Below are 50,511 nucleotides of genomic sequence, written 5' to 3'. Positions count from 1 at the left end.
ACCCGATATGACAGATGCCCAAAGGTATTCCTCTCGGCCATCGCTCTCGCTGCTACAGTCCTATTCTGGCTGTAAATCAATGAGTCTGGAGCCTACGGCTTTTCAAAATCTGACGAATGGGCTGACAGAAGCAACCCACCGAGCTAACTTCATTGCAAAGAGGAGGGGTGAATGGGAAGACGTCTCACGACGGTATTGGCCGCCGACATTGTGGGCTATTCCGCGCTGATGGATCAGGACCGTACTGGCACAGTCGCTGCATTAAAGACCTTCCGCGAGGGCACGTTTCTCCCGATCGTGGAAGATACCAATGGTTCACTGATCAAAAGCATGGGCGACGGCTGGATCGTCGAGTTTCAATCACCATCTGAAGCAGCAGCTTGCGCGATCGCAGTTCAATCCGCCCACAAACCTGACCACATCAAACTGCGCATCGGGGTTCACACAGGGGAAGTGGTATCTGACGGCGATGACATTTTCGGCGACGGCATCAATGTTGCCGCGCGTCTGGAGGCTCTCGCGAAGCCGGGACAAGTGCTCTTTTCAGATACGTCACATAACAGCCTTGACCGTAACGATGCGGGATTATTCGACGGCGGAGAGCAAACCGAACTGAAAAACATCACGCGGCATGTTGGAATCTGGTGTTGGCCAAAGGGTACGAAAGCCAATCTCGCGATCAAAGCGGATGTGAGGCCGGGAATCGCAGTGCTCCCATTCGACAATATGTCGGGTGATCCGGAGCAGGAGTTCTTTGCCGATGGCATAACGGAAGACATCATAACTGAGCTATCTCGGTTTCGTTGGTTGATGGTCGTCGCACGAAACTCTTCTTTTGCTTATAAGGGGAAAAGCACGGACATCCGCGACGTGGGCCGCGACTTAGGGGTTCGGTATGTACTGGAAGGCTCCGTTCGGCGTTCCGGGCAGCGCGTCCGCATCACGGGACAACTCATAGATACCGAAAATGGGAGCCATTTGTGGGCGGACCGCTTTGACGGTGTGCTCGACGACATCTTTGATCTTCAAGATCAAGTCACCGAAGACGTAGTTACAGCTATTGAACCATCGGTGCGGCACGCTGAAACAAATCGTGCGCGTGCAAAACCCACCAAGGACTTACAGGCATACGAGCTCTACCTCCGAGCATTATCACATTTCCACTTGCTGACTGACCAAGACAACATAGAGGCAATACGACTGACAAAACTGGCTTTGGATCGAGATCCGGAATACGCCTCCGCAGCGGGCTTGCTAGCATGGCTTCATATCCAACGTCTTGTGCAAGGTTTGGAACCTGTAGATCAGGGACCCAAGTCAGCTGTCGCGGCCGCAGAGCAGGTGCTGCGGAGCGATCGCGCGGACGGCATTGCAAAGGCTTATGCCGCACATTCGATCTCTATGCTGGCACAAGACCTGTCCCGTGCGCGGACAGCCTTTAAGGAAGCATTGTCGGAAAATCCCAACGCGGCGACGGTCCACATGCTCGCCGCTGCAAATCTTTATTTGCTGAATCGCCCTGACAAGGCGCTGGAACATGCAGTCCGGTCTGTCGAACTCAGCCCGGGTGATCCATTGCGGCACGCCGCTTTCATGGGACAGGGTGCCGCCTTGTTTCACTTGGGACGTTATGAGGAAGCCGCGCAGGCCTGTCGCGAAGCCTTGTCTGTGCGTGCAACCTTCCTGATGAGCCACCTGATGCTGATTGCCTCGCTTGCTGAGCTCGATGACATAGATGCGGCAAAAACAGCGGCTGTCAAATTGAACGAAATCGCTCCGAATGCGGCTTCGATAACCGAGACAACACGTTTACCATTATTCTCTATTCCAACCTGCGCTGATCGCTGGCGCAGCGGGTGGAAAAAAGCAGGGTTGCAAGTGTGAAGGCAAACGGCACCCCCCCGGTTCCGACAACCATGCATTCGGTAAAGGATGTTTCGCCTTTGTCTTGAAAATCAGTCGCTGACCAAAACTCTGCCTGGCTGGCCCTCCTCATGGACACGGAACACCAAAATGGTTGCCCCTTCGTCCCCTGAGCGAGCGGTGTGCACTTTCTTCAACGGAACGACGCCAACGTCACCTGAAAAAGCTTCTTGTTCGCCTTCGCCGTCTAGGATGAGGGTGACGCTGCCCCGCAGAATGTAGGCAAATTCTTCACCGGGATGCCAATGCATTGGTAAAGTGAGGTTTGGTGGTAGGGCAACATGGCTCACGACAACCTCCAAGCCCTCAGTGCTTTTGAGCGACTCGGTTAGCAAGTCCTGAATAAGCGGTTTTTGCAAAGCCGCTGGATCCCGCACATCGTGCGACATAGCCGCTGCGGCACCAGTCACGACAATCAAAAAAGCAAATATGATTGGTTTCCACATCTAATCCCCTCCTACTTTTAGAAGATGATGGCATTGGGACCTTTTCGAAATCAATGCTGGTGTGCACGCGGTTAACTGCGGCGTTCCAAATTGTTGTGTCAAAGGCTGTTCCAGGGTCCGCAAAGTTCGCGGAGCGCTTCTTAGTGGACGGTGCGGCGAGTGGCGGCTTAGTCCGCTCACCTACCATTTGCCGCTCGGGTCTGAACGTCCGGAATGTGCGGTTCGCTACGTGCCGCACATGCAAAAGTCCGAAGCTCGGTCGACAGCAGGTAAGGGCTCTTACCACCAATCGATGACCACCGCGGAGAATGGCGGCAGCGTGCCCAACCTGTACCTCGGGTTTTTTCGCTGCGTACGCTCGCAACACGGAAATCTCTGCGCACGCACGAATTCTTGTGTTACGGCACAGCGCTGAATTCGGCCATTCACATATTGCCTAGCAAGAATGTGCGCCCGGATTCACAGGTTGTGGACTGAAGCAGTGATCCGTGAAAATCCGTGCAAGCGTCGGCCCACCGGACCGGTGCTTCCACGGTGGGGCTGACGCGCCTTGATTCCGTTCTGGGGTGCATCACAACCTATGTCCGCCAACGAACTCAAAGCGGTTCAATGCATGCACCGAGAACTCAAGTAGAGTGGGCTTCGGACAGCAGGCATCCGATTCGATTGTACAATTGTCTCGTTGGCGTGGTGCCGATGATTGGATGCGGAGGGCGGATTGGAGGGAACATTATGCCTAGAGTTCAACTTCCCGCAGTCACCCCAAAGCGCAGAGCATGAAACAAGGGGCGGATCATCGGCCAGAAACGACCCTTGCTTCCCAAGCAGGTCTGGGCGATCCGTGCTCGAGAACGGGTTTCAGTGGTCCAGAGCAAAACCAAGAAACCAGTACAATTCGAACTGACGGAAAACACACAGGATACGGTTCATGCTTGGGTCAAGTCGCCAAAGATGATGGGCTGTAGCTTCATGTTTCCGAGCCGTTTCCTCGAGCGACCCCATATCTCAACGCGTCAGCATGGTCGGCTTGTCAGAGATTGGGTGACTGCGATTGGATTGGAGTCGAGCGGTTACGGGACCCATTCACTCCGCCGAACCAAAGCAGCGGAGATTTACCGTAAGACAGGGAATCTCCGCGCAGTGCAGCTTTTGCTGGGTCACACTAAGATTGACAGTAGAGTGCGTTACCTTGGCGTTGAGTTGGAAGATGCTCTCACTATTGCGGAGCAGATTGAAATCTGACCCGCGTCGGCGAATGGCACTTGCCGTTCGCCGGTTTGGAACAGACTTACGGCCTTGAAGCGGTAAAACCGGTTATGAAGGGAAGAATAGTATACAGATCACCCTGCCATTGCGTACTACAAAGACGTGCTGGCGGTCAGCTTTTCGAGTGATAGTTCCGGCTTTCGCGCGCTCAGTTTGACGGCACCGCGCTCCATCACGACGAAGGCATCCCCAAGATCATAGGCGAAGGACAGATACTGTTCGACTAGGACGATCGCGATGTTCCCGCGTTCCTTCAGAATGCGGATGGTGCCGCCGATCTGCTGGATCACGTTCGGCTGGATACCTTCGGTCGGTTCATCCAGAAGAAGCACTTTCGGGTTCGACACCAGCGCGCGCGCGATCGCCAGTTGCTGTTGCTGGCCGCCTGAAAGGTCACCGCCCCGCCGTTGCAGGAACTTCTTCAGAATGGGGAACAGATCAAAAATCTCGTCCTTCACCTTGCGTTCGCCACTTGGCAGGCAGGCAAATCCCGTCTCAAGGTTTTCCTGCACCGTCAAAAACGGAAAGATCTCGCGCCCCTGGGGCACATAGGCAACGCCCTTCCGCGCAAGGTCAAAGGCCTTCAGCTTTCCGATGCTTTGGCCGTCCAGATCATAGTCGCCCCCCGACCGGGGATGGGTGCCCGCCAGTGCCTTTAACAGCGACGTCTTGCCTACGCCATTAGTGCCCATCAAGCAGGTGACCTCGCCCTGGGCCGCGTCGAAATCCACGCCGTTCAGAATTTGGCTGCCGCCATAGTGCAGCGTCAGATCGCGGATGCTGAGGAAACTATCGGCCAAGGTACACCTCGATGACTTGCTGGTTCTTGGTGACGTGATCGATCGAGCCTTCGGCCAGAACCGAGCCTTCGTGCAGCACGGTCACTTTGCAATCCAAACGCCGCACGAAATCCATGTCGTGTTCCACTACGACGACAGCGCGGGTCTTCGCCGCGTCCCGCAGAATTTGCGTGGTCTTCTGACGTTCTGCGGTCGTCATGCCTGCCGCAGGTTCGTCCACTAGCAACAGCTTCGGTTCCTGTGCCAAGAGCATCCCGATCTCCAACCATTGCTTTTGCCCGTGGGACAGCTCGCCAGATTTCCGTGACAGAACCGCGTCCAGCCCAATGACATCCGCCAGTTCTTCGACCCGGGCAAAGTCCGGTGTTTCGGGTTTGAACAGCAGCACGGCCAGCGGCGACCGCGACTTTTTCAGCGCCATCATCAGGTTGTCTTGAACCGTCTGATCCTCAAACACCGTGGGTCGCTGGAACTTGCGCCCGACCCCTTCCATGGCGATCTTGCTTTCCGATTTGCCCAGCAAGGACACGGGCGGTTCGCCCCAAAGCACATGGCCCTCGTCAGGCCGGGTTTTACCGGTCACCACATCCATGAAGGTGGTCTTGCCCGCGCCGTTCGGGCCGATGACCGCCCGCAATTCGGCCCTGTCAATGCTGAACGACAGGTTGTTCAGCGCCTTGAACCCGTCAAAGCTGACCGACACGCCCGAGACTTCAAGAAGCGCGCTCATGCATCTGCCTCCTTTTCTCTCAAAGAACCGTGGCCCGGCCCCAGGTCGCGCCCATGCCGATTGGGGTTGCGACGCGCTGCCAAGGCGTCGAACAGCCCTCCAATGCCTTTCGGTGCGAAAAGCGTAACCGCCACGAAGGACAGCCCCAACAGGACGGTCCACCAATCGACCCATTGAATGCGATACCCGGCGATGTTCAGGTCAGGGGCTTGCCCGCCGGTAAACCAGGTCGACAAGAGCGAGACGAAAGCCGCGCCGATCACGGCTCCGTACAATCTCCCACGCCCGCCGATGGCCACCCAGACCGCCAGATAGATCGAGGCAATCGGCGCCAGTTCCGCCGGGTTGATGATGCCCGCCTGTGGGTAGTAGATTGCGCCTGCAATGCCAGCGAGCACGGCCGATACGGTGAAGACAAACAGCTTGAACGCCTCGACTGGATAGCCAAGGAAGCGCACCCGCGCTTCGTCGTCCCGAATGCCGCGCAGGACCGAGCCGAACTTGCCCGATACCATCCAAGTCGCCAGCACGTATCCAAGTCCCAGAGCCAGGGCCGAGGCCCAAAGGAACCAGACCGAAACGATGGCCTGACTAGTGCTCTCCAACCCCGGCAGGTTCTGCAGGCCTGACAGACCGTTGTTGCCGCGCAATCCGCTGTCGTTTTGGAACAGGTACAGTGACAGCGCCAGCGTCATCGCCTGCGTCAGGATCGAAAGGTACACACCTGTCACCCGGCTGCGGAAGGCCAGCCAGCCAAAGACCAGCGCCAGAAGCCCCGGCGCCAGTACGACGGCGGCCAGTTGCAGCGGCAGAGAATGGGCAAAGGCCCAGATCGGCGGAAATTCCGAGGCTCCGACGACACCGAAGATCTGGCCAGCGATCCCGCTGGAGACCTCTTCGGGCGTTGGCGGCAGCCCTCCGGCGGCGAGGCTCTCGACGACGATCAGACGCGTCCGCTCGTACATCAGCCACATGCCTATCGCGTAACCGCCCATTCCGAAGAAGGCCATATGCCCAAGGGACAGGATACCGCAATAGCCCCAGACCAGATCCATCGCCAGCGCGACGAGGCAGAGGCACAGGGTCTTGCCCAGGGTCTTGACGAAACTGGTCGAGATGACGCCGATACCGAACCCTTCGGACAGGATCGTCACGCCCAGGGTGAACAGCCCCAGACAGGCCAGAAAGATAAGCACCGACGGATAACGCACCACGAAAGGTGTGCGACGCACAGGGCCTGCTGTCAGTTCCGCCATGCTCATGCCTCCGCCGCCCGGCCTTTAAGCGCGATGATCCCGCGCGGCCGGAATTGGATGAAGAGGATGATGAAGAGGATCATATAGGTCTGTGCGGCCAGTGTGTTCGAGGGGTTCAGCCATTCGATCCCTTTTTGCAGCGAGCCAACCATGGTCGCGCCCAGAAGCGTGCCCCAGATGTTGCCAACGCCGCCCACGACCACGGTCATGAAGCTTTGCACGATATAGTCCGCGCCCATCTCGCTGGTCACTTTGGCGTAAAGCCCAATCGCCACACCCGCAATCCCGGCAATACCCGAGCCGAAGCCGAAGGTTAGCATGTTGATCCTGTCAGGGTTGATCCCCATCGAGGCCGCCATGCGGGGGTTCTGCGTCACCGCCCGCACTTCCAGCCCCAATCGAGTGCGGTTCATGACGAAAAGGAATAGCGCCATGAACAAAAGCGCCAAAACGAAAATTGCGATCCGGATATAGCTGATCGACACGATGTCATTGAACACCAGCGATCCGTCCAGCCAGCCGGGCGAGGTGAGGGGCCGCGCTTGCGTGCCGAAGATGTTCTTGGCGATCTGTTGCAGGGCAATGGAAATCCCGAAAGTCGCCAGAAGCGTCTCCAGCGGGCGATGGTAGAGGTGGCGGATCACTAGCCGTTCCATCGTGACCCCTGCGCCGAAGGTGACGGCAAAGGCCAGCGGCAAGGCGACGATAATGGAAATCGTGTAATCCGGGATGATCTGCTGGACGACGTAGCCGGTGTAGGCGCCCATCATGATGAACTCGCCATGGGCCATGTTGATCACGCGCATCACGCCAAAGGTGATAGCAAGACCGATGGCGGCAAGAAAGTAGATCGAAGCGAGCGACAGGGCGTCAAGGCCAAGGTCAAATGCCTGGTTGAATGCCACCTTGTTTTCGATGCCCGTCAGCACCGCCGCCGCGGCAACGGCCACTGAAGGCGAGCCGCTGTAGCGTTCGTAGAACGTGAAGCCTGCCAGCGTTTCATCCACCTCGGCTTCGGTGGCCACAGGGTCTACCACGCCCTGTTCGGCCAAAGCTTCATAAGCAAGGTCGCGTGCGTCTTCGCTGTTCAGGGTCGCCACCTGAACCCCCGCGACCGATCCCTCCGAGATGTTGGCCAAAAGCGCGTTCCGCTTGTCGTACCGGCTGATCCGGGGTTTCGCCAGATCAGCGGCAACCAGAAGGTCATAAGCGGACTCGCGCGGCAGGTCGTCGCTGCCGACGGTCAGGATGCGGGCGATGTCATCGCCCTCGGGTGCTTGTGCAGAAGCCTCGACCTTCACGGCCAAAAGCGGGTTCAATACGGCCCGGACATCGACACCAAGATCGCCGTCAAACTGCTGGATGGCAGCAATCCTCTCCTCGTCGGTCGCGCCGAAGCGGATTGTCAAAAGTCCCTGAAGGCGTTCCATGCGACTTTGCACAGACTGGTCCGTTTCGTCGGGCAGAACTTTGGTCAGGGCCACAAGATGGGACGCCTCCGAGTCACGCTCGATCGCATTCAGGGCCTGCATCTTTTCGGCAAAGGACCCAGATAGTTGGAATTGCACCAGGGCCGCGCCGATCATGCCGCGAATGCCGCTGTTGGGTTTCAACTGTTTGAAGTCACGGGCAACGAAAGTGCCAAGTTCCGCGCCATCGGCAAAGTCGAACGCCGTCAATTCCTTGTCCGAGGCTTCGCCATAGACGAAAAGCCCGGTGTCCTTGTCGCGCCACATCTCTTTGTTTTGCCAGCGTTCCAGCACGACCTGGGCCTCGGCCAGACCACTGGCGGCAAGCGCGTCGATGGCAGGACCGATGGTCTTGCGCGAGGATTTGGCGATGATTTCGCCATGTTCTTGCAAAAGTTGCTGGATCGGCGCCTCGGCGTTCTGCGCCGAAAGTGGCAAGGCAAGAGCGCACAGAAGCACCGACATGAAACCGATGTTGAACCGACGTATAAGCGACATGGATAGTTCAGCCCCCGTAAGGCGTTCTGGGGGCGACATGCGCCGCACCCGTTGGGTGGGTTTTCAACCCACCATGCTTAGTAGTTCGACTTGATCTGAACGCAGGACGACGTTTCGGTGTTGTACATCCCGCAATCGAGTTCCGCCCAATCGGATTTCAGCACCGCCGATTCCGGCAGGAAATCCGTCCAGGCATCGCCCGGCACTTCCTCCGTCTGGCTGATGATGTCGAACTGACCATCCTCGGTGATCTCACCGATCAGAACCGGCTTGGCCAAGTGGTGGTTCGGCAGCATGACCGCGGTGCCACCAGTCAGGTTCGGGAATTCCTGCCCGTACAAGGCGGTGCGCACAGCATCGACATCGGTGGTGCCTGCTTCGGTCGCCGCATTCACCCACATGTTGAAGCCGATGTAATGCGCCTCCATCGGGTCATTCGTCACACGCTCGTCGCCCATGCGGGCTTTCCAGGCCTCGACCCATTCGGCGTTGGCATCGGTATCTGCTGACTGGAAGTAATTCCAGGCTGCGAGGTGACCAACAAGGTTGGAGGTGTCGAGACCCGACAATTCTTCCTCGCCGACCGAGAAGGCCACGACGGGAATGTCGTCGGCGCTGATGCCAGCAGCCGCGAGTTCCTTGTAGAAGCCCACGTTTGCGTCGCCGTTGATCGTTGAAATCACGCCGACTTTCTTGCCATCCGCACCAAGAGCCACGACGTCCGAGACGATCTTGGACCAGTCAGAATGACCAAAGGGCGTGTAGTTGACGAAGATGTCGTCCTCGGCGATGCCCTTCTGCTGAAGATAGCTTTCCAGGATGTTGTTCGTCGTCCGGGGGTAAACATAGTCGGTGCCCAGAAGCGCGAATTTCTCAACGCCAAGTTCTTCCAGAAAGTAATCCGTCGCCGGGATTGCCTGCTGGTTGGGGGCGGCACCGGTGTAGAAGACGTTTTTTGAGGATTCCTCGCCTTCATATTGAACCGGATAGAACAGAAGTCCGTTCAATTCTTCGATCACAGGTAGAACCGATTTCCGCGACACGGATGTCCAGTTGCCGAAAATCACGTCAACCTCGTGTACCGAAATCAGCTCGCGCGCTTTTTCGGCAAAGAGCGGCCAGTCCGACGCCGGGTCGACCACGACGGCCTCCAACTCGCAGCCCAGAACGCCGCCTTTGGCGTTTTGCTGTTCGATCAGCATTTCCATCGTGTCTTTTAGTGTTGTTTCTGAAATCGCCATGGTTCCGGACAGGGAGTGCAGCACTCCCACCTTGATCGGGCAGTCTTGCGCCATGGCCGGCAGCATCGAAGCGGCCAGGACGGCAGCAGAACTAAGAAGTGTCTTTTTCATCGCAGTTTTCCTTCAGGCACTGCGCGGGGAAGCGTTGCTTTCAAGGGTGTGATCCCCCATATGCCCCCCACGCAATCTAATTGCGGAGTGCGGTGGTGTTTTGGAATTGCAAGGCCAGCACCATCGCACGTTCAACGGGATTTGTGTGATCCCGGAAGAAGTCGTTCCATGGAAATTGCTGCGACTGCGAGATCAGCGGGGGTTGGAAAACGGCCCCTGGCGTCAATCCGTCAAAAATTGCGCAGACTTTCGCGGGTTCGCCATTTTATTGTGCGAAAGAAACGCCAAATCTTTGGGCGCTTCAGCTTTCAAGCAAGAATCCTGTGCAATAGACGATCTCGGCCCGGGCACGCCGCACCGCCCATTTGGAGCGATCCGCATCGTGTGAGAATCTGGCGGCGGACAGCAATTTCGCATGCGCCATCTTGGCGTCGATACGCAGGTGAAGGGCATGACGTCGTTGATCGTCGGGCACCGTCGTGTTCAGAAGGTCGATGAACTGCGCCCGGCGATGCGCGATCTGATCCGTGCGGTCATCATTCATAAGCCAGGCATGTTCCAACTCGGCCGAGAACCGTCCTGCACATGCCGCGAATGAAGACATCAGGGGATCATCTGCCGCCGGACTTTGCTTCGGCAGGATAAGAAGCAGGACCAGAAAGGTTTTCAAACTGCTCATGATCCGATCATGAACGACCTAAGAGTCAGCAATCAAGCTTTCTGCCGCCTTATGGCTAACGCACACTTAACAGACGAAGTCCCTGTCACCCGTTCGACACGTCATTCAGGCATTTCCGTGTCGGCATCTCATCATTGCTGAACTTCTGGGCGAGTGGGGTCACTTTCGCACAGCAAATAGGCAGAACTCCGGGATTGGTCTTTTTCCCGGCGCGCAGCGGTGGATCACCCCCCAATCTGCATGGTGAACCATGCGGGTCGAGTACCGGGGGCGACAAACGCATGGGTCAACTACATCTGGCATCACGAGAGGCGAACACCGCCCCGAGATCCATCGGTGCCATGACCTTGTCGACCAAATGCCGTGACGGACGTACGGGCATAGACCGCTTCAGAACCTCGGGCGCTAGCAAGGTGGCTTTTCCGCGTCGCAAGGATGCCGTCGAAGCCATTGTGCTGAACACTTCGGGCGGATTAACAGGCGGCGACCGGTTTGAGGCTTCGGCCAGCGCCGGGCCGGACAGCCACCTGATCCTGACAACCCAAGCCGCAGAACGTGCCTATCGCAGCACATCTGGCGCTGCGTGTGTCAGCACGCGCCTGTCTGTCGCCATGGGCGCGGTACTGCATTGGTTGCCGCAAGAGTTGATCATGTTTGACGGTGGTTGTCTCAACCGTCGCCTTGACGTGGACGTCACCGACGGAGCCGAGGCCGTGCTGGTCGAACCCGTCGTCTTCGGTCGCCGCGCCATGGGCGAAACCCGTATCTCGGGCAGTTTTCGCGACCGGATCACCCTGCGCCACGATGGTCGCCCGATCTATTGGGACCGCATTAACCTGACCGGATCAATCAGCGCCAGTCTTGACCGTCCGGCCATCGCAGGCGGCATGACCGCCCTTGCCAGCGCCCTTTACTTCGGCCCGCGTGCCGAGGCGCTTTTGCCTATTGTCCGGCAACTTTTGCCAAAGACCGGCGGCGCAAGCCTTGTCGCGCCCGATCTTTTGACCATCCGACTTCTTGCCGCCGATTCCTATCTGTTGCGCCAATGGCTGGTGCCGGTGCTGGAACGCCTGACCGAAACCACCCTGCCGAAATCCTGGAGACTCTGACCCATGCAACTCAGCCCCCGCGAAAAAGACAAACTGCTGATCGCCATGGCTGCCGAAGTGGCCCGCAAGCGCCTTGCCCGTGGCGTCAAGCTGAACCACCCCGAGGCCATCGCGCTGATCACCGACACGGTCGTCGAAGGCGCTCGCGATGGCCGCTCGGTCGCCGACATGATGGAGGTAGGCGCCGAGGTCATCACCCGCGACGACTGCATGGCCGGCATTCCCGAGATGATCCACGAAGTGCAGGTCGAAGCCACCTTTCCGGACGGCACCAAGCTAGTCACCGTCCACAATCCCATCCGATAGGAGTCTCTCATGCGTTACGCTATTCCCGCTTTGTTTCTGGCTTCCCCCGCCTTGGCCCATCCTGCCAGCCTGCCGCATGGGCATTCAGCAGATTGGGCCGTACCCGTCGCATTGCTGTTGATTGGCGCGGCGGCCTTCATGGCCAAGCGCAAGGCAATCCGGGTTCGGAGACGCCAATGATCCCCGGCGAACTCTTTCCGGCGGAGGGTGAGGTCACTCTGAACGCAGGGGCGGAGCCGATCACGCTAATGGTCGCCAATACGGGCGACCGACCGGTGCAGGTCGGCTCACACTACCATTTCGGCGAGGCCAACGCGGCGCTCGATTTCGACCGCGACGCCGCACGCGGCATGCGTCTGGATATCGCAGCCGGGACAGCCGTGCGGTTTGAACCCGGTCAACGGCGCGAGGTGCAACTGATCCAGATTGGCGGCGCACGGCGTGTCTTCGGGTTCAACCAGCTTGTGATGGGAGATCTCTGATGCCCACCCAAATCCCCCGCTCTGACTACGCCGCCATGTTCGGCCCCACCACCGGCGACAAGTTGCGACTGGCCGATACTGACCTGATCATTGAAGTGGAAAAGGACCTGACAGGTCCCTACGGCGAAGAAGTCAAATTCGGCGGCGGCAAGGTGATCCGTGACGGCATGGGTCAGGCTCAGACCACACGCGCCGAGGGTGCGGTGGATACCGTCATCACCAACGCGCTGATCGTGGACGCAACCGGCATCTACAAAGCGGACGTCGGTTTGAAAGACGGCAAGATCCACAAGATCGGCAAGGCGGGCAACCCAGACACACAACCCGGCGTCGACATCATCGTCGGCCCTGGCACTGAAGCCATCGCTGGCGAAGGCAAGATCCTGACGGCCGGTGGGTTCGACAGCCACATTCATTTCATCTGCCCGCAACAGATCGAGGATGCTCTGTATTCTGGTCTAACCACAATGCTGGGCGGCGGCACTGGCCCGGCCCATGGCACGCTGGCCACGACCTGCACACCGGGACCGTGGCACATTGGGCGGATGCTGCAGGCGGCGGATGCGTTTCCGATGAACCTCGCCTTTGCGGGAAAGGGGAATGCGTCGCTCCCCGCCGCTTTAGAGGAACAGGTCAAGGGCGGTGCCTGCGCGTTGAAGCTGCATGAGGATTGGGGCACGACGCCCGGCGCTATCGACTGTTGCCTATCTGTGGCGGACGACATGGACGTTCAGGTGATGATCCATACCGACACGCTGAACGAATCCGGCTTTGTCGAAAACACCATTGCCGCCATAAGGGGCCGCACCATCCACGCCTTCCACACCGAAGGCGCAGGGGGCGGCCATGCCCCTGACATCATTAAGATCTGTGGCGAGGCCCATGTTCTGCCGTCGTCGACCAACCCGACCCGACCTTTTACGGTCAATACAGTAGACGAACATCTGGACATGCTGATGGTCTGCCATCACCTGGACAAATCCATCCCAGAGGATGTGGCTTTCGCCGAAAGCCGCATCCGGCGCGAGACCATCGCCGCCGAAGACATCCTGCACGACATGGGGGCGTTCTCGATCATCGCTTCAGACAGCCAGGCCATGGGGCGTGTGGGCGAAGTGATCATTCGCACCTGGCAAACCGCTGACAAGATGAAGAAACAGCGGGGCGCCTTGGCCGAGGAGGTCGGCGACAACGACAATTTCCGCGTCCGTCGCTATATCGCGAAATACACGATCAACCCGGCCATTGCGCACGGGCTGTCAAAGCACATCGGTTCGATCGAAGAAGGCAAACGCGCCGATCTGGTCCTATGGAACCCGGCGTTTTTCGGTGTGAAGCCTGAGATGATCCTTATGGGCGGCAGCATTGTGTGTGCGCAGATGGGCGATCCAAACGCTTCGATCCCGACACCGCAGCCGGTCTATACCCGCCCGATGTTCGGGGCCTTTGGCCGGTCGCTGGAAGCCAATGCCGTGACCTTTGTTTCCGAGGCGGCACACTCCGAAGGACTGGGAGATGCGCTTGGATTGGCCAAGACAAGTTTGCCGGTGGAGAACACGCGCGGTATCGGCAAAGCGGATCTTGTCCTGAACGACGCCATGCCCGAGGTCGAGGTGCACCCCGAAACCTATGAGGTGCGGGCTGATGGCGAATTGCTGACCTGCCAACCTGCAACCGAGCTGCCCATGGCGCAGCGGTATTTTCTATATTGAGGCCCCATGACCGATCTTCCACTTGCACAAACGCTCCATCCCGTTGGCACATCAGACAATGCGATAGCGGACTGCGCGTTGACCTACGACGCCCGATTTTTCCGGCGAAAGAAACTGACAACGACCGAAGGCTGGTCCTTTGTCGCGGACTTCGAACAGACCGTATCTCTGAACGATGGCGACGTGCTGGAACTGGGCGATGGACGTCTGGTTAAAGTGACGGCGGCACCCGAAAACCTCTTGGCCGTTTCCGGGCAAGACCTGCCCCGCCTCGCCTGGCACATCGGCAACCGCCACACACCTTGTCAGATCGAGGCGACCCGCCTTTTGATCCAGGATGATCCCGTCATCGCTCATATGCTGAGCCACCTCGGTGCCACAGTGACCCAAGTCACCGAACCCTTCACTCCGGAAGGCGGCGCCTATGGTCACGGGCGCACCCATGCGCACGATCACGGACACTCGGCCCATGCCCACGCCCATTGATGCGCACTTACTGACGCTGACCCAATGGCTGTCGCCCGCGTTTCCAGTGGGGGCCTTCGCCTATTCGCACGGACTTGAAACAGCGATCAACGAGGGTTGGATTGCCGACGCGACCAGTTTGGAAGACTGGCTGAGAGATTGCCTGAGTGATGGCTCAGGCCGCGCTGATGCGATCTGGATGCGGCTGGCTTATGCTGCCGACGACCCATTGGAGATGGACGCGAAAGCACGATCCTTTGCCACCGCTCAAGAGCGTCTGCGCGAAGCTGAAAGGCAGGGCGCTGCCTTTGTTGCGACGGTTAATGCTGTCTGGGGTTTGGCGCTGCCTGACATGCTGTTGCCCGTTTCCGTCGGTCGCGCCGCTAGATTGGCAGAGCTGGATATCGATACGACTGCCGTTCTCTATCTGCAGGCCTTTGTCGCAAACCTGACCTCCTCGGCCATCCGCCTGAGCCCCATCGGGCAGACGGCCGGTCAACGGGTGATCCTGAACTTGCAGCCCTTTTGCCTTCAGGTCGCCGAAGACACGAGAAATGCGGACACCACGGACGTTTTTGGCAATGCCTTTTTCTCAGACATCTCCGCGATGGCCCACGAAACTCTTGAACCGAGGCTCTTCCAATCATGACACAACTCAACGGCCCCTTGCGCATCGGTATCGGCGGCCCGGTCGGTGCAGGAAAGACGACCCTGACCGCGAGGCTTGCCGAACTTTTGAAAGACGATCACTCGATCGGCGTCATCACCAACGACATCTACACACAAGAAGACGCCGAAGCTCTGATGCGCATGCAAATCCTGCCTTCGGATCGCGTGATTGGAGTGGAAACCGGCGGCTGTCCTCATACGGCGATTCGCGAAGACGCGTCGATCAACCTGGCTGCCGTGGCCGAGATGCGGCTGCGTCACCCCGACGTAGAGGTCGTCCTGATCGAATCCGGTGGCGACAACCTATCGGCCACCTTCAGCCCGGAGTTGGCGGACCTGACAATCTATGTGATCGACGTGGCCGCAGGCGAGGAAATCCCACGCAAGGGTGGCCCCGCAATCACCAGGTCAGACATCCTAGTCATCAATAAAACCGACCTTGCCCCTCATGTGGGGGCATCTTTGGACGTCATGCGCCGAGACGCCGCGAGAATGCGGGGCGATCTGCCGGTGGTATTTGCCTGCCTGAAAGCCGGCCACGGTTCGGACGAGGTCGTGTCGCACCTTAGATCTCTTTCGGGCATTTGATGAGAGCCTAGCCGGCAAGAACGGTGCTTGGTCCACTTTGCGGGACTTTGAGAGTTTTCGAGTATGTGCTAACGCAACGTTTCGGGACGTTTGCTTCTCCCCCCACTCAAATGAACAAGCGAAATCCCCTGACTTCACCAACGATTTCTGCGGCTTGGGAGGAGGGCGATGACCAGTTTGGATGCAAAACGGCTTTAGCAACGCCCTGATCGATGCACAGCCGAGCATTGTGCTTTGCTGCAAGATACCTCATGCGGCGGTTCTCTCGCAGGCACATCAATTCAATTGAACTGATACCCCACTTCCGCGCGATTGCGATAATGCGCTCGAACAGCGCATCACCAATTCCGATGTTTTGCCAATCAGGTTCGACAGAAAAGGCGGCTTCCGTCTTTGTAGATCCGGTCTGGTCGTCACCGCGGAGTTCGGCGACGCCCCTCTGACGCCCTTTTGCAAACGCGCCACAGAGAATGCTGTCATAATGAGGAATGCTCTGAACTTAGGTCGTCAGACGCTCGTCGCTGACAGTCCACCAGAACCGCGCGTGTCGAGCTTCGGCGTCGAGCCGTCGAAAGTGATCGCAGATCTCGTTTTGGTCGGCTGGATAGAGTCGGCGAATGGCAAAGTCTTGATGATGTCCGAGATGGACCATCGCCTTGTCGCTCCGATTGCAGACGTGGGTTGGGCCAGCACCTTCGGGAGGAGGTGAAGGTGCTGGCCCAAAAGCATTGGCGGTCCCTGTTGATATTTTTCGTCGCCGCTGCTTTTGCTGGCTTACTCTGGGAGGAGCGAGGACCAGCAATTCTTGTTCAAGTTCGCAAGCAATCCTCGGATTGGGGCCCGCCGCATTGGTCTTGGTTTTTTCCGTCTGTTTCCTGCGCTATGAGCCGTTCCGCGTACTGCAGAATCTCGGAGCGCGTGATGCCGATCGCGGCCAATTGCTGATCGCTCATGTTCGCCAAAACCGACTTCGTCCGGGCTGCATGTATTGCCTTCAGAACGGATTTCGCCATTGCTGTGGATCTTGCCGCAAATCTGTAAATCGCGTTGGACACCGTGCCCAAGTTGGCTTTGTCAGGTCGGATCGTCGCGGTTGAGTGGACACTAAACGCCATAAGCCGCCTCCAGCGCCAGTTTTTGGATGCCGTTGCGCTCGCAGCACGAATTCTGCTGCACATGCTTGCTTTATGATGCTACTCGGCGGCGGCGATACCTGCCATTTGATCCTGGCGCAGCAAGAATTTAGAAGGCAAGGATCAAGTCGCGGGCCAAACCGGACTCTTGTAGGTGCGGTAATTGCCGATGCAGCATTTTCTCGCAATCGCTGCGATATTTTTTGCCAACTCTGATTTATTCACCAGTTTTGCTACTCAAACGAGTCAACCGCGCTGGATCATGATCCTCCTCTTTCCCACTGCTTTCTGGCACGTCACGCCATCACTACGCTCCTTCGATGTTCCGGCTGCAAAGACAGGAACCTCAGACTGTTTTAGGCGGTTCAATGCTTGCCGCACGTACCAATAACGTTGCGCTTGCCGGGTTGATGGCCAGAGCCGTGTTATAAAGTGTGGCTAGCCGCAAAAGCGACTTCACATCCACATCGTGGGGCAAGGCAGAAAGCGGATCAATAAGGAAGACCAAAGCATCTAAACGCTCTTCTGCTATCAACGCCCCAATCTGGGCGTCGCCTCCCAACGGGCCGCTCTTTAAGCAAGTGATTTGCAATCCCGCTTCTTTGGCTATCCGGCCCCCGGTCGTGCCGGTACCGAATAGTTCTAATCTTTCCAGTTCAGGCTTATGCGCATTCGCCCATTCGATCATGGGATCTTTCATTTGATCATGGGCAACTAGCGCCATCGAGCGGATCGTGGGCACAATTCTAGCGTCGTTTGACATGGCTTTGTTCGATCTCTGAATGGTTGTCCGCCGCCCAACTCCAAGCCAGTGGCGATTTGCGTTTCAATGCTCCGCTAAGGTGCTGGCGCATCCGGTACGAGGCATCGGCAACACTTCCGCGTTCAAGAAGTGAAAGAATCTCTAGATGCTCTGAGCATTGCTCAATCAGGCGATCGCGGTTAATTTCAGCCTTGTATTCCATCAAACGGCGCATCCGGTTAACCCTCTGCAATGACATCAGGAAAAACGGGTTACCGGAGAGTTTGATCAGTTCTTCATGGAACAGCGAACCGTTTTTCAGCAATGACTCGTCCGGAGCGGAGTTGAGGTCCATGTTTAACATACCTTCCTGAATCCGCCGTTGCTCAGACAGAACTCTGTGGTCGAGTTCGAAGGTGGGTTCGAGCATTGCAACAGGTTCGATTGCCATCCGAAAACGGTAGATTTGGTCGAAGGCTTCCGGAGTCTTGGCAACAGGCAAAAAGCGCCATCCATACCCCTCCTTGCGTTCGATCCATCCTTCCCGTGACGCCCTGACCAAAAGGTCGTTAACCTTGGTTTTGGTCCAGCCGTATCGTTGTCGTAGAAATTGTTCTGTGACGTCCTCGGGGATCTGGTTTGTCAGCCAGTCATTAGCCAGTGCTTGATAGTCTTCATGTCCATCAGGTGGCGTATCAACTAAGGTTGCGTTGACTTTGGAAGGAATTTTGTCTGCAACAAAATACCCGCGATTTGTTTGCCGGATGAGGACGCTCTGGTTTTCTAGGTTGATCAGAGCCTCGCGCACTGGCGTGCGTGAAACACCGTATCTGTCGGCAACCTGTTGAGCGCTGATATGTTGTCCCGCAAGAATAGAGCCAGACACGATATCATGCAGAAGTCGGTTTGAAATTTTTTTTGAAAGCTCGCTTGTCCGTCCAGGCACCCTTATCACCAATCGACTGTTTGTTGGCATTTCCCAGATTGGATTCACGCCAAGAGTGCGCTCCAAGATTCTGGCTTTATAGCGAATAAAAAGCAAAAAATTGCATTTTCGTCTACATCTTTTTTCAGATCCCGCGTGGTAATTATTGGTTTTTGGTGGTGCGGCAAAAAAGCAAGTAGGGTTCAGAAACTTCGAGGTTGCGGTAAAAAGCACAATTTAACAGCATGTTATGCGTCAGGTCGTCATCTGAGCTTAGCTTGACGCTCATCCAGAAGTGGATTTTTGCCTGTATAAAAGCAAAGTAGGATTGGCTTTTGGTGCCTTAATGTGCAATCACTGACGCTAGTGCGAGAATCGCGCTATCGAACAACGAACAAATGGGAGGAATTACTCGTGTTCATGAAACTTACTCGTGCAAGCGCGTTCGCAACCGTTGCCTTGCTGGCCGGTGTGGGCACAGCATCGGCTGAATTCAAAGCTGAAAGCCCGCAATGCATCGCACCTTCTAATCCGGGCGGCGGTTGGGATTTCATCTGCCGTACGACTGCTAAATATCTGTTTGATCTGGGTGTCATCGAAGACTCGATGCAAGTCACCAATATGTCCGGCGGCGGCGGCGGTGTTGCCTTCGCGCACGTCACCAAAGAGCGCAACGAAGACAACAATCTGATCGTAGCTGCATCAATGTCCACTAGCGCACGTATCGCGCAGGGCATTTATGAGGGGGCCGTGCAAGACGATGTGCACTTCCTCGCGACCTTCGGTGCTGAGTACGGTGCCATCGCAGTGCGTGCAGACTCACCATTTCAAGACCTCAGCGACATGATGGACGCGATCCTTGAAGATCCGCGTTCTGTTGGTATTGCTGGCGGCTCTTCTGTCGGCAGTTTTGACCACATTAAACCGATGCTCGTTGCTCAGGAAGCTGGCATGGAAGACGTTACGCAACTGAAGTACGTCTCGTTTGATGGTGGCGGTGAAGCAATGACCGGGTTGCTTTCAGGTGCGACAGAAGCTCTGTCGGGCGATTTCTCTGAGATGCTGGGCTTCCTAGAGTCGGGTGACATTCGTATCATCGGCATCATGGCGCCAGAGCGTTTGGCCAACTACCCAGACATCCCGACTGCAAAGGAACTGGGCTATGATGTCGTAGGTGCAAACTGGCGCGGACTTTACATGCCTGCAGGTGCCTCGGACGAAGCGAAAGAGTTCTGGTCAAATGCGATCCAGACCATGGTTGCTGACCCGGGCTTCCAAGAGACCCTCGAAGCCGCCGCAATCGCGCCGTTCAACAACTTTGGCGACGACATGCACAACTTCGTAGCTGGTAGCATCGCAGATGTAACCAAGCTGTCGAAAGAGATTGGCATCATCGACTAATGCCATCAGGGCTGACCCGCTGCATCGGGTCAGCCCACTTCACTTAATTCTTGGGAGGGAAACATGAGTGACCGCATTTTTGGCGGCTTCGGCTTGGCTTTGGCCATCTTTTACATCTGGGCTGCATCAACAATCAAAGACAGCTTTATGGTTGATGTGGTTGGGCCCCGTGCTTTTCCTTACATCGTTGGCACTATCGTGGCCATCTGCTCGCTCTATTTCATTTTACGTCCCGATGACGAACCGGAATGGCCGCATATGCGCGAGTTCGCTGAAATCGTCTTCGCCGCTGTTGTCATGCTCATTTACAGCTGGGCGCTTCCCGAATTTGGCTTCTTGATTTCTACTGTATTTGCAACCGCTTACTTGACATGGCGCTTAGGGACGCAACCCCTTTGGTCCCTCGTCACAGGCGTCGGCACATCGGTAAGTATCTATGTCGTTTTCCACCTGATCCTCGGCCTTGCCTTGGCCAAAGGTCCACTTGGTTTCTGAGGAGCACTAGGCATGGAAATCCTTTCTCTTCTTGGTGATGGTTTTGCAATCGCACTCACCCCGCAAAACCTCCTACTGGCGGTTGTCGGGTGTTTTCTGGGGACGCTGATGGGTGCGCTGCCGGGTCTTGGCCCAGCAAATGGTGTCGCGATCTTGATTCCGATCGCGTTCTCACTGGGTCTGGACCCGACGGGGTCGCTGATCTTGCTTGTCAGTGTTTACTACGGCGCAATGTATGGCGGTCGTATCTCTTCGATCCTCTTGAATATCCCCGGCGATGAACCGGCCATGATGACCTGTTTGGATGGCTATCCAATGGCTCAGCAGGGCAAGGCAGGCGAGGCGCTGTCTTTGTCGGGCGTTGCGTCATTTGTTGGCGCATTCGTGGCAACTTGCGGTCTGGTCATTCTGGCTCCCCAGCTGGTTAAGATTGCGCTGTTGTTCGGTCCCGCGGAGTATTTTGTGTTGTTCACTGTTGCCTTCGCAACGCTTGGTGGGATCTCATCGACGAACCAAGCGAAGTCAGCCTTTGCAGCAGCGCTTGGTCTTGGCATTGCTATGATCGGCAGTGACAGCCAAACTGGCTCCCAACGTTTCACGTTCGACCACATTCATCTCTACGATGGTATCGACTTCCTGATCGCAATCGTCGGCCTGTTCGCGCTGAGTGAAGTGTTCATTTTCCTTGAACATCATCGCGGTGGTGCCGTTGGCTCGGCCGGAGTGACCAAGGTTGGCCGCATCATGCCCGATTTCGGAATGATCAAGCGCTGCATCCCCTCGATGGCACGCGGCACGGGTCTGGGTTTTTTCTCGGGCGTTCTGCCGGGAGCAGGCGCATCGCTGGGCTCGTTTCTGGCTTACTCGCTAGAAAAGCAAGCAGTTGACCGTGACGGCAAAACCTTTGGCAAAGGTGATCCAAGGGGCGTTGCGGCACCTGAAGCTGGCAACAATGCTGCCTCCGGTGGCGCGCTTGTACCGATGTTGGCATTAGGTGTACCGGGGTCGGGAACCACAGCGGTTTTGCTCGCAGTACTGCTACAGTTGAACATTACACCGGGTCCGCTTTTGTTCCAGAAAAGCCCGGACATTGTCTGGGGCCTAATCGCATCGCTGTTCCTCGCCAACTTCATTCTGCTGGCGATGAACATCCCGCTGGTTGGCATCTTTACCCGAGTATTGATGGTTCCGACCCGGATCCTGATGCCGATCGTCGCGATGATTTCCTTCGTGGGCATCTATTCGATCACAGGCTCGACATTTGATGTGATGTTGATGGTTGGCTTCGGTGTCGCTGGTTGGGTTTTGCGCAAGCTGGACGTGTCGTTGGTGCCGGTGATCCTCGGCATCCTTTTGGGCAACCAGATGGAAGTGAACCTGCGCCGCGCCATGACAATCTCCGATGGTGACTGGTTCATCCTTGTTGGCAGCCCTCTGGCGATCATCCTGTGGCTTATCGCAATTGCTGGCTTCGTTCTGCCCATGCTGATGGGTCGCAGAATGAAGAAGCGTATGGAAGCCGCCCGCAACGAAGAAGAATTCGTCGGCGACTAAGCCGGCGCCCCCCAAAGAATTTGGCTAACTGGCCAATCATAGGAGACTGATATGCGTATTATGACACTGCCTTGCGATGGTATTGGGCCGGAAATCATGGCAGCGACCCTTGAGGTTGTCGAAGCTGCAAACAATCGCTTTGATTTAGGGCTGACTTTTGAGGAAGCGATCTCAGGCTTCGACAGTCTGAAAAAGCACGGTATCACCTTGCAAGAAAGCGTGTTGGACCGGGCACGCACGGAATTCGACGGCGTGATCCTGGGCACTCAGTCCCACATGGACTACCCACCCTTGGCCGAAGGAGGTCGCAACGTTTCTGCTGGTTTCCGCATTGGCCTTGACCTCTATGCAAACGTGCGCCCTGCACGCACCCGAAGCTTCATCCCGAACAAAGCACCCGGTATGGATTTGGTTATTATGCGTGAGGCGACCGAGGGATTCTACCCCGATCGCAACATGTTTAGAGGCGTTGGTGAGATGATGCCCGATCCCGACATGGCGTTGTCGGTGCGCAAGATCACACGACATGGCTCTATGCGTATCTGTCGCGAAGGCTTCAAACTGGCGATGCAGCGCAACAAGAAAATCGCTGCCATCCACAAGGCGAACTCTTTTCTGATGACCGACGGGCTGTTCTTGGATTGCTTCCGCGAGGTGGCAAAAGACTTCCCAGAGGTCGAAACCGAGGAGTTGATCGTCGACGCCTTCGCCGCTTTACTGGTGCGCAAACCAGAAGTGTATGACGTTGTGGTCGCTACCAACTTCTACGGCGATATCTTGTCGGATCTGGCGTCGGAACTGTCTGGATCCCTCGGTCTTGCCGGGTCGATCAATGCCAATGCAGAAACTGGACTGTGCTGCGCCCAGGCACAACACGGATCGGCACCAGATATCCAGGGACAGAACGTGGCCAACCCGACATCTTTGATCTTGTCAGCTGCCATGATGCTGACCTGGCTGGGTGAACAGCGCGGCATCCAGAAGTTGATGGATGCTGGTAACGCGATTGCAGAGGCGGTTGATACAGTGATTGATGATCCAGCGAAGCGAACGCGCGATTTGGGTGGTTCCGTTAACTGTGATTCTTTCGGCTCCCTTGTCGCCGAGACGGTGGCGAGAGAAAGCATCGCTGCCTAGAGTTCCTCCCTGCGGGCAAATCGTCCGCATTTACCGGCGGCGCTGCACTCTTACAGCGTCGCCGAGTTATCAAGAGAAATCCAATGGCTGACCATCCTCGAGTTGCCCTGATACACGCCACGAAAGTGGCAATAGACCCGATCGAAGAAGCGGCGGCGAAGCTGTGGCCCGAAGCTGAGACAATTTCGATACTCGAAGAGGGGTTGTCTGTTGATCGGGCGAAATCGGCCGAGTTGTCAGGTGATCTCGTTCGCCGGATCGTCGATTTGTCGCGTTATGCAGAAGCAGCTGGAGCAGACGGAGTTTTGTTTACCTGTTCGGCATTTGGCTCGGCCATCGAGCGAGCAGACTTTGAATCTAACATCCCTGTCATGAAACCCAACGAAGCTATGTTCGATACGGCGTTTTCCTACGGGGACTGTGTTGTGATGCTCTATACCTTCCCACCAGCCGCCGGTGGGATGGAGGATGAATTCCGCGAGGCGGCCCGCGAAAAGGGCAGCACTGCGCAGATCTCGTCGATTTTCTGCGATGGTGCGCTTGATGCAAAGAAAGCAGGCGATGATGGTGCCCATAATCGTTTGATTGCCGACACTGCCGCCACAGTTGAAGACGCCGATGTCATTCTGCTGGCCCAGTTTTCCATGGCTGGTGCCGTGGATGCGGTGCGTGCTCGCACGGATATTCCAGTATTGACCAGCCCGGAGGCTGCGATTGAAGAAATCCGCCGCCGGATCGAACAGAAATAAGAGGTTCAGCCATGTTGATCGGCGTTATCGCGGATGATTTCACGGGTGGCAGCGATGTCGCCAACACGCTGGCCAAGGGCGTTGACGCTGAAGGTGGGCTACGTACCGCCCAATATCCTGGTGTGCCGACGGGGGCCGCAGCATCGGATATCGACGCCGGGATTGTCAGCTTGAAGTCGCGCTCGAATGCGGTAGAAGATGCAGTAAGCGAAAGCCTCGAGGCGCTTGGCTGGCTATTGGATCAGGGCTGTAAACAAATCCTTTTTAAGTACTGCTCCACCTTCGATTCTACGCCCAAGGGCAATATAGGCCCGGTTGCCGACGCCTTGAGCGCTGCGCTGGATGCGCAGAGAGTTGTCGTCTGTCCGGCCTTTCCGGCAACCGGACGCACGGTCTACCAGGGGCACCTCTTCGTGGGCGACGTGTTGCTGAGCGAAAGCGGGATGCAGAACCACCCGTTGACCCCAATGACCGATCCTGACTTACGTCGCTGGTTGCGTCAGCAAACCAAAAATTCGGTCGGGCACGTGCCACTTTCAACTGTATCGATGGGGTCTGAGCAGGTGCGGGCCGCAATTGTTGGCGCATCTGAAAAATTTCTCGTGGCCGATGCCGTGACGGATCAGCATCTTCTGATCTTAGCCGAAGCGCTTCAGGGGGCATCTTTGGTAACGGGCGGCTCCGGCATTGCATTGGGCTTGCCGCGCAACTTCATTCGCAACGGGATGGCCGAACCCAACGCGCCGACTGCCGAGGGTACATCAGGACCCGAAGCCATTCTGGCGGGCTCTTGTTCTGGGGCCACGCGAGGCCAGCTGGCCGAACACCAGAAGTCTCATCCGACCTTTGCCATCGACGTGCCCGGTGTCATGAACGATACTATCACCAAGGATGACCTGTTGACCTTCATCGTCGACAATACGGGAAACGCTCCTCTGATCTATTCCTCTGGCACACCCAAAGAGGTGAAAGATATCCAGACCAAGTTTGGTCGCGAGGCCGTAGCTACGAAACTGGACGATCTGTTTGCCGATACGGCACGTGCACTGGTGCAGCGCGGGTATCGCCGAATCGTGGTTGCAGGAGGCGAAACTTCTGGAGCAGTGGCGCAGGCCGTAGCCGACGAACTAGGCGCACCCGCGATGCGCATCGGCGCAGAGATCGATCCGGGTGTTCCGGTTCTGACCTTGGGCGACGATCAACCGATCTCGCTTGCGCTGAAATCAGGCAATTTTGGCGCGCCCGATTTTTTCACCAAAGCACTGCGCATGATGGAGGGGCAAAAGTGAACACCGAAGCAGAACTCCGCCAACAGATGTCGGACCTTTGTGCGTCGCTGTTCAACCGGGGCTTCTCTGTCGGCACGGCAGGCAATGTTTCGGCCCGTCTGCCTGATGGCATCCTGATGACTCCGACTAACTCCACCTTGGGCGCGATTGACCTCGACCGGATCAGCAAGATCGACCTAGAGGGCAACCATGTCGCAGGCGACCGGCCTACCAAAGAGGTCTTTTTGCATCAGGCCTTTTATGAAACCCGCCAGCAGGCTGGTGCCGTGGTGCACCTTCATTCGACTTGGGCGACCGCGCTATCTTGTTTGGAAGACACCAATCCTGATGACTGCATCCCACCGCTGACACCCTATGTTGTGATGCGGGTCGGCACGGTGAAATTAGTGCCCTATGTCAAGCCGGGCGATCCGAAATCAGGTGATCTGATCCGCGATCTGAAGGGTGCCTACAGCGCTGTTCTGCTCGCCAACCACGGCCCTGTGGTGTCGGCCAAAGATCTGTTCTCTGCAGTGTGCGCAGCAGAAGAGCTGGAAGAAACCGCCAAGCTTCTTGTGGCGTTGCGCGGTCGAAAGACGCGCTTTTTGAGCGAGGCCGACGTGGCCGACCTAAGAGCAACTTACTCAAATATGTGAGGCCGATATGAAAACCGCTGATCTGATTGATAACCATGCGAACGACCTTGCATTAGTGCATCTGCCTTTTCGCCGTTTCGGGACCCGCACCAATTTTGCGGCTCAGGTGCAGACGGTGAAGTGTTTCGAGGACAATACTGAAGTGCGCGCTCAGCTGGAAACTCCGGGTGAGGGGCGCGTGCTGGTTGTCGATGGAGGCGCGTCCACCCGTATTGCAATTCTGGGCGACATTCTGGCCGGGTTGGCAATCAAGAATGGCTGGACCGGTCTGATTTTGAATGCAGCGATACGTGACAGTATCGAGATTGACCAGATGGATACGCTGGTATTTGCGCTTGGGACAAGCCCGGTAAAAAGCGCAAAAGAAGGCTGGGGCAAAGTTGGTCAAAAGATTGGATTTGGTGGCGTCACGTTTGAGCCGAACGATTGGGTTTATGGTGATGCGGACGGGGTGTTGCTCAGCAAAGAGCAACTGGTCTGATTTTGCGACAAAGCTCATATTGCTTTCTCTTTGCGACGATAGCCGCTGCAAGCATCGCTGGATGGGTGGTTTCGCGCACCGGCCTGCCTCTGGGCTGGATGATCGGGTCTATGTTGGCGACGGCGGCGGCCTCGCTGGCCCGTTTGCCAGTTCAAACCCCCAGTTTGCTGCTCAATATCATACGCGCCTCCATCGGCGTGATGCTGGGGGCCGCTTTTACCAGTGAATTGATTTCATCCGTTGGAACCTGGTGGCCGACATTACTTTGTTTGATCCTGTCTCTTGCGGTGATGTTTGCGGCAGGATTCCTTTTCCTGCGCAAGATCTTGCGGTTTGAGGCGACAACCGCTGCCCTTTGCGCGATGCCCGGAGGCATTGCAGAGATGGTGTTGCTGTCTGACCGAGAGGGCGCAGATCAGACCCGCGTTGCAATTATACACGCGCTTCGGATTGCCCTTGCGATCCTGTTCATCCCCGTGTTGATCAGCCAGATTGCGACGATTGAACCAGCCGCAGGCAACGCATCGATGAATGTTGCGACCCTGACGGGACAGGACTGGCTGTGGATTGTGATCTGCATTCTCGCGGGACTCTTCGCGCGCGGCTGGCGAAGGTTGCCCGCGCCCATCGTGATTGTGCCGATGCTGATCAGCGCGGCGCTGCACCTCTCGGGGGCGTCGGATTTCAACGTTCCAGGGTCAATTACAATCGTCATCCAGGTTTTCATCGGAATCAACGTAGGTGGGCGTTTCGCAGGTGCCCCGCTCAAGAGCCTGACTGCTTCGTTTGGCGCGGCCTTCATAGTCGTCGGCGTTCAAATCGGCACGGCCTTCACCGCAGCGCTTCTGGTCGCACAAGGGGTTGGTGTTGATCCGGTTTCGTTGGTTCTTGCCTATGCGCCCGGCGGGCTGGCGGAAATGTCAATTATCGCGCTGAGCTATGATCGTGACGTGGCTTTTGTCGGTGTGCATCATGTCTTTCGGGTCATGCTTGCCCTCGCTTTGGCACCGCTTTTGTTGTCATGGCTCATCAGATCTCCGAAGGACGCAAAATGAGATATTTGCCGGTAGAGACCGGTGGCAAACCGCTTCAGGTGACCGATCAGCCGGGCATGCTTGGGGTTGAGACGACTACGCGAAACCGAAAGAGCAGCTGGTCACTTAGTCCTCTGTTGCGCCATTGCAACGAAAGTGCAGTTTTGAACCAGGCCTCTAAGACCACTCGGCAATGGCCGCTTTGGCGATATCAGCTGCATCGCAGCGACGTGTCCGCCGCACATGCGAGCAAATTCTGCGTCAGCAATAGCCGCACATGCACAAGTCCGCTTTGTCCCGCAATGCGGACATAAAATCAAATTTCCTGAACGTCCGCTATTGGTGCGAAGGGATACTCGAACCCAAAACTCTAGTTCGACGGGCTCCAACCAACAGATAGTGGACCTACCCCAATAAAAGTAGCCTTGGAAAAACGCGTCACAGAAAGTGTGAGAGGCTCACAGGCTTGCGTTCGATCAGCTGAAGGGGTGCCAAGGGGCGGGGGGTGGAGCTCGTCTATGAAGGCAAGGCCCCGACCATGCGACGTTAACAACGGACGTATTTTGCTAAGGCGTGGTCGCCATGTGGTCGCCACTTATGTGGTGCCAGCAGAGTAAATCTCGTAAATTATTGATTTTATGGTGCTGCTGGAGAGAATTGAACTCTCGACCTCTCCCTTACCAAGGGAGTGCTCTACCTCTGAGCTACAGCAGCGCTGTGGGCGGGTGATTAGACTCAAACGAAACGCGGCGCAAGGGTGTCTGGACGGTTTTTTTCGCCTCCTGTAGAGAAAGGTTATGGCAGAAAAAAATACACCTAAAAAACACGGCAGATCCGGCGATGTGCGCGAAGAGCGGCTGAAAGCGGCGCTCAAGGCGAATATGGCGCGGCGTAAGGCGCAGGCTAAGGCGCGGGCAACCCAGAACGGCAAAGCCGACAAAGACGAGGGATAAGAGCAGATGGATTCGATTCTGGTGACAGGCAACGGGCCGCTTAAAGGTCAGATACCGATTGCAGGGGCAAAAAACGCGTGTCTGACGCTGATGCCGGCGACCTTGCTCAGCGAAGAACCGCTGACGCTGACCAATGCGCCTCGGCTGAGCGACATCAAGACGATGACGGCTTTGCTGCGGTCCTTGGGGGCCGAGGTGTCGTCATTGCAGGATGGTCAGGTGATCGCAATGTCCAGCCACGACCTGACCAGTCAGACGGCGGACTATGACATCGTGCGAAAGATGCGCGCGTCAAACCTTGTGCTGGGTCCTTTGCTGGCGCGGTTCGGGCAGGCAGTCGTCTCGCTGCCCGGAGGCTGTGCAATCGGCGCGCGTCCGATGGATCTGCACGTCGAAGGGCTCGAGGCGCTGGGCGCTGAGATTGAGCTTAAGGACGGGTATCTGCATGCCAAAGCTGTGGGCGGGTTGAAAGGTGCCGTGCATGAGATGCGATTTGCATCCGTGGGCGCGACCGAGAACATTGTCATGGCGGCCACGCTGGCTAAAGGCACAACGGTTCTGAAGAACGCGGCGCGCGAACCTGAAATCGTCGATTTGGTCGAGTGTCTGAGGAAGATGGGTGCCCAGATTTCCGGTGAAGGCACGCCGACCATCGAAATTCAAGGCGTAGACCGGTTGCATGGCGCCACCCATCAAGTAGTCACTGACCGGATCGAGCTGGGCACCTATATGCTGGCGCCGGCGATTTGTGGTGGAGAAGTCGAACTGTTGGGCGGGCGGATGTCTCTGGTGGAATCATTTGCCGGGAAACTGGATGCGGCGGGCGTGAATGTCTCGGAAACAGCAAACGGTCTTTTGGTCGCCCGCAAGAACGGGCGCGTCAAAGCCGTGGATGTCGTGACCGAGCCGTTCCCGGGTTTTCCGACCGACCTGCAGGCCCAGATGATGGCGCTGATGTGCACGGCCGAAGGTATCTCGGTGCTTGAAGAACGCATTTTCGAGAACCGTTTCATGCACGCCCCCGAATTGGTGCGGATGGGCGCGAATATCGAAGTGCACGGTGGCACGGCAACCGTGACTGGTGTCGAACGTCTGAAGGGCGCGCCGGTTATGGCGACAGATCTGCGTGCTTCGGTTTCGCTGATACTGGCGGGGCTGGCTGCTGAAGGTGAAACAACTGTCAGCAGGGTCTATCATCTGGATCGTGGGTATGAGCATGTTGTGCGCAAGTTGGAAGGCGTGGGCGCCAAAATTGAACGGATCAAAGACCAATGACAGACGCAAGTTTCCACGATGGGCGTGAGGCTCCACTGAATCTGGGTGCAGAGGATGGGGATGACCTTCGGGTGATCTCGACTTTGACACAGGATGCAGTGTTCCCCGTATCCGAAATGACCTGGCATCCGTCGCAGCGCCGCTTTGGCCTGTTGCTGAACCGTTTCCGCTGGGAGGACAAGGATGCGGCCACGCGCCGGGGCCGTCCATTCGAAAGGGTGCAGTCTGTGCTGGTGTTCGCTTCCGTTCTAACCGTGGCCAGCCAGGGTATCGACCGTAGCGAGAAGGATTTGGTGATGTCCTTGCTTTCGGTCGATTTTGAACCCGGCGAAGACGGCGCGGGTCAGATTTTGCTGACATTGGCCGGTGATGGCGCGATCCGCCTGTCGGTCGAGGCAATAGACGTCACGCTCAAAGATGTGACCCGCCCGTATCAGGCGCCGTCGGGGCAAGCACCGCATCATGCAGAATAAGCGCGGTATCGCGCAGGCCTTCTCAGAACCACCCGCTGGTCTGATGTTGCGCCGCGCGACCGTGTTTGATGTCTTTGATTTAAGCCGCGTACTGATCCGTTCGATCACGCAGCTGTGCCGGGTGGATCATGGCGATGATCCACAGGCCGTTGCGGAATGGACCGCCAATAAAGACCCGGAGACCATTCGGGGTTGGATCAAGGCCGGAGCGCAGATTTGGCTGGCCGAGCGCGCAGGTCAGGTTGCGGCTGTCGGCGGATTGCGTGAGGGCGGCGAGATCACGCTGCTCTATATCGACCCGGCTCATACCGGTCTTGGGGTGGGAAGCGCGTTGTTGGCCCGGCTGGAACAGGAACTGGCCGCTGCCGGTTGCACCGAGGCACAGCTTGAGGGGACACGGACGGCCCAGGCGTTTTATATCCGGCATGGCTGGAAACCGACTGGCGGCTGCGCGGCGCGCAAAAGCATATCCTGTTTTGAGATGCGCAAATCGCTGCACCCGGTGGACTCAGGGTTGAGGACAGCCCATCCCGGCGATATGACCCGGTGAAACGCCACGGAGTGCCAGATCATGCCCGTTTTTCTAGACACCACGTCGCCCGAGTTTGAAGCCGCTTTTCAAACCCTGCTGTCGGCCAAGCGCGAAGACAGCCCGGATGTGGATGCCATCGTCGCGCAGATCATTGACGATGTGCGGGTCCGTGGGGATGAGGCGGTAATCGAACTGACGGCCAAATTCGACCGGTTAGAGCTGACACCGGATACGCTGGCCTTTTCGGCAGAGGAAATCGACGCCGCCATTGCGCAGGTCTCGGACGCGGATCGTCAGGCGCTCGAACTGGCAGCCGAACGCATCCGGGCCTATCACGAGAAACAGATGCCCGCCGATCACCAATGGACGGATGAGGCCGGGGCGACCCTTGGCTGGCGCTGGTCCGCAGTGTCTGCGGCGGGGCTGTATGTGCCGGGAGGGCTGGCCTCGTATCCGTCGTCGGTTCTGATGAACGCGATCCCGGCCAATGTCGCAGGGGTCGAGCGTCTGGCCATCGCCGTGCCCACCCCAGACGGTCAGGCGAACCCTCTGGTCCTTTTGGCCGCGCGCCTGTCAGGCGTGACTACGGTCTATCGCATCGGCGGGGCGCAGGCGATTGCGGCACTGGCCTATGGAACAGATACCATTGCAGCGGTGGACAAGATCACAGGCCCCGGAAACGCCTTTGTCGCCGCAGCCAAGCGCCGTGTCTTTGGCAAGGTCGGCATCGACATGATTGCGGGCCCGTCCGAGATTCTGGTCATTGCCGACAAGGATAACGATCCGGATTGGATCGCGCTGGACCTGCTCAGCCAGGCTGAGCATGACGAAAGTGCTCAGTCGATCCTGATCACGGATAGTGCTGAATTTGGGCGGGCTGTGGCGCAAGCCGTAGACAAACGTCTTGAAACTCTGCAGCGCCGGGCGATTGCAGGTGCCAGCTGGCGCGATTTTGGTGCGGTGATCACTGTGGGCAGTCTGGATGAGGCAGCCTCTCTGTCGAACCGAATTGCCCCGGAACACCTTGAGCTATGCGTCGCAGATCCCGTCGCTCTGAGCGAAAAGACAATTCACGCAGGTGCAATCTTTCTTGGTCAATACACACCCGAGGCAATCGGGGATTATGTTGGTGGGCCTAATCACGTCCTACCCACTGCTCGGTCGGCGCGTTTTTCTTCCGGTCTGAGTGTGATGGATTTCCTGAAACGCACGACGCTCAGCCAGATGACACCCGAAGCCCTGCGGGCAATCGGGCCAGCGGCAGAGCAACTTGCGCAGTCGGAAAGCCTCGAGGCGCACGGGCTGTCCGTGACCGCACGGTTGAAGCGATTGAACGGTTGATCACCTATGGTCAGAGGGTCACACCTGCAATTACCTCATCCGATTTTCCCCGATAGGGCTTGAAATCAAGGGGCAAATTGCGGCGCTCTTTATGTGCGACCGGATCTAAAGGAGGTTGATTTGGAACGTGTGGCGACCCTCTGGATCGGTAAGCGCTTTAGCTTTTTGGAACATCTGTGCCTGAAGTCCTTCGCCGATGTCGACCAGAAGCCAATCGTCTATCACTATGGCGATCTTGAAGACATTCCGGATTATATCGAGCCGCGCGATGCCCGCGAAATTTATGATACTCCCGAGATCTACCGCGATCCGATAACCCGATCCGTGGCCGTTCATGCAGATCTTTTCCGTCTGCAGTTGATGCAAAAAACCAACTATATCTGGGCCGATGCGGATGCTTATGCGGTCCGGCCATTCGAGACAAAGAACGGGTATCTTTTTCCGAATGCGAACCTCAAGAAACAACGGATCATGAACGGTGTACTTGCGTTGCCCAGCGACAGTCCGGGGCTGCAGGCCATGTGCAAATATGCTTTTGACAGCGATCTGGTGCCGCCATGGTGGACACAAGAGCAAAAGGAAACCTACCGCCAAATGTTCAACGGGTCGACTTATTGGAGCCTGCCAATTTTCAGCTTTGGTCCGCCCATGCTGTTTCACTTTCTTTATGGCACACCAGAGCATGAGATGGCTGTGCACAGGTCGGTCCTCTATCCTATCCCATTGCGATATCGCGGCCTTTGGAATGACCCCGACCTTTCCAAACTGGATTTTCTGAAGTGGGACCAACAGATGTCTGTCCATTTTTTTGGATCCTGGTTCCGAAAGATCTTTCTTGGCCGCCAAATCAACTCTGGTTCACTGGTCGATACGCTGTTGCGCAAACACGGAATAGATCCGTCCGAACACCCGCTTTGACGATTTTCGTCGGACGGGCGGTCACTGCGTTGCCCATTTATTTCCATTGGGATAAGTCTGTCCCGACCTGAACGGACCAAACGACCATGACCCGAATTTCGCACATCGAACTGGATGATAGAAACTTGCCCCCGCCGACTCCCGAGATCGAGCAGGAGCGCAAAGTGGCAATCTATGATCTGCTTGAGGATAACGCTTTCGCGCTGCCCAAACGCGATGATCGTGTGGTTCCGGAAGGGCCGTATCATGTGCAACTCTCGATCCGTGACAAGCGTTTGGTCTTCGACATTGCCACCGAAGCCGAAGAAAAAGCGGCCGAGTTCCATCTGTCCCTTGGACCATTCAGGCAGGTGGTCAAGGACTACTTCCAGATCTGTGAAAGCTATTTCGACGCCGTAAAGACTTTGCCGCCCAGCCAGATCGAAACCATCGATATGGCCCGGCGCGGTATCCACAATGAAGGCAGTCGGGTGTTGCAGGAACGTCTGGAAGGCAAGGCCGAAGTTGATTCAGACACAGCCCGTCGCCTGTTCACGTTGATCTGCGTATTGCATTTCGGGGGGTGACGGGTGACGTCTCTGCCGCAGTCCATCTTGTTCTGTTGCGACCACAATTCGGTCCGATCTCCGATGGCCGAAGGCATCATGAAGAAGTTTTATGGCACCGGCACCTATGTGCAATCCGCCGGGGTGCACAACGATCTTGAGATCGATGGCTTTTGCATTTCGGTCTGTCATGAAATTGACGTCGAGCTTTCACGTCACCGGTCCCGGTCGTTCGATGAAATGCAGGAATGGGGCGACGACCTCAGCTCGTTCGATCTGATTGTAGCGCTGTCGCCGGCCAGCCAGCGCCGTGCGCTGGATTTGACGCGGGTTTTTCATCTGGATGTCGATTATTGGCCAATAATGGACCCTACCGGGCTGGGCGAAAGCCGCGAGGAAAAGTTACATCACTACCGACAGACCCGCGATCAGATCATTCAGCATCTGAAGGACCGCTGGGGCGAACCAACGGAGTGACCATGAACGAAACCGTCAAAACCTATTTCGAAGCCTTCAACGCCGGGGACGTAACCGGCATGCTGGCCTGTTTGTCCGACGACGTGGCCCATCATGTGAACGAAGGGCAGATACGAGTGGGCAAAGAGAGATTCGCAGCTTTTTGTGACCACATGAACCGCTGCTATCGCGAGAACCTCACCGATATCGTAGTGTTCGCGGCCGAGGGCGGTACTCGTGCCGCCGCTGAATTCATCGTGAACGGCACCTATCTTGAGACGGATGAAGGCCTGCCCAAAGCACGCGGGCAGACCTACCACCTACCAGCCGGGTCGTTCTTTGACCTGAAGGATGGCAAGATCACGCGGGTCACCACCTATTACAACCTGGCCGACTGGACCAAGCAGGTCTCGAATGGCTGAGGTCACAGGCGTTCGCGCCTTGACCGGGGCGGCGCTTGAGGCGGTTCTGGATGACGTCGCTCGCTTGCGGATCGAGGTGTTTCGGGCATGGCCGTATCTTTATGACGGCGATCTGGAATACGAGCGGAAATACCTGCAATCCTACCGTGACAGCGACAGATCCATCGTTGTTGGTGCCTTTGACGGGGATCGTCTGATCGGCGCATCGACCGGTGCCCCGCTAGCCGACCATGCCGCCGATTTCGCGGCGGCCTTCGATGGCTCTGGGCTGGACTTGTCCCAGATCTTCTACTGCGCGGAATCCGTCTTGCTGCCCAACTATCGCGGGCAGGGCGTGGGGCATAGGTTCTTTGACTTGCGCGAAGCCCATGCGCGCAGCTTTGGCTTCACGAAATGCGCCTTTTGCGGTGTGCAACGCACGACCGATCACCCGATGCGGCCTGATACCTACCGCCCGCTGGATGCTTTTTGGAGCGCGCGGAAGTATGAGCCGTTGCCCGGCGCTATTGCGCAGTTTTCGTGGAGGGATATCGGTGAAGAAGGCGAGACGCTGAAGCCTTTGCAATTCTGGATCAGGGATTTGTAGGTGGTTTTGCCCGCTGTGCGGAGAAAGCCGAAATCAACGTCTACCGGCCCTCATCCATCATGATTTTCTACGCACCTGATCACAGACGCTTCAAGAAGCTCGCGATTGAAGGGCATGCTTTTGGCTGGCGTGCCTAGAAGGACAAAAGATGTTTTCCAAGTCGCTTCGCAAAATCCAGCGGCGCCCATCCATGCGACATAGGCTGAGAATCGCATACCGCTGAGCTCTAGTTCGACCGGGTCATAGACAGGTTCAGTCGGTAACAGCTCCAGGTCCGGTTGCTGGCCTCGGATTACGTTCAGAGCAACCTTTACTCCAGTGCTGTCAATCCAATCCTCTGACTCGGCACCTGTTCTTTCCGACTCCAGATAATCCAAAAACTCTTGAAGAGTTTCTTCTTTGGTGTCCGGGCTCTCAAGCAGCTTTGCAAAAGTAATTAGTCTTTTTTGATGGTATCCGCCCGGCTCCAGGCGTTGCGCTAGGCTGCGAAGTAACTCGGCATCTCCGGTGGCTATTGGCATATAGTATTGGCTTGTCAGCGAGTTGTTCGTCGAGGCAAGTAATTCAAGCGCTTCCTCGACGCACCCGTTTAACCAGTAAGCGGAGATGATCCTGCTTTGATCCCTCGGGTTCGAACGGGAGAAGTCAGTCAGTTGAATGACATCATAAAGCGAACCATCTTGCAGTTTCTTCCTGAGCGCCCCTTTGTCGCCATCGAATTGCATTAATGCCGTCCGCATCAAATAGAACTTTAACTCATCCCGCTGTTCGCGGGCGGGTTCTTTGGACATAAGCAACATGGTCAAACTGGCTCGTCTAACGTCTTGCTCTTTGCCATCACCCAAACCATCCAAAAACAACTGAGTAAGCGGTTCGTCGTGCCATGTTGGCGTATCAAAACAGTCCGCAAGCGCGGGCACAGATAAGCACGTTGTTCCTAAAACCAAGCAAAGGATTCTAAAATTCATCACTGGAAAATCCTCAATTTTCTTGCTCTCATTTACCAGTGCTGAAGTTCGTATGCCATGGGCTTACAAATGAACTAGCTGTCCTAAATTCAATGTGTCACGGTTGGGCTATACAGTCCACGAACGCACACTTAGATTTCAGCCGAGTTAAGACTGCAAGGAATGCCCCATGAGACTTGCCACCGCCGCCTATAACCTCGACTGGCTCGAAAACTGGGCGCAGTATGAAGATAAGCTGGCCCGCTGGGTCTCGGATGCCGCAGGGCAGGGGGCAGATCTTCTCGTTTTCCCCGAGTATGGCGCGATGGAATTGTCGACTTTGGACGGGGCCGAAGTAGCGGGTGATCTAGAGCGTTCGATCCGTGCTGTTTCAGATCGGATGGGGGACGTGCAGGCCCTGCATTCGCGTTTGGCTCAAGAGCATGAGACCTACATCCTGGGCGCATCCGCTCCAGTGATTGACGGGTCAGGCCGTCCGGTAAACCGGGCTGTGCTCTACGCTCCGAACGGGACGTTTGACCATCAGGACAAACAGATCATGACCCGCTTTGAACGCGAAGACTGGGATATCGCGCCGGGCGGACCACTGAAATTGTTTGATACCCCACTTGGAAAAATCGGAATCCTGATCTGCTATGACAGTGAATTCCCCCTGCTGGGCAGAGCCCTAAGTGAGGCGGATATAATCCTGGTTCCCTCATGCACCGAGGCGTTGGCAGGATACTGGCGTGTCCGCATCGGGGCTATGTCGCGTGCGCTGGAAAACCAATGTGTTACGGTCATGGCGTCTCTGGTGGGCAAAAACGAATGGTCCGATGCGGTGGATATGAATACAGGAACGGGCGGTATTTTTGGTCCACCTGACAAGGGTTTTCCCGCGACCGGAGTGTTAGCAGAGGGTGCGCTGAACCAACCTGGCTGGACCTATGCCGACGTCGACTTGACTACGATCGCCAATGTGCGCCGGGATGGCCATGTGTTGAACCGCGCCCATTGGGACGAGCAGTGCGGTCGAGTCGAAACAGTCACAATATCCTCTCTTTAGGTGAATACGCCCTTGAAATAAGCCCCAAATAGGCTCATTTAGGCGCACATCCCCGTAGATTCTGCGGGTGCAACGTAATTATGGAGACAACATGGCCAAGGAAGATACGCTCGAATTTCCCGGTGTCGTGAAGGAACTCCTGCCTAATGCGACGTTTCGGGTCGAGCTGGAAAACGGCCATGAGATCATCGCACATACGGCAGGCAAGATGCGCAAAAACCGCATCCGTGTTCTGGCTGGCGACAAAGTTCAAGTCGAGATGACCCCCTACGATCTGACCAAAGGTCGGATCAACTATCGCTTTAAGTAACGCCCGACACATGGCGTTTATTCTCGGATCGGGCAGTCCAAGGCGGCTGGACCTGCTGGCGCAGCTTGGTGTGCAGCCCGACGCCATCCGCGCCCCGGACATTGACGAAACGCCTTTGAAAGGTGAGCTGCCGGTGCCCTACTGCCACCGGATCACACGCGCCAAGGTGCAAGCTGTTCCCGCCGAAAGCGATGATGTCACACTTTGTGCGGACACCACGGTCGCGCTGGGTCGGCGCATCTTGGGAAAGCCTGAAGATGCAGGTCAGGCGGCCGAGTTTCTGCACGCTCTGTCTGGACGGCGGCACCGGGTGATTACCTCGGTTGCAGTTCGGCGCGGAGACCGCATATCGCAACGCGATGTGGTGTCTCAGGTCAAGGTCAAGTGCCTATCGGATGTTGAGATCAATGCCTATCTGGCAACGGGTGACTGGCAAGGCAAAGCCGGTGCATATGCAATCCAGGGGCCTGCAGGGGCGTTCATCCCATGGATTTCCGGCTCATTTACCGGCATCGTGGGACTACCATTATCCGAGACCGCCGCTTTGCTGCAGGGCATCGGCTATCCTTTGTATCGTGAGGCACCATGAAGGGGCGTACCATCGTTTTAGACCACATCAACAACCGCGAGGCAGCGGCGTTGATGGTGGACGGAAAGCTTGACGATTTCCTGATTGCTTCCGAAGCCCCGGCCCCCGGTACCATCTACCGGGCGCGGGCGGATCGCCCGGTCAAGGGGCAGGGCGGGATGTTTCTGGCCACGCCGGACGGCCAGGCCTTTTTGCGACAGGTCAAAGGATTGGCCCCCGGAGAGCTTAAACTGGTCCAGGTGACCGGTTTTGTCGAACCCGGAAAGGCGCTGCCGGTGACGGATCGCGTGCTGTTCAAAAGCCGCTTTGCGATTGTCACTCCGGATGCACCGGGCCTGAATATATCGCGCAGTATCCGGGATGAGGATGAACGCGACCGCTTGCTGGAAATCGCACATGAGGCCATGGCAGGCAGCGAACACGGGTTGATCCTGCGGTCCTGCTGTCAGGGCGAGAATGCCCAAGAGATTGCCGAGGATATCGGCGTCATGCTGGCTCATGCCGATGCTGTGATGAACGATCCCGGTACCGAGCCTGAGGTTCTGCTCGCAGGTGATGGGCCGCATGTTTTGGCCTGGCGCGACTGGACCGACCCGGCCGAGGTCGTCACCGAGCCCGGCGCCTTTGAGGCGCATGGTGTCTTGGATGCATTGGATCAGGCGGGCGGAATATCAGAACCATTGGCCGGGGGCGGACACATCTATATCCAGCCCACCCGCGCCCTGGTGGCCGTAGATGTAAACACGGGTTCAGACACCTCGATGGCCGCCGGAACCAAGGCCAATTTCGCCTGCGCAAAAGCACTGCCACGTGCATTGCGTGTCCGTGGGTTGGGGGGGCAGATCACGCTCGACCTCGCTCCAATGCCCAAGAAAGACCGGCGCGGTTTCGAAGCCGCTTTGCGATCTGCATTCAAGTCTGATCCGATCGAGACGATTCTGGCAGGATGGACCCCGTTGGGTCACTATGAGTTGCAACGCAAACGCGGCCGGATTTCCCTTGCGGAAGTGCTGAAATGAGCTGTCCGATCTGTCACGAACCAACGGTGTCTCAATTCCGTCCTTTTTGTTCGAAACGCTGTGCAGACATTGATTTGGCCAAGTGGCTGAACGGGTCTTACGCGGTTCCTTCGCAGCGTGAAGAAGACGTTGAACAGAATGTTTCTTCAACTGAAACTGAGATGACGCGCCCACATTGAAAAAATGTAAAAAAGCCTCTGGACACTGCCAGTAGCAAGTCATAGAACGCCTCCACCCAACGGCAGAAGCCGTATCCGTGCCCGGGTAGCTCAGGGGTAGAGCAGTGGATTGAAAATCCTCGTGTCGGTGGTTCGATTCCGCCCCCGGGCACCATTTATCCAGGATCAGATTGTAGCTAACAATCTGTTTTATAAGCCTTAAATGTAGACTGCGTCTGCTTGATTGAATGGGCAAGGGGCTGTTTGCTCCACAACTTGCTCCACAATTTGCTCCGCTCAAGATGTGTACTTCACATGGAAATGTTGGGGGTGTCCGAAAACAGTGTTGGCCCGCCATGCGGACAAAGCTGCCAATAATCCATCTTGTTGGAATGTGTGATAACGGCCCTGAGCAGTCCTTAGTGGCAAGTGCAGCGAACGATTGCTTGACCGCCCCACTTGCCATTCTGATCTTATACTGCCCCCTTGGCCTCTTCGAAAACCAGTTCAGGCACTACGACTTCCCAATTGGCGCGTTTAATCAGGTGATGAAAACGCTCATCGGCATCTTCCTTACGCCAGTGTATGATGGCCGCGATCTCGCCGGTGACAAATTTCGTGCCAATCGGGGGCGTAAATGCTCTTGCCATCCGCCCGAGGACCCGCCCTTGAATATCCTCGATCTGCCAGCGATCTCCAACACTGGCGAGCTTGATTGGCGCGCCGACCTGCGCTTCAGCGATCGCGTCATGAACAATGTGCCGATCACCTTGGCGCCCTGCAAATGACAGGTCGACCATCTTCATTTCTGGCGATTGAAAGAACCGGCGCGGGCCAGGGACTGTCGCCAAGTCGGGCACCACGTTCTGCTTGACGACGGAAGGAGACTCGGTGGGAAGGTATTCGTGATTGTCGTTACTCATGACGATCAAATTGCGCCGCGCACGTGTCATGGCGACATAGAACAAACGCCTCGGCGCGTCCTGATCTTCGTTTCGCGAGGGCCGCTCCCAACCACCATCCAGGATCACGACATCGTCGAATTCGAGGCCTTTCGCGCGATGCGCCGTCAACAACTTGAGGCCACGCTGCTCGCCCCATGAGTCTTTCGACCATTCAGCAAACCATTCGATCACGTCAGGGCTCGGAAGCGCTTTGCCATCAACTTCACGCGCAAGTTGGCCAAGTCCCTCGCCGATCCGGTCAGTCCAACGGCTCGTGGGTATCGCATTCAGAGTTTCGGTAAGGTCGCCCAAGCTGACCAAGGCAACGTGCCTCTCGCACAGGCCACCAATGAACCTCCGCATCTCACGGGTGCGCCACACACTTGGCAAGTTTTCGTTCGCCATTTCGACTGGAATTCCATGCGCCTCGGCAAAATCGCGGACTGGCAGAAGCTTGCGCCAATCACGAGAAATGATTGCCGCGCCCTTCCAGCTCCAATCCGGGATCAGTTTTGACAGGCGGATCATCTCGTTGACCGCCGCAAGGGCCTGAGCGTCATTTCCGGCCGGGCAGCCAAGGATTTGGACCCGCCCCTGCGCAACCGGGTCGAGGCTTTCCATGATCCCCCCGGCCGGGTCCTTTTGCCTCGATTTGTCGACTGTAATCCCATGGCCAGTTTTCATACGTTCCCGAGATCCTTCGATCACGGCATTCGCTGCGCTGATGATGTTTTTCGACGAGCGATAATTGTCGGTCAGAAAGACCGGCTTGGCTGAATAATCCTGTTCGAATTGCCGGATGTGGCGCACCGATGCGCCGGCAAACGCATAGATATTCTGGTCGTCATCGCCGACCGCGAACAGGCTGATGCGTTGATCGGGGTCGTCGATACTGCGACCGGCCACCGCTGCGATCAAGGCGTATTCCTCGGGCCCAACGTCCTGATATTCGTCCACGAGAATCCATCGGAACCCTTGGATCAAGGTCTCTCGTAAGGCTTCGGCCTCGATTTTGTCCAGCCCGTCGCCACGCAAAAGACGTGCCGCATCGATCAGAAGCGTCTCGAAATCAGGCTCATCGGCCGTTTCCCGTCCGGCGAAGCTCGCGCCAATCAACCGCATGGCTAAGGCATGGATGGTCAAGACGGTCACAAAGCGAGCATCTTCGCCAATCAGCAGACGCAAGCGTTCCCGGATCTCGGCGGCCGCGTGACGATTGTAGGCGAGCACCAGTATACCGTTTGGATCTTCGCGCTTGATCCGGAACAGATAAGCGACGCGATGGACCAGCACGCGTGTCTTGCCCGACCCCGGCCCCGCGAGGACAAGGACATTGGTCTGTTCGCGGTCGTCACGCACGATCTGCTCTTGTGTCGAATTCCCCAGATTGTCGACGATCTCGGCGTAAGACTGAGGTGTTGCCTGCCGTCTGAACTCCGAAATTTTCCCTGGCATCCAAGTTTTCATGAAGTCGGACTGATCCATTGCGAAATAGTCATGCGCGAGCCGCTGGGCCTGATCGATATCGTCGATACCTTTGCCCGCATATGCCGCCATCACGTGGGTCTGGATGGTTTGTTCAGTGTAGTGGTCTTCGAGCGGCGCGAAATGCTGGGTGGTAAAAGCGCCGCCCTTCTGATTGATGTGCAACGTCATGGCCGAGCGGAACACGGACAAACCCTTGCCCAGAGTCACCACCTGCTGTTCGTGCAACCACAGAAGCGCCCGGTCCATCAGCTTTGCAGGGTGATTGACAGATGTCCGCAATAGCGCATCGCTGTTGATTGCTGCAAGAAGGTCGCCAAGCGTGGTCTCGACGGGAACATCTTTCCCACGCAGGCCAGCCTGAACCTTGTTGATCAAGAATGAAACCAATCGCTCTGCGGCCTGCCTGCGAAGCTGAGCGGTCTGTTCGATTGTCCCCCATGATCTTTGCGTTCGCACCATTACACTGCCTTTAGACACCTTGCGCAGGCCAATATTGCCTCTGCCGCCATCCATGTCGCGGCCATCCTGCGCAATCCCACGGAGCAAACCCTCGACAATATCGGGCCGCACGGAGGCGTGTCCCCGCTCCCGCAGGTCCTGCGCCACTGAGGCCAGATGGCAGGGCACAGCCTCATTGATGTCCGCGTCTGGCGCGTGCTCTCTAAGGATCGCAATCAGGTCAGCTTCCAACCGGGACGCCGCTTGGAATCGTTTCGGCGAGGCATTCTCGACGCGCACATGCACGAAGATGGTGATGTTTGTATCATCTTTTGCAATCCCCAAGGCCTCGAGGTCCGCCAAAGCTTTGCGAACGCCCGACATCGTCAGCCCACTGACCCCGCAGAGCTCGTCCGTGGTGATGCCCTCTTCCTGCGGCGCGTTGATGATATGCTGCACGATGGCGGCCAGATCCTCGCGCCGCCGCTCGGTGATCTCAGCGGATGCAAGGATTTCACGGACCTCCTTCATGCTTCTTACTCGGAGCGAGGCGGGGAACACCTGCACCCGGTTTTCTTCGCGGTTCAGAAGGTGTGCTTCTTCCAGCCAGGCGACGGCCGTCTTCACTCGCGTATCGTCGGTATTGCTGTCCCGCTGGAAATCTCGCTCTTTCTCCTCATGAACGATCTCACCGGGTGTAGCGACTATTTCACCGCCTTTTCCGGTCCGAGCATCAAGGCGCCGAAGCGCCTTCAGGATCGCGCCGATTTCGTGCCGCGCGAGTCGAGAACGCGCGCTGAGGTTGAACTGACGATCAACGTCTTCGGTATTGAACAACAGGACGCAGTTTGCAGGTTCGCGGTCTCGCCCGGCGCGACCCGCCTCTTGCAGGTAGTTTTCCAGCGACCCCGGCACGTCCCCGTGAACCACCAGACGGATGTCCGGCTTGTCGACCCCCATCCCAAAGGCATTGGTGGCCGCGATCACGCGCAGATTGCCAACGCGGAAATCTTCCTGGATCTCACGTTTGTCATCGGCGCTGAGGCCCGCATGATAGCGTTCAGCGGCGATGCCTTGTTGTTTTAAGAACTCCGCCACGCGCTCGGTTGCGTTTCGGGTCGCACAGTAGACGACGGCCCCTGACACGCCCTCGCGCGGAAGCTGGGCTTCGATCGTGTCGAGGATATCGGTCATCTTGGTGGCACGCTGCGTTGGCAGCACCTGGAAGCTCAGGTTCGACCGCGATGCGCCACCGTCGATCAACACCAGTTCGGACCCCAAACGCTCTTTGAAATGATTGCGGATGTCTTGCACGACGTCTGGCTTCGCTGTCGCGGTCAAGCAAAGCACCGGAGCCGGTTCGTCGCCTGAGCTCTCCTTGATAAACCGCGAAACGTAGCGATAGTCGGGTCTGAAATCGTGTCCCCATTTGGACACGCAGTGCGCCTCGTCCAACACCCACAGCCCTATCTCGCGCTGTGCCAGAACGGACCGAACTGTTGTGCTGCGCAGTTGTTCGGGCGAAATCAAAAGGATCGCAGCATCCCCGAGCCGCACCTTGTCAAGCGCATCCTGACGCTCGGGCAATGACAATAGCCCGTTAATAGTCACTGCCGAGGAAATTCCGGCCCGAACCAGGCCCTGAACTTGGTCCGCCATCAGCGCCACAAGCGGCGATATTACGACGGTCAAGGCCCCGGTCTTGTCGAACCGAGACAGCGCGGGGATCTGGTAACAGATGGATTTACCCGTGCCCGTCGGAAGGATGCCCAACAAATTGTCGCCTTCCATGGCCGTCGCCACAATCTTTTCTTGAAGCGGGCGTCCGTTCTCGTCGATTGGTTCCGGGCGGAAACTTGGAAAACCGAACCATCGTTCGAGCGCACGAGTGGGATCATTGTGCTCTGCGCAATAGGCACAGTGCTGATCACGACAATTCGTATCTCTCAGGTCTTTGACCAGCCGTGCTGCGTCACGGAATTGCGCCCGCACCCAAGGCGGCATAACAGAATCCCCACCAGCGACCGAAATCCAGGCAAGGGCATATGCCATCGGCCAGCCCAGCCCAGTGTCCGAGAGCCGCTCGAGCAAGGCGTCCACCTGCGCGCCGCAGGCCAAGTCTTTAAGCAACTTCCGAATGGCCTCGTGCGCTTCTGCTTCTGTCGGGATAGGCGCCCCGCGCACGTCGCTGAACAACCGATCAAACCCGTCGCTACCGGGACCTCGGCAGCACAACCAGTGATAGGCCATCATCGTTTCTGGCGACAACGTGTTCAGCGATACCAAGGCGTCGATCTGATTGCGAAGAACCTCGAACACAAGACGCGCGTCGAGCTCGGGATCGTTGACGTGACCACTTTGAAGCCGCCCATCGCGGTAGTGCTTGACCAGATGATGGTAGGGATTGCGCGGGAACGCCAAGGGGTTGAGCCACAGCGTGTCAATCGGTCCGTCCGCGAGCTTTGCGAAGCGCGGCGAGACCGCCATGAGATGCGGCAGGTCATGGCGCAGAATATTGTGTCCAATGACATGTGCGAAACCGGCGCAAAACAAGTCGAGCTTTTCAAGCGCGGCCTTCGGATCGCCTTTACGATGAATTATCCCCTCTCCATCACCGTCTGGCACGGCTGCAAAGGCGAACAACTTGGCTTCCTTGGGATCAACCTCCAGATCAATCGACAGACAACGCGACAATACGTTGGCTTGTTCCCGCGGCATTTGAATATGCTTATTTCCCGGCGGAATAGCCTCGGGGCTTTCAAGTGGCTGTTGTTTGCCACGGCCAAGGGCCTTCGATATGCCGCGGGAAATTAAGTTTTTCATATTCGCAGGCTAATAATTATTCACAAGGAGCGGAACCTTCGGCGGCCATTTGACAAAATATGTTGTCCCGATGCCATGCCAAGTTTGCGAGGTGCGGCCAGTGTCTTTTTCTTCGGATTTGAAGATCTTCCCATCCGGAGCCAACAGCCGGTCGACAAAATCACTCGGCACCTCTATGTGAGACCGGTGCTGGCAGGTTTCAGACAGGTTTGTTGATCAAAGTTCGACTGTTCTCCGCCCCGCCGATCTTTTACGAATGCAGAATACCCCCGGTTCCCGCCCAAACGACAAATGCTGCGCTCATCCCCTAAGTCGCCTTTGGTCCCGAAACCGACCTCTGTGCGGCGCCCGGTCTACGATGCGCGCACATCCTGCATTCTCGTGCCGACGGTCGCTCCGCCGTCAAATCCGCCGCCTACACCGCGCGCACCACCTTCCGGGATGCGCGGGTTAGACGACGGTTTTCGCCGGGCAGAAAGGGTGGCCTCCTGTCTCATGAATTGATCAACTGGACAGGAAACGCCGAGGAGCTCTGGAACGCTGCTGAGCGTTCGGAACGCCGAAAGAATGCAAGAGTCATCCGCGAACTGCGCCCATCCCTGCCGCGCGAGCTACCGCTTCCCGAGCAGGTCCGGCTTGTCCGCGGCTTCTGCCTCTGGCTTCGCGATGAATACGGCGTTGCCGTTCAAGCCGACATTCACGCGCCGCGTTTCCTGTGCCCTGAGGAAGAGAAACGGCACAGCGCGGGCAAAGCTGACTTTGCAAAGTTGCCGTTCAAAGTTTCGCTTGCCTAATTTGACCGGCCCAGATGGTCGGAGGCTCTTCGTGGAAGTGCGGCACTTTAGATTGTTGGCCTATTTGAAGTAAATATAGGTACGGAGCATTGTTGGGCTACGTCAGCCAACGTAAACGCCAGGGAATAAGGGCAATACGAAAGCCAGTTAACCAGGTGACAATTGACGAACTATTGGTCGATTAATCTCAATGTCCGAGCAAAACCTACCCAGCGAGCTTCAGCGCTGCTTTCGTTTGACCGAGATAATGCATCCGGAATGCTTCGGGTGCCGTGCTGGTACATCACGAGCCATCGCATCCACATTTCCAAGGTGTCGTAGTGCCCCGCTGTTCAGCAACACGCCGCGCCCGGCATCATACCGACGTTGCCCAAATCCGCTGGCAACGCATTCCCAGTTTTCCTTGGCCGCTGCGCTGCGGAACCTCGGCAGGTCGTGCGGGTCATGCCGTCCAGGAGTTGCTGCGACGTGATCGTGTTTCTTAGAATTACGTTGGTGGGTTAAATGGTGGGTCACTTGTGTTGTGCCAGGTTGCTGAACAGTACCGGTTGTCGGCCTCGGCTTTGGGCGCATGATTGTCACGACGCCTTGTGGCTTCGGATGTCCTGGGACGGCCACGTGAGTTGCCGTAGGTTTTGGTGTCAACTGTGGAACCTGGCCAGGAACCGCCGTGGGAACCTGATTGGGGGTTGCGGTTGGGACAAGCGGTGGCGTCGCTGTAGTGCCGCTGGGTTGCGGAACACGGCCTGGCACTGCGACTGGTATTTGGTTGGGTATTGCTGTTGGCACAAGGGGCGGCACAGCTGTTGGGCCGGTAGGTTGAGGCGGAACCTGGCCAGGGATAGCTATCGGAACTTGATTGGGAGTTGCAGTCGGAACTTGCGGCGGCACCGCGGTAGGCCCGGTAGCCAATGGCGGAACCTGATTTGGAACGGCTGTCGGAACCCGGTTTGGAGTCGCATTTGGAGTCAAAGGCGGAGCTAGGGTCGGCGCTAGGACCGGCGTGGGAACCTGACCGGGAACCGCTATTGGTGTCGCGATAGGAACCTGACCGGGAATTGCGTTCGGAACCGCGCCCGGCGCAAGGACTGGAACAGTAACGGATGTGGGCGTTTGCTGGGTTCCCTTAGGCGGCAACTGATTTGCTACCGGCTGAGTTGGGCCGGTAATTTGATTACCTGTTCCTTGCCCACCGGCCTGCCCGCATCCTTGGCTTGACTGGTGAGGATTCCCCACGCCACGGCACCACCCGTACTGATTTCCGCCGGCAACGACCTGTGTAGCGGCCAGTTCTGCAATCAAACAAGCTGTTGTAAGTAACGCAATTCTGTTCAGTTTCATAACATCCTCACCAACTTGTTGTCAGAGCAAGATACGCGCCTGGGTCGCCCGAGTCGGTCAGAGGACCGTCTCTCAAAGGGACGCCAACGTATCCGGATAGGAATAAGTTTCGCTTAAACTCGATGTCCAGCCCCAACCCGGTCGATGCCAGTGTTGCACTTCCCACTTCGAAACTGGCGGGATCATTATTCGAGATGTAACCAACGTCGAAAAAAGCGAAGGGCGTCAGACGATTTACGCTCTGCGAGCTTGGGAAATAGGAGTGAGATACTTCGAAGATTGCTGAGATCCCTGAATCACCGTCTACTTCGTCAAAGCGGTATCCACGCAACGCATAACGATCACCAAGGAAGTACTCTTCGACAGAGGGTAACCGGTCTGTTGTGTACTGACCCCAGATCTCTGTCCGCCAAGCTGTGTTGGGCGATAAGCCCGGTAGGGGGCTTTCATATCCGATGCCGCCCCTCAAATGCCAGAACGAAGAGTCCCCGTCATCAAAATTCGCGTCTGTCGTGTCGTTGTCATTGTCACCAAAAGATAAGGTTAGCCCCGCTTCCAGAGCTTGTCCCTTTGGATAGTTTTGCCCGTAAAGATATGTAAGGCCAACGACACTCGCGTCACTGGATAGTGGAACGCCACCACTGACTGAATCCGCTTTTGAAAGGCGATAGTCCAGCAGAAGATATCCATAACGGGCCACATCGCGGATCACGGGGTAACCCATCGCGACTGTGAAGTTCTCGCCGTCAATATCTGTTCTCGCAAAGTCCCCTGAGAGGTCACGTTTTGCGTTTATGTTCCCGTAGAAGATCTCACCGTACAGACCATTGCTGTTCAGCGGCGTGCGATAGGTAAGAGCGCCCCATAAAGAGTGCTCATCGTCTTTGTCCCAATTGTAATTGCCTGATCCCTCAAATCGCAGCATATCCCCGACGGTCAGCGTTGAATAAAACTCTTGCACGACATAGAAGCTTAGCGCTTCTCCAAGCTCACGCGGAGGGTTGTCGAGTGTCGCACTACCGGCTTGTTTTCGCAGTGGCTCTCCCAATACTCTCAGCCGAGCACCAGCCTGATCCGGGTAATCAAGTTCGGTCGACAACTCCAAGTCAGGTATGTCCTCGGCTAGCATAACCGCCCGCTCAAATCGTTTCAGCGTTATGGGATAGGAGGTGGTGAGGGGCTGAAAAATCTTCTCTAGGGTTTGGAACGTGCGCGTATCTACACCTTCAATTTCGATGGTTTGAATGCGCCCTTCATCAACAATTATGCTCTGCCCATCGGGGCCGGGCCAGGCCTCAGCCAAGAAGTAACCGTCTTCTCGGTAGATCTGCGTGATCGTTGATGCGACATCCACTGCTGTGATGCGCCCTGACCGATCAAAAGCCAACTGACCGGCAAACGTTAACAGCTCATCCGTATCATATACCGTTACGCCGCTGACAGAGTGCTGTGATGCGATGTCCCAGGTTTGGGCAATGCTGTATTTTGGAACTGCAACAAAGGCCACTAAAGTGCAAATGATCGCAATTACAACCGAATTGGATACGGGCATTTTCTACAACCTTAGCATGATTGAGCATGTTAAAACCCAATCCTATTACGAGGTTTGAATGTCTAAGCTTGCCGTTATTCAAATTTGATCACGACTGGTGCTTTCGAGATACACAGCGAACAGACTACAATGCGCCTTCGTCGCCAAGGAACTCGATACCAGCTGTCGCGCCATCACTGTAGGCAATGCAATTCCACGGAGCGCGATCCTCACCAACGCCTACAGTGACTTGTGTTCCCGCCTCGCTAAACGCGGATGAGAGCACCACGACTTGCGAATTGTTTGTCGTGTTGGCTACATCCCGTAAACATGCCTGCTGAGCGGGCGTGAGCTCGGCGGACGCGCTGGACGTACTCGTGTCGTCGCAGGCTGCAAGCAATGCGAAACATGTCGCGCCTGCGATCATCACCTTCTTGTTAGTCATTTTCTTCTCCCTCTGGTTCCTTTGAAATTTGTGAAATTGGATGCGCATGTTTGAAGCTTTTGCGTCTGTGCAGCCAACAGAACACACCTCGATCCTTTGACTACCTTTCCCAAAAACTTGCCGCGGGGGGCTTGTGGGGCAGAACGACATTACGTTGACTACTGAGACCGCCAACAACGCGTGATGGCCGAATGACGTCACTGGCAAAAGCTAGAGCGAACTTGGGAGAGAGGACGAGTACGTTAAGTCCGAGCATCGGGTTCTCCCAAGCCAGATTATTGTGAAGTGCCTTCCGACCGCCGGCACTCACTCCAGCAGTCGGAAGGGCCCGGTAGATCGGGCGACAGCGACAACAACGGAGGTAAAAAAAGTTGTGTCGAATTCGTATGTTCGAATATATTTTTTCATAAATCAATACTTTTTCCGCGCGTAAACTTCTTTACGCTCTCGTACGATAGGCTTCTGCTTTCAAACAAAAAAGTAAGTGGGAGTCCCCAGAGGGGAGAGTGTGTTCTCCTGAGCGGCGAAATGTTTTGAGGCCGCACAGAAACTGAGAAAGGAATGAAAGATGGGATTCGGTGAAGCAGTTAAAACGTGTTTCTCGAAATACTTCCAGTTCTCCGGGCGGGCTATACGCTCAGAATACTGGTGGTTCTTCTTGTTTGTGGTTCTCGTAAGTGCCGTTTTTGCCGGGTTGGATTCGATCCTGTTCGGGACAAACCCCGAAACAGGCCAAGGATCTCGGGTTCTGTCCTCTGTTTTTCAACTGGCCGTTCTCATTCCAATGCTAGCCGCCGGTTGGCGGAGGCTGCATGATACAGGACGACCTGGTTGGTACTTGCTGCTGCCGATGGCGCTCAGCATTACAACGCTTTTTGTTATGCTGGGTGGGGTGGCGTTCTTTTCGGTATTGGAGCAAGGGACCGAAAACCCCGATGCATTGCGAGGACCCGCGGCAGTCCTGGGCTTGACCGGTATTGTCGTTGTCTCAATTCTGCAATTCGTTCTGTCCATTCTGATGATCTGGTGGCTGACACGACCTTCCCAAGAAGGCGCAAACGAATACGGCGCACCTGCTTCCTGACCTCGCTGTGGGGGCAACAGGTCGGAATCTCTGCTGAATGAAAGTGCAAACCGCAACACCATGGAGAGAGAAAATGAGTTTCAGACCGATTTCCATTGGAACGCTAATGATGGCAATGGCGACCACAGCATCGGCGGAGTGGTCGTTCAGTTCCGGGCCTAATCCCAATGCATTTATTCAGACCGGAAACATGACGCTAGAGCTTCAGTGTAACCGTATTCGCTTTGCTCCAGCTGGATATGAGGACAGCCAGGACATTGCGGAGAAGCAAGGGCTTTCCTTTCGTTTTTTGAAGAACGGCACCACCGAGGTTGGGGCATTTCAGGTTGGCGCTGAAAACGCTGTGTTGCAGATCGTTGACAATTATCCCGTCGAGATCAGTTTCAATAGTCAGCAGGACTATGGTTTTGTATTGGACCAGCTTGCGGCCAATGCATCGGTTAATTTGTCGATGATTGATCAAGATGTCAGCTATGGAATCTTCGACTTAAAAGGTTCCAGCGCGGCAATTCGGTCCCTTCGTTCTGAATGTGCTTCGGATGCCAGCCAGGGAGCCTCCTACGAAGCACCCGAAGGCATCGTCTATTGTGGAGGCGGAGCGATAGAACGCGTGATCGAACCCATGATTTTGGAAAACCCGGAGGGGGAGTGGGACGCACGAGTAACGGTCAACGGCGAGTTAATCAGAGCCATGACGGCCTACAGTTA

The 50,511-nt window shown here is 56.6% G+C and carries 53 protein-coding genes and 2 tRNA genes (1 of these 55 cut by a window edge); 38 read left to right on the top strand and 17 right to left on the bottom strand.

The window, feature by feature from the left end; translation table 11 throughout:
* Positions 1-171: 171 nt before the first annotated feature.
* Positions 172-1,884: an adenylate/guanylate cyclase domain-containing protein gene (locus tag FN806_RS16365; RefSeq protein WP_142639078.1), complete on the top strand. Its 1,713-nt coding sequence runs from the start codon at positions 172-174 to the stop codon at positions 1,882-1,884.
* A gap of 71 nt (positions 1,885-1,955) precedes the next feature.
* Here FN806_RS16365 and FN806_RS16360 read toward each other — a convergent pair whose 3' ends face one another.
* Positions 1,956-2,369, bottom strand: coding sequence for a cupin domain-containing protein (locus FN806_RS16360; protein WP_142639076.1), 414 nt, complete (start codon positions 2,367-2,369; stop codon positions 1,956-1,958).
* A gap of 792 nt (positions 2,370-3,161) precedes the next feature.
* On the opposite strand from FN806_RS16360, the gene FN806_RS16355 reads away from it, so the two are divergent.
* Positions 3,162-3,611, top strand: a complete 450-nt coding sequence (locus tag FN806_RS16355) for a tyrosine-type recombinase/integrase (protein ID WP_246097292.1) — start codon at positions 3,162-3,164, stop codon at positions 3,609-3,611.
* Positions 3,612-3,727: 116 nt separating this feature from the next.
* On the opposite strand, the gene urtE is transcribed toward FN806_RS16355, so the two are convergent.
* The 6 genes from urtE to FN806_RS16325 form a co-directional block, all read right to left on the bottom strand.
* Positions 3,728-4,435, bottom strand: coding sequence for an urea ABC transporter ATP-binding subunit UrtE (urtE, locus tag FN806_RS16350; RefSeq protein WP_142639074.1), 708 nt, complete (start codon positions 4,433-4,435; stop codon positions 3,728-3,730).
* A complete protein-coding gene (gene urtD / locus FN806_RS16345; RefSeq protein WP_142639072.1) occupies positions 4,425-5,165 on the bottom strand; it encodes an urea ABC transporter ATP-binding protein UrtD in 741 nt (246 codons plus the stop codon). The genes urtE and urtD overlap by 11 nt, the downstream gene beginning before the upstream one ends.
* Positions 5,162-6,421 carry an urea ABC transporter permease subunit UrtC gene (gene urtC, locus FN806_RS16340; protein WP_142639070.1) on the bottom strand — a complete coding sequence of 420 codons (1,260 nt, stop codon included), beginning with the start codon at positions 6,419-6,421 and terminating at the stop codon, positions 5,162-5,164. The genes urtD and urtC overlap by 4 nt, the downstream gene beginning before the upstream one ends.
* A gap of 2 nt (positions 6,422-6,423) precedes the next feature.
* Positions 6,424-8,355 carry an urea ABC transporter permease subunit UrtB gene (urtB, locus tag FN806_RS16335; RefSeq protein ID WP_246097290.1) on the bottom strand — a complete coding sequence of 644 codons (1,932 nt, stop codon included), beginning with the start codon at positions 8,353-8,355 and terminating at the stop codon, positions 6,424-6,426.
* Between the two features lie 110 nt (positions 8,356-8,465).
* Complete coding sequence (urtA, locus tag FN806_RS16330; RefSeq protein ID WP_142639068.1) at positions 8,466-9,740, bottom strand: urea ABC transporter substrate-binding protein; 1,275 nt, start codon at positions 9,738-9,740, stop codon at positions 8,466-8,468.
* A 301-nt stretch (positions 9,741-10,041) separates the two neighbouring features.
* Positions 10,042-10,419, bottom strand: coding sequence for a hypothetical protein (locus FN806_RS16325; RefSeq protein ID WP_142639066.1), 378 nt, complete (start codon positions 10,417-10,419; stop codon positions 10,042-10,044).
* Between the two features lie 281 nt (positions 10,420-10,700).
* Here FN806_RS16325 and FN806_RS16320 point away from each other — a divergent pair, with 281 nt between their 5' ends.
* Genes FN806_RS16320 through ureG form a run of 8 tightly spaced genes read left to right on the top strand, consistent with a single transcriptional unit; the run spans position 10,701 to position 15,750 of the window.
* Positions 10,701-11,528 (top strand): urease accessory protein UreD, encoded by an 828-nt coding sequence (locus FN806_RS16320; protein ID WP_142639064.1) that lies wholly within the window; start codon positions 10,701-10,703, stop codon positions 11,526-11,528.
* A gap of 3 nt (positions 11,529-11,531) precedes the next feature.
* Complete coding sequence (locus FN806_RS16315; RefSeq protein ID WP_142639062.1) at positions 11,532-11,834, top strand: urease subunit gamma; 303 nt, start codon at positions 11,532-11,534, stop codon at positions 11,832-11,834.
* Between the two features lie 9 nt (positions 11,835-11,843).
* Complete coding sequence (locus FN806_RS20540; protein WP_185956729.1) at positions 11,844-12,014, top strand: hypothetical protein; 171 nt, start codon at positions 11,844-11,846, stop codon at positions 12,012-12,014.
* Positions 12,011-12,316 carry an urease subunit beta gene (locus FN806_RS16310; protein WP_142639060.1) on the top strand — a complete coding sequence of 102 codons (306 nt, stop codon included), beginning with the start codon at positions 12,011-12,013 and terminating at the stop codon, positions 12,314-12,316. The genes FN806_RS20540 and FN806_RS16310 overlap by 4 nt, the downstream gene beginning before the upstream one ends.
* Complete coding sequence (ureC, locus tag FN806_RS16305; RefSeq protein WP_142639059.1) at positions 12,316-14,028, top strand: urease subunit alpha; 1,713 nt, start codon at positions 12,316-12,318, stop codon at positions 14,026-14,028. Before FN806_RS16310 ends, ureC begins: the two co-directional genes overlap by 1 nt.
* Positions 14,029-14,034: 6 nt before the next feature.
* Positions 14,035-14,514 (top strand): urease accessory protein UreE, encoded by a 480-nt coding sequence (locus FN806_RS16300; RefSeq protein WP_142639057.1) that lies wholly within the window; start codon positions 14,035-14,037, stop codon positions 14,512-14,514.
* Positions 14,498-15,142 (top strand): urease accessory protein UreF, encoded by a 645-nt coding sequence (locus tag FN806_RS16295; RefSeq protein WP_142639055.1) that lies wholly within the window; start codon positions 14,498-14,500, stop codon positions 15,140-15,142. Before FN806_RS16300 ends, FN806_RS16295 begins: the two co-directional genes overlap by 17 nt.
* Positions 15,139-15,750, top strand: coding sequence for an urease accessory protein UreG (gene ureG / locus FN806_RS16290; protein WP_142639053.1), 612 nt, complete (start codon positions 15,139-15,141; stop codon positions 15,748-15,750). Before FN806_RS16295 ends, ureG begins: the two co-directional genes overlap by 4 nt.
* A 106-nt stretch (positions 15,751-15,856) precedes the next feature.
* Here the strand turns inward: ureG and FN806_RS20875 are convergent, their stop codons facing one another.
* The 4 genes from FN806_RS20875 to FN806_RS16270 form a co-directional block, all read right to left on the bottom strand.
* Entirely contained in the window at positions 15,857-16,222 is a 366-nt protein-coding gene (locus tag FN806_RS20875; RefSeq protein ID WP_425472023.1) for a GNAT family N-acetyltransferase, read from the bottom strand.
* Positions 16,223-16,249: 27 nt separating this feature from the next.
* Positions 16,250-16,402: a hypothetical protein gene (locus tag FN806_RS20595; RefSeq protein ID WP_221929495.1), complete on the bottom strand. Its 153-nt coding sequence runs from the start codon at positions 16,400-16,402 to the stop codon at positions 16,250-16,252.
* An 827-nt stretch (positions 16,403-17,229) separates the two neighbouring features.
* Positions 17,230-17,607, bottom strand: a complete 378-nt coding sequence (locus tag FN806_RS16275) for a methylglyoxal synthase (protein ID WP_281286288.1) — start codon at positions 17,605-17,607, stop codon at positions 17,230-17,232.
* Between the two features lie 22 nt (positions 17,608-17,629).
* Positions 17,630-18,637, bottom strand: a complete 1,008-nt coding sequence (locus FN806_RS16270) for a GntR family transcriptional regulator (protein WP_221929494.1) — start codon at positions 18,635-18,637, stop codon at positions 17,630-17,632.
* A 333-nt stretch (positions 18,638-18,970) separates the two neighbouring features.
* On the opposite strand from FN806_RS16270, the gene FN806_RS16265 reads away from it, so the two are divergent.
* The 9 genes from FN806_RS16265 (at position 18,971) to FN806_RS16225 (ending at position 27,346) form a co-directional block, all read left to right on the top strand.
* A complete protein-coding gene (locus FN806_RS16265) occupies positions 18,971-19,951 on the top strand; it encodes a Bug family tripartite tricarboxylate transporter substrate binding protein (RefSeq protein WP_142639048.1) in 981 nt (326 codons plus the stop codon).
* Between the two features lie 63 nt (positions 19,952-20,014).
* A complete protein-coding gene (locus tag FN806_RS16260; RefSeq protein WP_142639045.1) occupies positions 20,015-20,446 on the top strand; it encodes a tripartite tricarboxylate transporter TctB family protein in 432 nt (143 codons plus the stop codon).
* A 12-nt stretch (positions 20,447-20,458) separates the two neighbouring features.
* Positions 20,459-22,000, top strand: a complete 1,542-nt coding sequence (locus tag FN806_RS16255) for a tripartite tricarboxylate transporter permease (protein WP_142639043.1) — start codon at positions 20,459-20,461, stop codon at positions 21,998-22,000.
* Between the two features lie 51 nt (positions 22,001-22,051).
* Positions 22,052-23,137, top strand: a complete 1,086-nt coding sequence (locus tag FN806_RS16250; RefSeq protein ID WP_142639041.1) for an isocitrate/isopropylmalate dehydrogenase family protein — start codon at positions 22,052-22,054, stop codon at positions 23,135-23,137.
* A gap of 83 nt (positions 23,138-23,220) precedes the next feature.
* Complete coding sequence (locus FN806_RS16245; RefSeq protein ID WP_142639039.1) at positions 23,221-23,886, top strand: aspartate/glutamate racemase family protein; 666 nt, start codon at positions 23,221-23,223, stop codon at positions 23,884-23,886.
* 11 nt (positions 23,887-23,897) lie between these two features.
* Positions 23,898-25,175: a 3-oxo-tetronate kinase gene (gene otnK / locus FN806_RS16240; protein WP_142639037.1), complete on the top strand. Its 1,278-nt coding sequence runs from the start codon at positions 23,898-23,900 to the stop codon at positions 25,173-25,175.
* Positions 25,172-25,810 carry a 3-oxo-tetronate 4-phosphate decarboxylase gene (otnC, locus tag FN806_RS16235; protein ID WP_142639035.1) on the top strand — a complete coding sequence of 213 codons (639 nt, stop codon included), beginning with the start codon at positions 25,172-25,174 and terminating at the stop codon, positions 25,808-25,810. The genes otnK and otnC overlap by 4 nt, the downstream gene beginning before the upstream one ends.
* Positions 25,811-25,817: 7 nt before the next feature.
* Positions 25,818-26,291, top strand: coding sequence for a ribonuclease E activity regulator RraA (gene rraA / locus FN806_RS16230; protein ID WP_142639033.1), 474 nt, complete (start codon positions 25,818-25,820; stop codon positions 26,289-26,291).
* A 2-nt stretch (positions 26,292-26,293) separates the two neighbouring features.
* Positions 26,294-27,346, top strand: a complete 1,053-nt coding sequence (locus tag FN806_RS16225; protein WP_271952447.1) for an AbrB family transcriptional regulator — start codon at positions 26,294-26,296, stop codon at positions 27,344-27,346.
* A 618-nt stretch (positions 27,347-27,964) separates the two neighbouring features.
* Here FN806_RS16225 and FN806_RS16220 read toward each other — a convergent pair.
* Positions 27,965-28,039 (bottom strand) — tRNA-Thr (locus FN806_RS16220).
* Positions 28,040-28,122: 83 nt separating this feature from the next.
* Between FN806_RS16220 and FN806_RS20535 the strand changes: the two genes are divergently transcribed.
* The 10 genes from FN806_RS20535 to FN806_RS16175 all read left to right on the top strand — a co-directional run bounded on the left by FN806_RS20535 (position 28,123) and on the right by FN806_RS16175 (position 34,826).
* Positions 28,123-28,278, top strand: a complete 156-nt coding sequence (locus FN806_RS20535; RefSeq protein WP_185956727.1) for a hypothetical protein — start codon at positions 28,123-28,125, stop codon at positions 28,276-28,278.
* Positions 28,279-28,284: 6 nt separating this feature from the next.
* The gene (gene murA, locus FN806_RS16215; protein ID WP_142639029.1) at positions 28,285-29,553 is read left to right on the top strand and encodes a UDP-N-acetylglucosamine 1-carboxyvinyltransferase; all 1,269 of its coding nucleotides are present in this window, start codon (positions 28,285-28,287) and stop codon (positions 29,551-29,553) included.
* On the top strand, positions 29,550-30,026 hold the full coding sequence (locus FN806_RS16210) for a DUF2948 family protein (RefSeq protein ID WP_142639027.1): 477 nt from the start codon (positions 29,550-29,552) through the stop codon (positions 30,024-30,026). The genes murA and FN806_RS16210 overlap by 4 nt, the downstream gene beginning before the upstream one ends.
* Positions 30,016-30,576 (top strand): GNAT family N-acetyltransferase, encoded by a 561-nt coding sequence (locus FN806_RS16205; protein ID WP_142639025.1) that lies wholly within the window; start codon positions 30,016-30,018, stop codon positions 30,574-30,576. Before FN806_RS16210 ends, FN806_RS16205 begins: the two co-directional genes overlap by 11 nt.
* 21 nt (positions 30,577-30,597) lie before the next feature.
* On the top strand, positions 30,598-31,899 hold the full coding sequence (hisD, locus tag FN806_RS16200) for a histidinol dehydrogenase (RefSeq protein WP_142639023.1): 1,302 nt from the start codon (positions 30,598-30,600) through the stop codon (positions 31,897-31,899).
* Between the two features lie 120 nt (positions 31,900-32,019).
* On the top strand, positions 32,020-32,817 hold the full coding sequence (locus FN806_RS16195) for a hypothetical protein (protein ID WP_142639021.1): 798 nt from the start codon (positions 32,020-32,022) through the stop codon (positions 32,815-32,817).
* 86 nt (positions 32,818-32,903) lie between these two features.
* The gene (locus tag FN806_RS16190; RefSeq protein ID WP_142639020.1) at positions 32,904-33,383 is read left to right on the top strand and encodes a UPF0262 family protein; all 480 of its coding nucleotides are present in this window, start codon (positions 32,904-32,906) and stop codon (positions 33,381-33,383) included.
* 3 nt (positions 33,384-33,386) lie between these two features.
* Positions 33,387-33,839, top strand: coding sequence for an arsenate-mycothiol transferase ArsC (locus FN806_RS16185; RefSeq protein WP_142639018.1), 453 nt, complete (start codon positions 33,387-33,389; stop codon positions 33,837-33,839).
* A 2-nt stretch (positions 33,840-33,841) separates the two neighbouring features.
* The gene (locus tag FN806_RS16180; protein ID WP_142639016.1) at positions 33,842-34,240 is read left to right on the top strand and encodes a ketosteroid isomerase-related protein; all 399 of its coding nucleotides are present in this window, start codon (positions 33,842-33,844) and stop codon (positions 34,238-34,240) included.
* Complete coding sequence (locus FN806_RS16175) at positions 34,233-34,826, top strand: GNAT family N-acetyltransferase (protein WP_142639014.1); 594 nt, start codon at positions 34,233-34,235, stop codon at positions 34,824-34,826. Before FN806_RS16180 ends, FN806_RS16175 begins: the two co-directional genes overlap by 8 nt.
* Before the next feature lie 50 nt (positions 34,827-34,876).
* On the opposite strand, the gene FN806_RS16170 is transcribed toward FN806_RS16175, so the two are convergent.
* Positions 34,877-35,794 carry a hypothetical protein gene (locus FN806_RS16170; protein WP_142639012.1) on the bottom strand — a complete coding sequence of 306 codons (918 nt, stop codon included), beginning with the start codon at positions 35,792-35,794 and terminating at the stop codon, positions 34,877-34,879.
* Between the two features lie 169 nt (positions 35,795-35,963).
* Between FN806_RS16170 and FN806_RS16165 the strand changes: the two genes are divergently transcribed.
* From FN806_RS16165 to FN806_RS16140, 6 genes are all read left to right on the top strand, one after another.
* Positions 35,964-36,839 carry a carbon-nitrogen hydrolase family protein gene (locus FN806_RS16165; RefSeq protein ID WP_142639010.1) on the top strand — a complete coding sequence of 292 codons (876 nt, stop codon included), beginning with the start codon at positions 35,964-35,966 and terminating at the stop codon, positions 36,837-36,839.
* A gap of 91 nt (positions 36,840-36,930) precedes the next feature.
* A complete protein-coding gene (gene infA / locus FN806_RS16160) occupies positions 36,931-37,149 on the top strand; it encodes a translation initiation factor IF-1 (protein WP_005978431.1) in 219 nt (72 codons plus the stop codon).
* 10 nt (positions 37,150-37,159) lie between these two features.
* Positions 37,160-37,738 (top strand): Maf family protein, encoded by a 579-nt coding sequence (locus tag FN806_RS16155; RefSeq protein WP_142639008.1) that lies wholly within the window; start codon positions 37,160-37,162, stop codon positions 37,736-37,738.
* Entirely contained in the window at positions 37,735-38,757 is a 1,023-nt protein-coding gene (locus tag FN806_RS16150) for a ribonuclease E/G (protein ID WP_142639006.1), read from the top strand. Before FN806_RS16155 ends, FN806_RS16150 begins: the two co-directional genes overlap by 4 nt.
* Positions 38,754-38,936: a DNA gyrase inhibitor YacG gene (locus FN806_RS16145; RefSeq protein WP_142639004.1), complete on the top strand. Its 183-nt coding sequence runs from the start codon at positions 38,754-38,756 to the stop codon at positions 38,934-38,936. The genes FN806_RS16150 and FN806_RS16145 overlap by 4 nt, the downstream gene beginning before the upstream one ends.
* Positions 38,937-39,015: 79 nt before the next feature.
* Positions 39,016-39,090 (top strand) — tRNA-Phe (locus FN806_RS16140).
* A gap of 298 nt (positions 39,091-39,388) precedes the next feature.
* Here the strand turns inward: FN806_RS16140 and FN806_RS16135 are convergent.
* A complete protein-coding gene (locus FN806_RS16135) occupies positions 39,389-44,503 on the bottom strand; it encodes a RecQ family ATP-dependent DNA helicase (protein ID WP_142639002.1) in 5,115 nt (1,704 codons plus the stop codon).
* Positions 44,504-44,976: 473 nt separating this feature from the next.
* Here FN806_RS16135 and FN806_RS16130 point away from each other — a divergent pair, with 473 nt between their 5' ends.
* Positions 44,977-45,402, top strand: a complete 426-nt coding sequence (locus FN806_RS16130; RefSeq protein WP_142639000.1) for a MobA/MobL family protein — start codon at positions 44,977-44,979, stop codon at positions 45,400-45,402.
* Positions 45,403-45,621: 219 nt separating this feature from the next.
* Here FN806_RS16130 and FN806_RS16125 read toward each other — a convergent pair whose 3' ends face one another.
* The 3 genes from FN806_RS16125 to FN806_RS16115 form a co-directional block, all read right to left on the bottom strand.
* Positions 45,622-45,918 (bottom strand): hypothetical protein, encoded by a 297-nt coding sequence (locus tag FN806_RS16125; RefSeq protein ID WP_142638999.1) that lies wholly within the window; start codon positions 45,916-45,918, stop codon positions 45,622-45,624.
* 832 nt (positions 45,919-46,750) lie between these two features.
* Positions 46,751-48,295 carry a ShlB/FhaC/HecB family hemolysin secretion/activation protein gene (locus FN806_RS16120; protein WP_142638997.1) on the bottom strand — a complete coding sequence of 515 codons (1,545 nt, stop codon included), beginning with the start codon at positions 48,293-48,295 and terminating at the stop codon, positions 46,751-46,753.
* Positions 48,296-48,419: 124 nt separating this feature from the next.
* Positions 48,420-48,719, bottom strand: a complete 300-nt coding sequence (locus FN806_RS16115; protein ID WP_142638995.1) for a hypothetical protein — start codon at positions 48,717-48,719, stop codon at positions 48,420-48,422.
* Positions 48,720-49,287: 568 nt separating this feature from the next.
* On the opposite strand from FN806_RS16115, the gene FN806_RS16110 reads away from it, so the two are divergent.
* The gene (locus tag FN806_RS16110; protein ID WP_142638993.1) at positions 49,288-49,803 is read left to right on the top strand and encodes a DUF805 domain-containing protein; all 516 of its coding nucleotides are present in this window, start codon (positions 49,288-49,290) and stop codon (positions 49,801-49,803) included.
* A 73-nt stretch (positions 49,804-49,876) separates the two neighbouring features.
* A protein-coding gene (locus FN806_RS16105) for a hypothetical protein (RefSeq protein ID WP_142638991.1) crosses the window boundary here: on the top strand, positions 49,877-50,511 show its 5' portion. Its footprint extends 136 nt past the window's final position; 635 of the gene's 771 nt are visible here — the first part of the coding sequence; the start codon lies at positions 49,877-49,879; its stop codon lies off the right edge, out of view.

This window comes from Ruegeria faecimaris (assembly GCF_900182615.1).
Classification (GTDB): Bacteria; Pseudomonadota; Alphaproteobacteria; order Rhodobacterales; family Rhodobacteraceae; genus Ruegeria; species Ruegeria faecimaris.
This window is presented reverse-complemented; position numbering and strand designations above follow the sequence as displayed.

Coding starts and splice junctions, on each gene's coding strand:
- FN806_RS16365 (WP_142639078.1), top strand. CDS start 172: ATGGGAAGACGTCTCACGACGGTATTGGCCGCCGACATTGTGGGCTAT.
- FN806_RS16360 (WP_142639076.1), bottom strand. CDS start 2,369: ATGTGGAAACCAATCATATTTGCTTTTTTGATTGTCGTGACTGGTGCC.
- urtD (WP_142639072.1), bottom strand. CDS start 5,165: ATGAGCGCGCTTCTTGAAGTCTCGGGCGTGTCGGTCAGCTTTGACGGG.
- urtC (WP_142639070.1), bottom strand. CDS start 6,421: ATGGCGGAACTGACAGCAGGCCCTGTGCGTCGCACACCTTTCGTGGTG.
- urtB (WP_246097290.1), bottom strand. CDS start 8,355: ATGTCGGTGCTTCTGTGCGCTCTTGCCTTGCCACTTTCGGCGCAGAAC.
- urtA (WP_142639068.1), bottom strand. CDS start 9,740: ATGAAAAAGACACTTCTTAGTTCTGCTGCCGTCCTGGCCGCTTCGATG.
- FN806_RS16325 (WP_142639066.1), bottom strand. CDS start 10,419: ATGAGCAGTTTGAAAACCTTTCTGGTCCTGCTTCTTATCCTGCCGAAG.
- FN806_RS16320 (WP_142639064.1), top strand. CDS start 10,701: ATGGGTCAACTACATCTGGCATCACGAGAGGCGAACACCGCCCCGAGA.
- FN806_RS16315 (WP_142639062.1), top strand. CDS start 11,532: ATGCAACTCAGCCCCCGCGAAAAAGACAAACTGCTGATCGCCATGGCT.
- FN806_RS20540 (WP_185956729.1), top strand. CDS start 11,844: ATGCGTTACGCTATTCCCGCTTTGTTTCTGGCTTCCCCCGCCTTGGCC.
- FN806_RS16310 (WP_142639060.1), top strand. CDS start 12,011: ATGATCCCCGGCGAACTCTTTCCGGCGGAGGGTGAGGTCACTCTGAAC.
- ureC (WP_142639059.1), top strand. CDS start 12,316: ATGCCCACCCAAATCCCCCGCTCTGACTACGCCGCCATGTTCGGCCCC.
- FN806_RS16300 (WP_142639057.1), top strand. CDS start 14,035: ATGACCGATCTTCCACTTGCACAAACGCTCCATCCCGTTGGCACATCA.
- FN806_RS16295 (WP_142639055.1), top strand. CDS start 14,498: ATGCCCACGCCCATTGATGCGCACTTACTGACGCTGACCCAATGGCTG.
- ureG (WP_142639053.1), top strand. CDS start 15,139: ATGACACAACTCAACGGCCCCTTGCGCATCGGTATCGGCGGCCCGGTC.
- FN806_RS20595 (WP_221929495.1), bottom strand. CDS start 16,402: ATGGTCCATCTCGGACATCATCAAGACTTTGCCATTCGCCGACTCTAT.
- FN806_RS16275 (WP_281286288.1), bottom strand. CDS start 17,607: ATGGCGCTAGTTGCCCATGATCAAATGAAAGATCCCATGATCGAATGG.
- FN806_RS16265 (WP_142639048.1), top strand. CDS start 18,971: ATGAAACTTACTCGTGCAAGCGCGTTCGCAACCGTTGCCTTGCTGGCC.
- FN806_RS16260 (WP_142639045.1), top strand. CDS start 20,015: ATGAGTGACCGCATTTTTGGCGGCTTCGGCTTGGCTTTGGCCATCTTT.
- FN806_RS16255 (WP_142639043.1), top strand. CDS start 20,459: ATGGAAATCCTTTCTCTTCTTGGTGATGGTTTTGCAATCGCACTCACC.
- FN806_RS16250 (WP_142639041.1), top strand. CDS start 22,052: ATGCGTATTATGACACTGCCTTGCGATGGTATTGGGCCGGAAATCATG.
- FN806_RS16245 (WP_142639039.1), top strand. CDS start 23,221: ATGGCTGACCATCCTCGAGTTGCCCTGATACACGCCACGAAAGTGGCA.
- otnK (WP_142639037.1), top strand. CDS start 23,898: ATGTTGATCGGCGTTATCGCGGATGATTTCACGGGTGGCAGCGATGTC.
- rraA (WP_142639033.1), top strand. CDS start 25,818: ATGAAAACCGCTGATCTGATTGATAACCATGCGAACGACCTTGCATTA.
- FN806_RS20535 (WP_185956727.1), top strand. CDS start 28,123: ATGGCAGAAAAAAATACACCTAAAAAACACGGCAGATCCGGCGATGTG.
- murA (WP_142639029.1), top strand. CDS start 28,285: ATGGATTCGATTCTGGTGACAGGCAACGGGCCGCTTAAAGGTCAGATA.
- FN806_RS16210 (WP_142639027.1), top strand. CDS start 29,550: ATGACAGACGCAAGTTTCCACGATGGGCGTGAGGCTCCACTGAATCTG.
- FN806_RS16205 (WP_142639025.1), top strand. CDS start 30,016: ATGCAGAATAAGCGCGGTATCGCGCAGGCCTTCTCAGAACCACCCGCT.
- hisD (WP_142639023.1), top strand. CDS start 30,598: ATGCCCGTTTTTCTAGACACCACGTCGCCCGAGTTTGAAGCCGCTTTT.
- FN806_RS16190 (WP_142639020.1), top strand. CDS start 32,904: ATGACCCGAATTTCGCACATCGAACTGGATGATAGAAACTTGCCCCCG.
- FN806_RS16180 (WP_142639016.1), top strand. CDS start 33,842: ATGAACGAAACCGTCAAAACCTATTTCGAAGCCTTCAACGCCGGGGAC.
- FN806_RS16175 (WP_142639014.1), top strand. CDS start 34,233: ATGGCTGAGGTCACAGGCGTTCGCGCCTTGACCGGGGCGGCGCTTGAG.
- FN806_RS16170 (WP_142639012.1), bottom strand. CDS start 35,794: ATGAATTTTAGAATCCTTTGCTTGGTTTTAGGAACAACGTGCTTATCT.
- FN806_RS16165 (WP_142639010.1), top strand. CDS start 35,964: ATGAGACTTGCCACCGCCGCCTATAACCTCGACTGGCTCGAAAACTGG.
- infA (WP_005978431.1), top strand. CDS start 36,931: ATGGCCAAGGAAGATACGCTCGAATTTCCCGGTGTCGTGAAGGAACTC.
- FN806_RS16155 (WP_142639008.1), top strand. CDS start 37,160: ATGGCGTTTATTCTCGGATCGGGCAGTCCAAGGCGGCTGGACCTGCTG.
- FN806_RS16150 (WP_142639006.1), top strand. CDS start 37,735: ATGAAGGGGCGTACCATCGTTTTAGACCACATCAACAACCGCGAGGCA.
- FN806_RS16145 (WP_142639004.1), top strand. CDS start 38,754: ATGAGCTGTCCGATCTGTCACGAACCAACGGTGTCTCAATTCCGTCCT.
- FN806_RS16135 (WP_142639002.1), bottom strand. CDS start 44,503: ATGCCGCGGGAACAAGCCAACGTATTGTCGCGTTGTCTGTCGATTGAT.
- FN806_RS16120 (WP_142638997.1), bottom strand. CDS start 48,295: ATGCCCGTATCCAATTCGGTTGTAATTGCGATCATTTGCACTTTAGTG.
- FN806_RS16115 (WP_142638995.1), bottom strand. CDS start 48,719: ATGACTAACAAGAAGGTGATGATCGCAGGCGCGACATGTTTCGCATTG.
- FN806_RS16110 (WP_142638993.1), top strand. CDS start 49,288: ATGGGATTCGGTGAAGCAGTTAAAACGTGTTTCTCGAAATACTTCCAG.